A 57,093-nucleotide genomic window follows, 5' to 3' on the forward strand; every position below is an offset into this window, starting at 1 on the left:
CGTACTCCTCGGTCGCGGCTGCCACCGTGGCGGCGGCGAACGCGTCGAAGTCGGCGGTGGGGGAGAGGTCGCCCGTGAGGGTGCGGTACCAGACCAGGCCCGCCCGCTCCCATGCGTTGCCTCCGAGAGTCGTCGCCGCCAGGTAGAAGGCGTGGTTGGGGATGCCCGAATTGATGTGCACGCCGCCGTTGTCGTCGGTCGTCTGCACATAGTCGTCCATGTGGGCGGGCTGAGGATCTTTCCCCAGGACGTCATCGTCATAGGCCGTCCCCGGGGCCTTGAGCGAGCGCAGCGCGTCGCCCTGGACGGCGTCGGTGAAGATGCCCTCGCCGATAAGCCAGCTGGCCTCATCGGCGGTCTGGGACAGGGCGTACTGCTCCACGAGCACGCCGAAGACGTCGGACAGCGATTCGTTGAGGGCGCCGGACTGACCCTGGTACTCGAGACCGCCCTCGTTCTCGGTGACGCCGTGGGTGAGCTCGTGCGCGATGACCGTCAGCGAGTTGGTGAAGCCCGTGAAGACCTCGCCGTCGCCATCGCCGAACACCATCTGCTCACCGTTCCAGAAGGCGTTGTCATAGTCGCTCCCATAGTGCACGGTGGCGAGCAGCGCGGCCCCGCTGCCGTCGATGCCGTTGCGCTCGTACGCCGCCCAGTAGAAGTCGAAGGTCTTGCCGAGACCATCGAAGGCCTCGTCGACGGCCTCGTCGCCCGTGGGCCCGTCGTCTTCGCCGCGCACCTTCGTCCCGGGCAGCTCCTCGCCGTTCTCCGCGTCGAAGACGGTGCGCTCCGGTGCGGGCGCCGACTCGACGACGAGAGTGCCCGGCTCTTCGATCGAGAGGCGCACACGCGTGCGGGGAGCATCGCGGTGCGGACCGGGAGCGGCCAGCGTCGCCCGGGCGGCCAGCGCGGCCTTGGCCATCGCCGGCTCCTGCACGGAGGCGATGCGTGCGAGCAGGTAGGGGGGAACGATCGCGTGCGTCATGTGTCCGAGGCTAGCCCGCCCCGGCGACATCCTCCCCCGCGCCGGGATCGATGACGGGGATGGAAGCGAGCAGGCTGCGCGTGTAGGCGCCCTGCGGCTGCAGCAGGACCTTCTCGGTCGGTCCCTCCTCCACGACACGGCCGTCCTTCATCACGATCACCTGGTCGCACAGGTTCTGCACGACGCCGATGTCGTGCGAGACCATCAAGAGGGTCAGGCCCTCGAGCGCGCGCAGCGTTCCGATCAGCTCCAGGATCTGCGCGCGGACGGACACATCCAGCGCCGAGAGCGGTTCGTCGCCCACCAGCAGGCGTGGTCGGTGCACGATGGCCCGGGCGATCGCGATGCGCTGTCGTTGCCCGCCGGAGAACTCATGGGGGAACCGCTCGGCCATCTCTGGCTCGAGCCCGACCTGGCCGAGTGTCTCGCGCACACGGGAGCGACGATCGCCGTCGATGCCGAGCGCCCAGAGCGGCTCGCCGACGATGCGTCCGACGCTCATGCGAGGGTCGAGGGAGGCGTACGGGTCCTGGAAGACGACGCCCGTACCGCGCCGAAGCCAGTGCAGATCGCGTGCCGACGCGCGGGCATCGACGGGCCGGCCGTCGAACTGGACGGTGCCCGACGTGGGGACGTCCAGCCCGAGGAGCAGACGCACCAGCGTCGATTTCCCGGAGCCGGACTCGCCGATGATCCCCAGTGCCGACCCGGCGCGGACGTCGACGTCGGCGTCGACGAGCGCGACGGTCTCGGTCTTCGGTGCGAACAGGGACGCGCGCGCGTGGACGTGGATGCGCCCGAGCCCGCGTCCGCTCAGGAGCAGGTCACCGCTCATCTCTCGTCCTCGATGCCCTGCGGCCGCCAGAGGGTCGCCGTCGCGTCGCGCAGCAGCCCGCGGGTGACGGTGGATGCGGGTGCCGTCAGGAGGCGCGAGATCGGGGCGTCCTCGACGACCCTGCCCCGATCCAGGACGACGCCGTGCGTGGCGATCTGCGAGAGCACGGCGAGGTCGTGGGTGATGAAGATGAGCGACATGCCGGTCTCCTCGACCAGCCCGTGCAGCAGCCGCAGGATCTCCGCCTGGATGGTGACATCCAGCGCGGTCGTCGGCTCGTCGGCGATCAGCAGATGCGGGCGGCAGGCGAGCGCCATCGCGATCGCGACGCGCTGGCGCTGGCCGCCCGAGAGCTGATGCGGGTAGCGTCGCACGATGTTCTCGGGGTCGGGGAGTGCGACGCGGGCAGCCTCGACCACCGCCCGTCGCATGGCTTCGCTCCGACCCGCGCGTTCGTGGATGCGGATGGACTCGGCGATCTGCCTGCCGACGGTCCGGATCGGGTTCAGCGCGGTCCGAGGCTCCTGGAAGACGATGCCGATCTCGTCACCGCGCAGCCGGGCGAGTTCACGGTCGGGGAGTCCGATCAGCTCGCGGTCGTTCCAACGCACGCTGCCCTGCGCGTGCGCCCCGTCGGGGAGGAGACCCAGGACGGCGAGCGCGGTCAGGGATTTGCCCGACCCCGACTCTCCGATCAGCCCGACGCGAGCGCCGTCCGGGACGTCGAACGACACGCGGTCCACGACCGTGCGGCCGCCCACTTCTACCGTCAGATCGCGTACCGAGAGGCTCACGAGACCACCGCCGGTACATGGCGACGCGCATCGCCGGATGCCGCGTCCCGACGGCTGAGCGTCGGATCGGTGGCCTCCCGCAGCCCGTCGCCCAGGAGGTTGAGCCCGAGCACCGTGAGGGTGATCGCGAGACCCGGCCACACGACCGACAGGGGATGGACGCCGATGTAGCGCTGGACGTCGCTGAGGAGCAGCCCCCACGACGGGTCCGTGACCGGGGCGCCGAACCCGAGGTAGGACAGGCCGGCCTCCGCGAGGACCGCGACCGCCATGCCCCACGAGAGCTGGACGATGAACACGGGCGCGACGTTGGGCATGAGGTGCCGCCACAGGTTCTGCGCGGGTGTCAGTCCCGATGCGCGCCCGGCGAGCACGAAATCGCTCTGCAGCACCCGCCGCAGCTCCGGACGCGTCACGCGCGCGATGTTCACGCCGAAGCCGATCCCCACCGACCAGATGACCACCCACAGCGAACCGCCCCAGACGGCCGAGATCATCATCGCGATGATCAGGACCGGGAACGCGATGAGGATGTCGACCAGCACAGCGATCGACTCGCGCACCCACCGTGTGCCGAGGGCGCCGAGGGTAGCGAGTGCGACGCCGATCACGGTGGCGATCACGCCCGCGCCGATGGCGACGACGACCGTCGTGCGCGCACCGGCCATCAGAAGGCTCAGGATGTCTCGCCCCGAGCCGTCCGTGCCGAGGAGGTGCGGCCACCCCGGCGTCGCCCAGCGGTCGGCGAGATCGACCCGCTGGGGGTCGAACGGCGTCCAGACGAGTGACAGCACCGCGGTCAACGCCACGATGGCGACGACGAGGAGGCCGAAACGTCCGGTCGAGAGTCTCCACAGCCGACGCAGCCACGTCATGAGGCCTCCCGCTGACGGGGATCGATCAGTCGCTGCAGCAGATCGACCGCGAAACCGACCACGAGCACGAAGCCGGTCAGCGCGAGCAGCTCGCCCTGGACCTTCGGCAGATCACGCTGTCCGACGTCGGCGACCAGCATCCGTCCGATACCGGGGAGCGTGAACAGCTGCTCGATGACGACCGCGCCGACGATGATGCCCGCGACCTGCAGACCGAGCACGGTGATCACCGAGAGCGCCACGTTCGGAAGGCCGTGCCGGATGAGGGCCGTATTGCGGGTCAGGCCCTTCGCCGCGGCTGTTCGCACGTAGTCCTGCCCGACCGCCTGCAGGGTCGCGCTGCGGACGAAGCGCATGAGCAGGGCGCCCTCCACGATGCCGATCGTGAGCGCCGGCAGCAGCAGGGACCGCACGGCAGCCCCCGGATCCTGCCACCCGCCCCGCGGGAAGCCCTGCGCGGGCAGCCACCCGAGCCATACGGCGAAGACGATGACGAGCACCATGCCCGCCCAGACGACGGGCACGGCCGCGAGGGCCTGTGCTCCCACCGTCAGCGCGGTTCCGTCGGGCCTGCCGCGCCGCATCGCGGAGAGCACGCCGAGAGGCACGCTGATGAGCACCGCGATCGTCAGCGCCATGACGCCCAGAGGCACCGTGACCTGCGCCTTCTCCACGAGCTCGCCGCCCACGGACAGCCCGGACACGAGGGAGGTGCCGAGGTCCCCACGCACGACACCTGCGATCCACGAGAGGTACTGGCCGAGCAGAGGTTGGTTCAGCCCCAGTCCCTCGCGGATGGCGTCGACCTGCGCGGGAGTACCCTCGGTGCCGGCGATCAGCTGCGCGACGTCACCGGGCAACACCCGCAGCGACAGAAAGATCAGCGCGCTGGCGACGAGCAGCCCCACCAGGAGCAGGGCTGCTCGCGTCAGCGCGTAACGGATCACCCGGCCGAGACCGTGACGCCCGCGAGATCGATGCGGGTATTGATCGAGTCGACCGGGAATCCCTGCACGGTGGACTGCACGGCGGTCAGGGTGGCGCCGTTGTAAAGCCAGTCGGCGGCCATGTCCTCCGACACGATGCGCGCCGCCTGGGCGAGCAGGTCCGCGGAGGCGTCGGGGTCGACGGTGGCGAGCGCCTCCGCGTAGAGGGACTGCACCTCGGGGTTGTCGTAGCCGAAGTAGTAGTCGGGGTTCGCGAAATTGCCGATGTCACGGGGCTCGACGTGCAGCACGAAGCTGAGGTCGTAGTCGTGGTTCGTGTAGACGTCCTGCAGCCACGTCGTGAACTCGACGGACTTGACGGTGAGGTCGACTCCGACGTCGGCGAACGACGACACGAGGACCTGGGGCACGGTCGTGCCGTAGAACGACGGGATCGTGAGCGTGAGCTGCAGGTCTTCGGCGCCGGCCTCGGTGAGCAGCTGCTTCGCCCGATCGGGGTCGAAGGACACGACGTCGGAGAGGTCTTCGTAGCCCGGGTCGAGCTCGGGGATCGGTCCGTACAGCGTCTGCCCCGCACCGATGGCTCCGACGAGCGCGTCGTGGTCGATCGCGAGGCGCAGCGCCTCCCGCACCCGCTTGTCGTCGAGGGGCGCCTTCTTGTTGTTGAACGCCAGCAGGCCCTTGTCGGTCGTCTTGCCGGTGGTGAGCGTGAAGCCCTGCTGCCCGTCGAGCTGGGAGGAGAGCGTCGGGTCGACGGCGGTCAGAACGTCGAGGCTCCCGTCGAGGGCGGCGTTCACTCCCGCGGTGAAATCGGGGATGTACTGCAGCACGACTTCGGCGACACCGGCCGGAGTGCCCCAGTAGTCATCCCATCGGGTGAATTCGATGCTGTCGCCCTGGGTCCACTGCGCAAGAGTGAAAGGCCCCGTGCCGTTCTCGGCCGTCTTCATGTCGGTCGTGTCGCCGGCGCGGAAGATCAGCCCGGACGGACCCGTGAGGTTGAACAGGAAGTTCTGATCGGGGGCGGCGAGCGTGACCACCACGGTGTCGTCCCCGCCCGCGGCGATCGTCGAGACGCCCGCGAAGTCGGCGTGGCCGATGACCGTCTCATCGTCTTTCACCTGGGTCAGCGACGACACGACGTCACCGACCGTGAGCGGGTCGCCGCTGTGGAAGGTGACCCCGGGGGTGAGCGTGAAGGTGTACGTGAGGCCGTCGTCCGAGACCGTGTAGTCCGACGCCAGGGAGGGGGCGATCTGGTTGTCCTCGGTGCGGGTCACCAGGCCCTGGTAGATGTTGTCGATCAGCACCTGCTCGAGCGCCGCCCCGCTGGTGTGCCGGATGTCGAGGTTGGTGGGCTCGAGCACGAGGCCGACCGTCAGGGTGGCGTCGGCGTCGGGGGCGCTGCTGCCGCTCTGTGCGGGCTCGGCGCCGCCGGTGCAGGCGGTCAGCAGCAGTGCGCTCGCCGCGAGCAGCGCTGCAGCGGCGAGGGTGGAACGGCGGGGCATGGGGATCCTTTCGCAGGGGCCGCGCATCCCAGGGCTGTGGAGGATGCGGTTCGGCGACTCGAGTGCGCCTTACAGCCTAGAGTCACCGGCTCCGGGTCGCGGGCCGTGGCATCTCGCAACGACACACGGACGTCATCTCTTCCCGACGAGCTCCCGCAGCCGCCGTCCGAGGAGCGCGGGCAGCTCCTCCTGGACGTTGTGCCCCGAGGCGACGGTCTCCACTCGCGCGGCGGGCAGCCGTGAGGCGAAGTCGCGCGCCTCGATGTCGGTCACGTAGCCGTGGTCGCCGCGGATCAACGTGATCGGACGGGCCGTCGCGCCGAGGTCCTCCCAGCCCGAATCTCCATTCAGAACCGTGGCGACGGCGTCCGTCTCAGGGCGCGGCGCGTCGGAGGGCTCGCGATCGGATGCTGCGGCCATCGCGGCCGCGAGGTGGGCGAAGTGATGCTTCCATTCGACGCGGCCGTCGGGGCGCACGCGGGAGTTGAGGAACACGCCGCGTTCAGCGGACTGTCGCGTGCCGCCCAGCCCGAATGAGACGGCGCGGTCGACGAGTTCGTCTCGGGTCGCCCAATCCGTCGGACCCGCGAAGAACCGGCGGATCTGGGTGGCGTTGCCGTTCGGGTCGATTCCGGGGGTGATGTCGATGACGACGAGCTCGTCGACGAGATCCGGCCGGGATGCCGCGACCGCCGCGGCGGTCAGGCCGCCGAGCGACTGACCGACGAGCAGCTGCGGGCGGTCGGTCCATGCGTCCATCCCGACGACGACGTCGGCGGCGAGGGGGCGCGCGACGTACGCGAGATCGTCGCGCCAGGAGGAGTCGCCGTGGCCGGGGAGGTCGATCGCGAGCGCCGGCAGGCCGAGCGCGAGGATCGTGGTGTCCCAGGTGTGCGCGTTGAGGCCGGCGCCGTGCAAGAACGTGACCTCGGGAGAGCGATCATCTCCCTGGGGGCGGAACCGCAGAGCGCTCAGCGTGCGCCCGTCCGGGAGGGCGACGCTCAGGCGCTCCACGTGGGGGAGTGGTCCCTCGATCCCGGCGTCCGCGGCCTGGGCCCCCAAGAAGGAGAATTCATCGACGTCTTCGGCGGTCATGCGGCTCCTCGTGCTGGTGGGCACCCGAGGGCGCGGCATCCATTCTGCCCCTTCGACCCTCCCGGACCGGTACGAGGGCGCACCCACCCGGCGCCGATGCCCTTGCCGGCTCTAGGCTGGCGGCATGACAGCAGAACGCCGAGTGCACCTGTCCCGTTCCGCGCCGGACGCGTACAAGGCGCTGGACGCGCTCTCCAAGACGGTGGGTGGGCTGGCCTCGGCCAACGGTCTCGACGACCGGCTGAAGGAGCTCGTGCAGATCCACGCGTCGCAGTTGAACGGCTGCGCCTATTGCGTCCGCATCCACGTGGATCGTGCGCTCACGGCGGGTGTCACCGTGGACGAGATCTCCCAGCTTCCCACGTGGGAGGAGTCGGGCGTCTTCAGCGAGCGGGAGCGCGCCGCTCTGCAGCTCGCGGAGGCGTTCACCTTCATCCACGAGGGAGGCGTGCCGGACGAGGTGTACGACCACGTCGGCGGCATCCTGAGTGAGGAGGAGTACGTGGCCCTCAGCTGGGTGCTCGTCTCGATCAACGCCTTCAACCGCCTCGTGATCGCGGGACGGTATCCGGTGCCGCCGGTGGGCGCGGCATCCGCGTGACCGCCGGATCGCTCATCTCGGGCGCCCTCAACTTCCGGGACGTCGGCGGGTTGCCCGCGGGCGACGCCGTGACCCGTTCGGGGGTGCTCTACCGGTCGGGCAACCTCGCGCAGGTCGACGACGCGGGAGCCGAGACCCTCCGCGCCCTGGGACTGCGACGCATCGTCGATCTACGCGACGACCACGAAGTGCGCTACGCCCCCAGCAGGGTCGAGGGCCTGGGCGTGGAGACGCAGCGCGTGCCGCTCTATGTCGGGTCGATCGAGTCGTTCTTCGAGCGGGACGCCTCGCTGACTGCCTTCTATCGCGAGATCGTGGAGGACTCGGCCGCGCAGGTGGCGGCCGTGGTGCGCGGCATCCTCGTCGACCAGCCGGTCCTGGTGCACTGCACGGCGGGTAAGGATCGCACGGGTCTCACCGTGGCCCTCGCCCTCGCTGCGGCCGGAGTGGATCTCGACGCCGTCGTCGACGACTACGCCCGCACCGAAGCGCTGCTCCCCGCGGCCCGCAACCGGCTCGTGGTCTCGCGGCTGCGGGCGCTGCATCCCGATTCCCGCCACGTCGAGGAGGTGGCGACGCGGTCGCCGGCGCCCGTCATGCGCGCACTGCTCGCACACGTCGCCGATACCCACGGAGGCGCGGCGGACTATCTCCGCGCCCACGGTCTCGGAGATGACGAGCTGGCCGAACTGCGGCGCGTGCTGGTCACGACGCGAGACTGAGAGTCCGGCCGTAAGACCGCAGACAAGGTTAGGCAACCCTTTGTCATGCGTATACTGGCCCTGTCATGCCTTCCACCGAGCACAACGCCAGCGCCTGCCGCACGTCGCGTCACGCGCGCGTCCAGCACCTCATCACGGCCGATGAATCGTCGCTCACCGAGCTCGAGGTCCTGCTGGCGACGCTCCCGATCTGCTCGACGGGCCGGGTCTTCATCGAGATCCCGGATGCCTCGTGGCAGACGGCCATCGCGGCGCCGGCCCGCATGACGGTGACGTGGCTGGACCGTTCGGCGCGTTCGGGTGCCGCCGGCACGGGGCGACTGTGCGCACCGGGGGCGGCACTGTCCCGTGCGGTGAACGCCTACGCCGACGAGATGCTGTGCGCGGAGGATGATCACACCCGGGTGTTCCTCCTCGGCGGCTATCTGGGTACCGCCGACATCGTCGACCACCTCACGTCGAGCCTGAGTGTCGCGACCACATCGATACACACTCCCGAGCGCTTCGGATTCGCCACCGCTCGCTGAACAGAGTCGCCGCGGGTCGAGCGTCAGGAACCTCGCGGCACGTAGTTGCCGTCTTCCAGCCCCGCCTCGATCTCAAAGCGGTTCCGCAACGGATTCCGGCCGTCGAGGCTGTACAGCAGCGGCATGAGCAGTCCGTATCGGCGCCACTGACGTGCGTGCACGGCCTCGTGGACGAGGACCCGATCGGTCACGTCCGCTTCACCCGTCAGGTAGCAGTTGCCCACGCAGACGCCACCGCGACCGAAGGCCCAGGACGGCATACCGCGGAACACCCACAGTCCCTGGCGCTTCTGCACCCGTCCGGTGCTCCACAGCCCGCCCCATGTCCACCCGACAGCGCAGCCGTAGAGGTATCCGATGAAGCTGACGGGGGAATCGAGGAGGACCGCCGGGATGAACCGGTCGATCCGCCTGCCGCGCTGCACCCGGCGTTCGGCTTCGGTGCGCCACCCTGCGGGAGGCGCCGGGATGCGAGTCATGCGAGCGCTCCGATGATCCGCAGGATCGCGCCGAGGTCGTCGACCGCGGCGTCGGGCGATGCGGGGGAGAACTCGGTGATCGCTCCACCGACGAGCGGGGCGACCGCGCGGACGGCGGCGATGCTCGCCGTGAGGGTGGCGACGTCGACACCGAACGGCACAGGGTCGCTCAGGCCGCTGAGCGCCGACGGGTCCAGCACGTCGAGGTCGACGTGGACGAACACCCCCGATGCCCCCGCGTCTCGGACGGCGGCGGCCAGCGCGGCGGGCGTGAGCTCGTCGGCGCTGACGATCCGGACGCCGAGGCGCTCCGCGGCGTCCTGTTCCGCGTCGTCGGTCAAGCGCACGCCGGCGAGGATCAGCCGGCCTGCGGACAGCAGCGCCGAGTGCGGCAGGGCGTCGGCCACCCGGGGCACCGTGGCATCCACGACGGCGCGCGCGGCCATCGTGTCGAAGGCGCCCGTGGGCGAGGACTCGGGGTCGTGCAGGCCGGCGTGGGCGCTCAGCCACAGGACCACCACGCCCGGATCGACGGCGCCGCGTGTCGCGCCCGCCGTCCACAGGGCGCTCGTCGTGGCGACCCCGGCGTCCCCGCCGATGGTCACGACGGGCCCGTCGGAGACGCCGACCGACGTGAGGGCGTCGAGCTGCAGGCCGGACGTCTGATGGAGCGCGCTGAAGCGACGGATGCCGGAGTCCAGCGACTCCCCGGCCTCGAGCGGCACCTCGACCACGGTGGACCGCGCCCGGGGCAGATCCCCGGCGATCGCGCCGGCGCCGTCGACGAGCTGCATCGCGCGGGAGGACGAGGAACCCTGCCACTGCGGCACGACGATGAAACGGGTCATGCGTTCATCTTGCCCCACCGGCCGCGCTGCTCCGACGGTGACCACGCGCACAGACGACCCGAGCCGGGTGCCCGGAGGGACACCCGGCTCGGGAGCGCGGTGAAGCGCAGGTTACGGCGCGGCGTCGATGGCGGCGCGCTCGGGCGTGCCGCCTTTCAGCGCAGCCAGGCGCGCCTCGACCTCGGTGAGCTCTCCGACGTCGTCGAGGCTGTTGAACTGTGCGTCCAGGCTCGACGCGGCCAGTTCCTGCTTGCCGGCGGCGAGAGCCTCCTGGCGACGGATCTTGTCCTCGAAGCGACCCAGCTCGCTCGTCGGGTCCATGACGTCGATCGACTTGACGGCATCGACGACCTTGATCTGCGCCTCGGCGGTCTTGGCGCGCGCGAGCAGCTCGGAGCGCTTCGACTTGAGTTCTTCGAGCTTGCCCTTCATGCCGTTCAGCCCGTCCTTGAGCTGATCGACCACCTGGGTCTGGGCGGCGATCTGCGGGGCGGTGGCCTTCGCCTGATTCTCTTCGCTGATCTGACGCTGCAGCGCGATCTTGGCGAGGTTGTCGAACTTGTCGGCATCGGCGGTGTTGCCGGCGGTGCGCAGCTGGTCGGCCTTGCGGCTCGCGGCGATCGCCTTGTTGCCCCACTCGGTGGCGGCCTGGACGTCCTCCGCGTTGTCGCGCTCGAGCAGACGCAGGTTGCCGATCGTCTCCGCGATCGCGGATTCCGCGTCGGCGATGTTGTTGGTGAAGTCGCGGACGAGCTGGTCGAGCATCTTCTGCGGGTCCTCGGCGGAGTCGAGCATCGCGTTGATGTTCGCCTTCATGAGGGTGGAGATGCGACCGAAGATGGATTGCTTTGCCATCGGGGTTCCTTCCTATCGGTGGTACGGGTTCATGGGACGAGTCGTGAGGATGTCGGGGCGAGAAGGCGGGCGGATGCTGCGCCCCCGGTGCGCGCGGGTCAGAAGCGTCCACCCCCGCGGCGGGAACGGGTACCGCCGCCGCCGAAGCTGCCCGGGCTCATGCCTCCGCCGGAGGAACGGCCGCCTCCGCCTCCGCCGAAGATGCCGCCCATTCCGCCGGAGGAGCGGCCGCCTCCTCCGCCGAGGAGGGAGTTGATGACGATCCCGCCGAGCACCGCGCCGAGCATGCCGTTACCGCCGCCTCCGCCCGTGGAGCCGCCGCCGAGCATCGAGCCGCCGCCGGAGAAGGCGCCGACGTCGTTCTGCGCGTACTGGATCGCCTGACCGGCCAGCTGGTTCGCGCGCTGCGCCTGCTGCAGAGCCTGATCGGGCGCCGAGCTCTGCAGCTGCTGCGCCTGCACGAGCGACGAGCCCGCCTCGGCGAGCCGTGTGCGCGCCTCGGCGCCGACGGCGCCGCGGCGCGCGGTGATGTAATCCTCGGCGGCGGAGACCTGGGCCTGCGCCTGCAGGATGGACTGGCCGAGCATCTGACGCGTCCGATCGGCCTGAGCCGCGGCATCCCGCGCGCCCTGCACGACGCCATCGATCTGCGCGTTCGCCGCCTCGAGGCTCTTCAGAACGGCCAGCGGGTCCTTCACCGGACCTGCGAGCGCTGCCCGCCCGGCATCGACCCGCTGTCGCGTCGATGCGATGACCGGCGCGAGAGCGCCCTGGGGATCGGGGAGCGCGGACGCGGTCGCGATGTCGGACTCGAGCTCGGTGAGGAGGGCCTCGGCGCCGGACTCCTGCCCGGCGAGGTCGTTCTGCATCTTCGCGACGGCGTCTTCCAGCAGTCTCGCCTGCGAGATCGCCTCTTCGGCCGCCCGGATCTCGACGGCCGCCTCGCCGCCGTTGCCTGCGCCGATCGCGGCCTGCGCCGCCGTCAGGCGTTCATCCGCGAACGCGACGCGGTCGGCGGCCTGCGCCGGGTTGTCAGCGACGGTCGAGAGCGCGTTCGGGGTGTACGCGCCACCCAGCTGCGCGAGAAGCGCGCGCGCGCCGTCGATCGCCGAGGCGACCGTGTCGCGCTCGGCCTGCACTCGCGCGTACGCCTCCGGGGCGTTCTGCTCCAGCTTGCGCAGCTCGTCGAAGGCCGCGGCCTTGTCATCGAGCCCGTCGTTCGCCCGGGCGCACAGCGCGATGATCTGCTCGTTCCACGCCCTGGACTCCTCGGGTGTGTCCTCTTGTCCGTCATCGAGCTGCTGCTTGAGGGTGAACGCCTGGTTGAGGTCGGTCTTCGCCGACGCGATGGCCTGTTCGAACTCGCCGGTGGCGGCATCGCCGAACTGAGCGCGAGCGAAGCCGAGCTCCTGCTCGCTGGTCTTGACGGCGTCGTCCGTCGCGACGAGGGCCGAGGACGCCTGGCGTCCGAGCTCTTCGAGATCCACGGGCGGCGAGATCGCGGCACCCGGCGCCCCCGCACCGGCCTTCTTCCGACGGCTCCGCGTGACGAGGACGATCACGAGGATGATCACGACGACGACGAAGACGGCGACGAGCACCGCCGTGAGGGCGCCGCCGCCCGCATCACCCGCCGCTCCGCCACTGCCGCCGCTCGCGGCATCCGTCAGACCGTCGGCAGCGGCGTCGACGGCGCCGAGCCAGCTGCCGCTCTGCAGAGCGGGCTGCACGCGCTGCTGCTCGATCGCGCCGAGCGCTTCTTCGTCGACCGGCCCGGCGGAGTCGCCCGACAGGTAGAACTGGCGCGACTCGGTGGCGATCGCGAGAAGATACTGGGTCGGGCCGAGTCCGTTGTCCGTCGCCACCTGGTTGGCCCATCCCGCGGCGTCGGAGGGACTGGTGAACGTGTCGACGTAGACGACCCACAGATCGAGTCCGGTGTCGGCTTTGAGCTGCTCGAGACGTGTCTGCGCGGCGGCCGCGTCGGAGGAGGAGAGGACGTTCACGTCGTCGAGGACGTAGCCCGCACCCAGTGACGGGGGAGCGGTCGCGAATGCGGACATCGCCGCCCCGCCGAAGACCATCGAGAGGGCCGCCACGAGCCCCACTGCCCACCGCGCGCGCATCGGTTCCTCTCCGCGAGGCCGAACACCCGCCTCCCTGCGAGTCTATTCAGACGGACGCGCACGCGGATAGCCGGACGCAGGGTACACAGGACCTTCTCACGGCACCGGCGGGTCGTCCCGGCGGGGCGCCGACGAAATCGTACGCTCGGCACCTCGGAGGGTTCATGGACGACAGATACGGCACGGACGTGCTGGCCGGCGGCTGGCGCGATCGCGGCGCGCGCGTGCTCGCGCGGGTCGAAGCATCCCGCGACCTGGTCGTCGAGGTCGCCGCCGACGGGTTCTGCGGGGCGGTGACCCGCCTCGAATCCGGTCTCGTCGAGCTCGAGGACCGGTCAGGACGACGCCGGCAGTTCCCCCTCGGGGCCGGCTTCCTGATCGACGGTCAGGACGTCGTGCTGATCCCCCCGGCGCCTCGTGCTCCCGCGACGCCGAAGCGGACGGCGTCGGGTTCGTTCGCGCCTCAGGACGAGCGAGCCCGGGTCGCCCAGGCGAGCCGCATCTGGGTCGAGGGACGCCACGATGCGGAGCTCGTCGAGAAGGTCTGGGGAGACGATCTGCGCGCCGAAGGCGTCGTGGTGGAGTACTTGCAGGGCGTGGATCTGCTCGATGACGCACTCGCGACAGACCCTCCCTCAGCGGAGCGGCGCTACGGCGTGCTGGTGGACCATCTGGTGCCGGGTTCCAAGGAGTCGCGGCTCGCGCAGGCTGTCGAGCGCGGCCCGCACGGAGCCCACGTCCTCATCGTCGGCCACCCGTTCATCGACGTCTGGCAGTGCGTCACTCCCCGGGCGGTGGGAATTGCCCGGTGGCCGGAGGTGCCGCGCGGCATCGAGTTCAAGGTGGGGGTGTGCCGCGCCCTGGGGTGGCCGTCGGACACCCAGACGGACATCGCCCGGGCGTGGCAGCGGATCCTGGGCTCCGTGCACTCGTATCGAGACCTCGAGCCCACGCTCCTCGGCCGGGTGGAAGAGCTCATCGACTTCGTCACGGGCTGATCACCCCGGACCCGGCGAGCCGTCCCGGTACTGTGGAGCGGGTGAATCACACGCCCGCCGATCCGACCGCGTTCCGTGACAAGCCCGTCTCGTTCGCCCGCCGGACCGGGCGCATGACCGACGGTCAGGAGCGGGCGTGGAGCGCACTCGGGCCGCGCTACCTCCTCGACGTCCCACGCGATGCCGCGATCACGAGCATCCTGCCGGGATCGACGATCGATCCGTCCGCCGTGTGGGGCCGCGTGGCCCCGCTGATCGTCGAGATCGGATCGGGTCAGGGGCACGCGATCGTGCACGCGGCCTCCACGCGTCCGGACGACGACTTCCTCGCGATCGAGGTCTTCCTGGCGGGGCTCGCGCGCACGATGCGCGATGCCGACCGCGCGGGCGTGCAGAACCTGCGTCTGGTGGAGGCGAACGCCCCCGAGGTCCTCGCGCATCTGCTGCCCGCGGCATCCGTCGACGAGCTGTGGATCTTCTTCCCCGACCCGTGGCACAAGAACAAGCACACCAAACGTCGGATGATCACGGATGACTTCGCCGCCATCGCGGCGGCCGCGGTGCGGCCGGGCGGGACGGTGCGGATGGCGACGGACTGGGAGGACTATGCGCTGCAGATGCGCACCGTGCTCGACGCCGCGCCGGGGTTCGTGCGCGATTTCGCCGATGACTGGGCGCCGCGATTCGACGGGCGCGTTCTGACGGCGTTCGAGCAGAAGGGGGCCCGGGTGGGACGCGCGATCCGCGATCTCGCGTATCGGCGCACCGACCATCCGGCCGCCGCCTCGACCGAGGGGGTCTGACCTGCCCGGGATCGCGCCATTACCCGCCGTCCTTCCGGCCTGGTCGTGGCGACTCGTCCCCGCTCTGCTCGCGTGCCTGGCGGCGCCGGCGTTCTTCGTGGTCCGGGTCCCGTGGCTCGGGTGGCTGCTTCTGGCTGCGGCGCTCCTCGGTGCGTGGCTCTTCGAGCGCGACTCCCGCGAGACTCCGGCTGGACGCAGCGATCGAGCGGATGCCGCGGCATCCGTCACGCGCACCCCGAGCCTGCTGCGCGATCTTTCGCTGGTCGCTCTCGGACTGCTCATCGTCAGCGCGATTCCGCTGAAGGCAGAGCTCGACAACATCGCCATGCTGCGCTTCGGGCTCGTGCTCGGGGGAGCGGTGGCCGTTCCCTATCTGGTCTCGCGCTTCGTATACCGGGATCGGGCGACCGGTTTCCCCTGGCGCGGAGGCGGCAGGTGGACGAGATTCCAGTCGGTGTGGCTGGTGCTCGTACTGGTGCTCGGCTGGCTGATCCTCCCGTTCTACTTCATCACGAGCGGTGTGTACCTCAATTGGCCAGTGGTCAACACTCCCGATCTGATTGCGCGGCTGTTCGTCGGGGTCGGCGCCGTGGGCATCTGGGACGAGCTGTTCTTCGTCTGCACGGTGTTCGCCCTGCTGCGCCGGCATTTCCCGTTCTGGCAGGCGAACGCCCTGCAGGTGATCGTCTTCGTGTCGTTCCTCTGGGAACTGGGCTATCAGGCGTGGGGGCCTCTGCTCACGATCCCGTTCGCGTTCCTCCAGGGATTCATCTTCATGAAGACGCGGTCGCTGACCTACGTCGTCATCGTCCATCTCCTGTTCGACGCCGTCGTCTTCCTCGTCCTCGTGCACGCGCACAATCCCGGCGCCCTCGACGGGTTCTTCCTCGTCTGAGCCCCCGGCGCTCGGGTTCATCCGGCTGACACCTGCGTATGGCATGATTCCCCTCGGTGGCGCATGTCGAGGACGTGCGGCGCGCGATGGGGGTGATGAGTGAGTACGCAGGACGGCGAAGTCTCGACGGCCGTATCCACCCGGCCCCTTCCCCCGACCGCACTGGTTCGCGGATCACGTGCTCTGCGTTCCGCGATCGATCAGCTGAGCGGGCCCCGCGCGGGTGTCCAGCCCATCGTCGCGGGCACGATTTCGCGGGTGCTCGTGCTCTGGGGTGCGGCCCGAGCATTGAACATCGCTCTTCTCTGGGCGTACTACGAGCTCTCCGTCGCCGGGAAGTGGGGATTCGGGCCCGACCAGCTGCCGGCGACCACATTCCTCCGCTTCCTGTCCGACTGGGACGGCGCCCGGTATGGACGCATCTCGCAGATCGGCTACCCCGAGACGCTCCCCATCGACTCGTTCGGCATCGTCCAGCCGAACGACTGGGCGTTCCTGCCGGTTTACCCGGCGTTGGAACGCGGCCTCTCCGAGATCACGGGCATGCCGTGGCAGCTCGCCGGAGTCATCATCAGCGTGCTCGCGAGCGCCGGGGCGACCCTCATGCTGTTCCTGCTGCTTCGCAGGCTCACGACTCCGGATGCCGCGTGGTGGGGCGTCGTGCTCTTCAGTGTCGGGCCTCTCTCCTTCATCTTCGTGCTCGCCTACGCGGAATCGCTCTTCCTCCTTCTGCTGTTCGCGAGCCTGTTGCTGGCGGTCGACCGGCGCTACCTGTGGATCGCGCCCCTCGGGGCGATCGCCGCATTCACCCGGCCCGGAGTGCTCGCGCTCGCGCTCGCCCTGGGCATCCTGTTCGTCGTCCGATGGATCCGTCGCGCCGACGACGCGTTCACGCTCAGGGAGCAGGTGGGCCTCGTCGTCTCCGGGCTCGTGACGGCGGCCGCGGGGCTCACCTGGCCGGTGATCGCCGAGCACGTCACGGGCGTGACCGATGCCTATCTACGCACCGAGACCTCGTGGTGGGTGCCGTTCATCGGCACGGGCGGATTCGTGCCCTTCACCCAGTGGTTCCGCCTCGCGGGAACCCATCTGGGTGTGGTGGGAGTGATCATCGTGCTGGTGATCGTGACGGCATTCGTCGCCTGGCTGTGCTCGGCCGCCGTCCGACGCATGGGCGTCGTCGTGGTCGCCTTCGCGGCGTCCTATGGGGCGTATCTTTTCGCCGTCTTCCTGCCGCAGCAGAGCCTGTTCCGCCTGGTCCTGCCGTTGGCGCCGCTCCTCGCCGACGAACGACTCTCCTCCTCGCCGCGGCGCCGTCAGTGGTCGCTGTGGGTCGCGATCGGCCTTCAGGTCGTGGCGATCCTGCTCCTGTGGACCATCGGCTGGCCGTGATGCCGGTGTGGGCGAACGTGGCAACACCCTGGTGATAACCTCGATCGGTACGCCTCCGTAGCTCAGGGGATAGAGCGTTGGTTTCCGGTACCAAAGGTCGCTGGTTCGATTCCAGTCGGGGGCACATTCGGGAAAAGGGATCGCGGGCCATCAGGCCGGGCGATCCCTTTCTCGTGAGAGCAGCGTGACCGCACGGGGCGCACGCCGGGCCGGCCGAGAGCGGGCCCGGTTCCGGCGAGAGGCCGCGCTATCGTCGAGGTTTCGGGGGTTCGTGTCCGGGGGGACGCGGAGCCGAGGGGGAGGCTATGTACGGTCACGCGGTGGCGGTGGGTCTGATGGTGCTCTGCGTCGTCGTGCCGGCGCTCGTGCTCGTCCTGCAGGTCCGTCTGGCTTACCGGCTCCCGCGAGAGGTGAGCTCGTTCCTCGGCGTGGCCGGCGCCGCCGGCGTGGCGGCCGCGGCGTCGAGCTACATGTACTTCGCCTACTTCCGAGACCCGACGACTCTCGCGCTCGCCGTCGGCGATGTCGGCATGACTCTCGCTCCGGCGCTCCTGTGGATGGCGCTTCTGCGGCTCTCCGCTCGGTCGAGGTGGTGGCTGATGCTCGCCCTGGCGGGGCCCACCGTCGTCGCGTTCTGGAGCGCTGCAGTGCCGCAGCCCGCCTCGCTCGTTGTGAAGGTCGTGTTCCTCGCGGTCTACAGCGCGCTCATCGTCCTGGTCACCTCTGTTCCCGGCGTGAGGCGACGCCCCGGCGTCGCGGTGATACGCGGCGCGAGCGGAATCTACGCCGCGTACTGCGTGGCGCGGCTCGGCGTTCTCCTCGGCGTCGGAGTGGGGGCCGATCTGTATCGGGTGTTCTTCGCCATCGGTCCCACCACGATGCTGAGCGCAGCCAACGTGATCGCGCTCACCGTGGGGACGATCCTCCTCGCGCGCGCCGTGCAGCGCCCGCCGTCTCTCCCGGCTCCTTCCGCCGGCGCCGTCCGCCTCCAGGTGGCGATCTCGGATCGCCCGCTCCTCCGCGCCGCGTGGGGATCAGGCACGGTCGACGCCCTCAACCGGAAGCTGATGTCGATCGTCGCGGAGCACGCCCACATCGTGGAGGTGGAGCGCTCCGGTGTCGTCATGGCGGTTCCGGTCGATGACGTGGACGCCGTCGTGGCCACCATCCGGGAGGAGTACGGGGTGGCTGCGGCATCCGTGACATCCGTCCCGATCAACACGCTCGAGGTCACGGAACGGGGCCACCGGGATCTGTCCACTGCCGCCACGCCGTCTGCGGACGACCCTCGCGAGTGACGCGAGTCAGTCGAGCGGAGCCTCCGCGATCACTTCACTCGACGGCGACATGGCCGCCAGGGCGTCCTCCAGGAGGTGTGCGAGGGCGGCATGGCCCTCCGTCGACGGATGGTTGTTGCCGATCGCAGACGTGTCGATCATCGAGGCGTAGTTGCCGGTGTGGATCCAGTCCTCGGCGAGCGGTGACACGTACCACCAACCTCGCGCGGCGGCCAGCGCGGCGAGGTCCCCGTCGATCCGCGCCGTGGCCGGCTCGACCGGGAGTACCTGCGGGGCAGGGCCCAGGATGACGATGGATGCCTCGGGATAGAGGACCTCGAGGGCGTCCCAGGCGGTAGTCACGGCGGCGCGGTATCCGGTCGACGGCAGTCGCCGGTCGTTGATCGAGCCCTCGACGATGACGAGGTCGGGGTCGAGTGCGGGGTCGAGCCCGGCGATGCGCTCGGCGAACGTGCCGCCGCCGAGACCCCGTTGCAGATAGCCGCTGCCGCGGACCCCGTCGACCGTGGCGTCCCATTCCAGATCGCGGGCGATGATGTAGGCGTACCCGAGCGTCGGGTCGGATGCGGCGGACCCGTACGTCCACGAGTCGCCGAAGATGAGCACCCGTGCGCCGGAGGGAACAGCCAGTGGAGCCGGTGCGGATGCCGCGGCATCCGTCCCTCCCGCGCTCGCCGACGACGTCGGTGGCGTCCGTGCCCAGGGGTGCCACAGGGCCAGGCCGCAGATCAGGGCCACGGTCAGCGCGAGGGCGACGATCCCCCCGCGCGGACGCCGCAGATCGGGGCGCTCGGGCGGGGACATCCTCTGAGGGTAGATCACGTGCGAGGTGTCGCCACGCCACAGTCCGGGGAGCCCGATCCGCCGTGAAACACGACCGACTCACAGAGTTTCCGGCCCGTGTTTCCGGGCCGGGTTCGCGCGTGCGAGGATGACCCGGTGCAACGCGTCGTGACCGCCGAACTGGACCTCGAACTGAGCTCCTCCATCGACCTCATCTTTTCCATCACGACCGCGCAACCGGTGCCGCTCTCGAGCGAAGTCCTGACCTTCAGGCAGGGCGATCGCGAATACACGCCCACCGAGATCGTCGACCAGTCCGGCAGCCGCCTGCACCGGTTGACCGGCGAGGCCGGTCGTCTCGAAGTGCGCTACGAGGCGACCGTCGAGGGCGTGACGGCGACGACTCGCACGAGCGACCTCGAAGCGATCACCTACCTCCGTCCGAGCCGATACGCGCAGTCGGATGAGGTCTTCTCGCAGGCGCGACGACAGTTCAAGGGACTGACCGGACATGAGCTCATCGCCGCGGTGACCGAGTTCGTGTCGACGAGCACGACCTACACCCCCGGCCTGAGCGGCGGCACCGACAGTGCGGTGACGACCCTGATGACCGGTCAAGGCGTCTGCCGCGACTACGCGCACGTCGTGATCGCGCTGCTGCGGGCGATGGACATGCCCGCACGCTACGCCGCGTGCTTCGCCCCGGGACTGCAGCCGATGGACTTCCACGCCGTCGCCGAGGCGTACTACGACGGAGCGTGGTACGTGATCGATGCCACTCAGCTGGCCGACCGGCGCTCCCTCGTGCGCATCGCCACCGGTCGCGATGCCGCCGACTGCGCCTTCCTGAGCTACCACGGCGGACACCTCAGCCTTTCGCACATGCGCGTCGACGCGTGGGTCATGCCCGAGTCGGTGACCGACGACGGGCTCGTCGGCGACGACGCGGTCGCCGGTGGCGACGACGATTTCGTGTCGCTCGTGCAGATCGCCTGACGCCGGCCCCGACCGCGGCCGTCGCCCCGGTGCCGACTCAGGGGACGGCGAGGACGCGCAAGTAGACTGAGCCGGTTATGAATCCTGAAGAGCTCTCCGCCGCCCTGCTCGCCGTCGTCACCCCGCTCGCCGAGGCGCGACGCGAGGGCTCGGCCGCCGCGCTGACCGCGGCCGACCTCCCGCTGGATCGGCCTAAGAACCGCGACCACGGCGACTGGGCATCGAATGCCGCGCTCAAGCTGGCGAAGAACGTGGGGGCGAACCCCCGCGAGTTCGCCGCCGAGATCGCCGAGGGCCTGCGCGGTGTCGACGGCATCGCGAATGTCGAGGTCGCAGGCCCCGGTTTCATCAACATCCGACTGGATGCCGGGGCCGCGGGAGCTCTCGCCCGGACCATCGTCGAGGCAGGCGCCGCCTTCGGATCCAATGCCTCGCAGCACGGCAACACCATCAATCTCGAATTCGTGAGCGCCAACCCCACGGGTCCGCTGCATATCGGCCACACCCGGTGGGCGGCGCTGGGTGATTCGATCGCCCGGGTGCTGGCGGCCAGCGGTGCCACGATCGTCCGCGAGTTCTACATCAACGATGCCGGCGTGCAGATGAACCGCTTCGGGCGCTCCGTGCTCGCCGCGGTCCTCGGCGAGCCGACCCCCGAGGACGGCTACCCGGGTACGTACATCACCGATCTCGCACAGCGAGTGCTCATCGCGCATCCCGAGATCACCGGGCTCGACGCCGAGAGCCGGTTGGAGCTCGCGCGCGAGGCCGGCTACCAGCTGCAGCTCGGCGATCTGCAGAGCTCGCTCGAGAAGTTCAACGTGCACTTCGACGTCTGGTTCAGCGAGCGGACGCTGCATGCGCCGCCGGCCGACGGCGGCGCCAGCCTCGTCGACGAGGCCGTCGAGCGGCTGCGCGCCCAGGGCCATGTGTTCGACGCGGAGGGCGCCGTCTGGGTGCGCACGACCGACTTCGGCGACGACAAGGACCGCGTCATCCGCAAGTCCGACGGCGAGTACACCTACTTCGCCGCGGACGCCGCCTACTACCTCAACAAAGGCGATCGCGGCTACGCGCACAAGATCTACCTGCTCGGCGCCGACCACCACGGCTACGTGCATCGCCTCAAGGCGCTCGCCGGTGCGGCAGGCGATGACCCGCAGAAGGACATCGAAGTGCTGATCGGCCAGCTCGTTTCGATCAACGGCGCCCGGCTCAGCAAGCGGGCGGGCAACATCATCGAGCTCGACGACCTGCGTGACTGGCTGGGCACCGACGCCCTGCGCTATTCGCTCGCCCGGTACCCCGCTGACTCACCACTGACGCTCGACCCCGAGATCCTCCAGCGGCGCACGAATGACAACCCCGTGTTCTACGTCCAGTACGCGCACGCCCGCACACACAATGTCGCGCGCAATGCGCTCGGCTCGGGCGTCGACCGTTCGGAGTTCGCCCCCGAGCTGCTCGACCACGAGACCGAATCTGCTCTCCTCGGAGCGCTGCAGGAGTTCCCGCGTCTCGTGGCATTCGCGGCGGAACTGCGCGAGCCCCACCGCATCGCCCGTTACCTGGAAGAGCTGGCGGGGCTCTACCACCGGTGGTACGACAACTGCCGAGTCATCCCTCTGGGCGACGCCCCGGTGGAGACGGTGCACCGCACCCGCCTGTGGCTGAACGACGCCACCGGCCAGGTGCTGCGCAACGGACTCGACCTGCTCGGCGTGAGCGCGCCCGAGCGCATGTGAGCCGCGGCCGTGGGATTCGAGACGTGAGATGAGTGACACGCAGCCCCCGCCACCGCCACCGCCACCGCCACCGCGGCCGCACGCCCCGCAACTGCGGGCGGCATCCGTGCAGGCGCCGTCGGCGCACCGGCGTCGGAGATTCCTTCCCTGGCTCGTCGCCGCTGTCATCGTCGCGGCGCTTGCCGTCGCCGCGTGGTTCGTGGGGGAGTCGATCGCCCGCGACCTCGTCACCAAGACGATCCGCGACCAGGTGGTCACGCGTCTCGCGCTCCCCGCCGACCACCAGGTGGACGTCGACGTCCGGGGCGCGGTCCTCCCGCAGCTCATCGGCGGCGAACTGCACGACGTCTCCGTCGCATCCGACGACGTCGCACTCGGCTCCTTGACGGGCGACATCGCACTCACCGCGACAGACGTGCCCGTGCGGGGCGATGCACCGGCCGGGGGCGGCACGGCGACCGTCACGCTCGATACCGGCCAGCTGCAGACCCTGATGGCCACCGTCGACGGTTTTCCGGCGGATTCACTCGGGCTCGCCGCGCCCGACGTCACCGTCTCGACGGAACTCCGGGTGTTCGGCATCGCCATCCCGGTGGGAGTCTCGCTCACGCCGAGCGCAGCGGACGGAGACATCGTGCTCAGCCCCGCCTCGCTGCAGCTGGGGGGCGCGGAGATCTCGGCCGGCGACCTCCGAGATCGCTTCGGATCGCTCGCCGACGTCGTCGTGCGCGACTGGAACGTCTGCATCGCGCAGTACATCCCGGCCGGCGTCGCCCTCCAGCAGGTGGACGTCGTGGGGGACACCGTCGTCGCGCGCCTCGACATCGACGGGGCGATCATCACGGAGCCGTCCCTGCAGGCCAACGGCACCTGCGCCTGAACCGCCTCGCATGTGACGCGTCGCACGGGCGCCGCGAACGGGGTGCCCTAGACTGCAAGTCAGCTTCCGGCGTGTGCCCATCCCGCCCGGATCCCCGCGTCGCTTCCTCCCGATTGGCCCCACCGCGTGTCCGCCGCTCCGTCCGCACCACCGTCCGCACCCTCGTGGCTCGCGGTTCCCGACGACGTCAACGCGCTCCCCGAGGCGATCTGGCCCGAGTCCGCGCACCGCGACTTCGACGGCGCGCTCGTGCTCGGCGGGGTGGGCGTCGCAGGGTTGCGCTCGGCGTACGGCACTCCGCTCTACGTCCTCGACGAAGACCTCGTCCGCGCGCGAGCGCGGCGCACGCTCGATGCCTTCCGCTCGGCGACCGCGGTGCACGACGTGCAGGCGCGCGTGTACTACGCCGGCAAGGCGTTCCTCAGCACCGAGGTCGTGCGCTGGGTCACCGAAGAAGGACTCGCCGTCGATGTCTGCACGGGCGGGGAGCTGCAGGTCGCGCTCGCCGCGGGCGCCGACCCTCGGCGGCTGGGCTTCCACGGCAACAACAAGTCGGTCGCCGAGCTCGAACGCGCCGTCGAGATCGGCATCGGGTCGATCGTCATCGACAGCTGGATCGAGCTCGAGCGCCTCGCCGCGATCGCGCAGCGCGCCGACGTCACGCAGTCGGTCCTCGTGCGGGTCAACAGCGGTGTGCACGCCGAAACGCACGACTTCCTCGCGACGGCTCACGAGGACCAGAAGTTCGGGTTCCCCCGATCGGATGCTGCGGCCGCCGTCGCGCGCATCAGAGAGGTCGAGGGACTCCGCTTCATCGGGCTGCACTGCCACATCGGATCGCAGATCTTCGGTGCGAGCGGCTTTCAGGAATCCGCCTCCAGGCTCGTGGAGCTGCACGCCGAGCTGCTGGCAGGCGGGGACATCCCCGTCCTCAACCTGGGCGGCGGCTTCGGCATCGCCTACACGACAGCCGATGATCCGACGCCGATCGAAGAGCTGGCCACCGGCATCGTCGAGGCGGTCGCGCGGGAATGCGATGTGCGCGGCATCCCGATTCCGGATCTCGCCTTCGAACCCGGTCGCTCGATCATCGGGCAGGCCGGGGTGACCCTCTACGAGGTCGGCACCACCAAGCCCGTGCAGGTCACCGATGAACTGACGCGACTGTACGTGAGCGTCGACGGCGGCATGAGCGACAACGCCCGCCCGGCCCTGTACGGCGCTCAGTACTCCGCGAGGATCGCGTCGCGCACGAGCGACGCGGCTCCCGCCCTCGCCCGGGTCGTCGGCAAGCACTGCGAATCGGGCGACATCGTCGTCGACGCCGACTATCTGCCCGCCGACATCGCCCCCGGCGACCTGCTCGCGGTGCCGGCGACCGGTGCCTACTGCTTCGCGCTGTCGAACAATTACAACTACGTGCCCCGACCTCCCGTCGTCGCGGTCCGCGACGGAGAGGCACGCGTGATCGTGCACGGCGAGAGCATCGCCGATCTCCTCGCGCGCGACGCCGGGGTGCATGGATCCAACGAAGGAGCAGGCATGCCTGTACTGAGCGAGCGGAGAGAGTCGAAGTGATCGACTACCGCAGACTGCGCGTCGCGCTGCTGGGAGCCGGAGCCGTCGGCTCGCAGGTCGCCTCGCTGCTGCTGCGCCACGGAGACGAACTGGCCGACCGTGCCGGCGCCGCACTCGAGATCGTCGGGATCGCCGTGCGCGATCTTGATGCTCCGCGCGACGTCGACCTGCCTCGCGAGCTGTTCACGACCGACGCCGAGTCGCTGATCGTCGGGGCCGACATCGTGATCGAGCTCATGGGCGGCATCGAACCGGCACGCACCTACATCCTGCAGGCGATCAATTCCGGTGCTGACGTCGTCACCGCCAACAAGGCGCTCCTCGCGACGCACGGACCCGAGATCTTCGACGCCGCCGATCAGGTCGGCGCCCAGGTCTACTACGAGGCCGCCGCCGCCGGTGCCATCCCCATCATCCGTCCGCTCCGCGATTCCCTCGCCGGGGACCGTGTCGAGCGCATCATGGGCATCGTGAACGGCACCACGAACTACATCCTCGACCGGATGGAGACCGAGGGAGCGGACTTCGCGGACGTTCTCGCCGAAGCTCAGGCGCTCGGGTACGCCGAAGCCGACCCCACGGCAGACATCGAGGGCTACGACGCCGCGCAGAAGGCCGCCATCCTGGCGAGCCTCGCGTTCCACACGACGGTCCCGCTCGACACCGTGCACCGCGAGGGCATCACCCAGATCGACGCGGCCATGATCGAGTCGGCACGCCACGGCGGGTACGTCATCAAACTGCTCGCGGTGTGCGAGCGCATGCAGGGCGAAGCGGATGCCGGGGCATCCGGCGAAGCGATCTCCGTGCGCGTCTACCCGGCCCTCGTGCCGCGGACGCACCCCCTGTCCACCGTGCACGGCGCGAACAACGCGGTCTTCGTGCAGGCGGCCGCCGCGGGCAACCTGATGTTCTACGGTGCCGGCGCCGGCGGCGTCCAGACCGCATCGGCCGTCCTCGGCGATGTCGTGTCCGCGGCCCGTCGACACATCGCCGGCGGGGTGGGTGTGGGGGAGTCCACGCTCGCCAATCTTCCGATCCTTCCGATCGGCCGCGTCACGACGCGCTACCAGATCACCCTCGAGGTCGACGATCAGCCCGGAGTCCTGGCGACGGTCGCCCGCATCCTCAGTGAAGGCCGCGTGTCCATCGCGACCGTCGAGCAGACCGTCACCGACGAGGCGCGTGCGCGCCTGGTGATCGGAACCCACAAAGCCCGTGAGCAGGACCTGAGCGACACGGTGGACCGTCTCGCCGAAAGCGGCGTCGTCGAGCGCGTCGCGTCCGTCCTGCGAGTAGAAGGAGACTGACATGGCACACCTCTGGCGCGGAGTACTCCGCGAATACGCCGACCGGCTGGGCGTCACCGACACCTCGACCGTGGTCACGCTGGGGGAGGGCGGCACCCCGCTGCTTCCCGCTCCCGCGCTGTCGCGCCTCACCGGCACCGACGTGTGGGTCAAGTTCGAGGGCATGAACCCCACGGGCTCGTTCAAGGACCGCGGTATGACGGTCGCGCTCTCACGCGCTGTCGAGCACGGGGCCAAGGCGGTCATCTGCGCCTCGACGGGCAACACATCGGCGTCGGCAGCCGCGTACGCCGCGCACGCCGGCATCACCGCCGCGGTGCTCGTGCCCGAGGGCAAGATCGCGATGGGCAAGCTGAGCCAGGCCGTCGCCCACGGCGGGGAGCTCATCCAGATCCGCGGCAACTTCGACGACTGCCTCGAGATCGCGCGCGAGTTGGCCGATCACTATCCGGTGCATCTGGTCAACTCCGTCAACCCCGACCGCATCGAAGGGCAGAAGACCGCCGCCTACGAGGTGGTCGAGGTGCTCGGGGATGCCCCGGACTTCCACTTCATCCCCGTCGGCAACGCCGGCAACTACACCGCCTACTCGCGCGGCTACCGTGAGGAGGCCGAGCGCGGCGTCGCCACACGCGTCCCCCGCATGTTCGGGTTCCAGGCCGAGGGCAGCGCGCCGCTCGTGCGCGGCGAGGTCGTCAGGCATCCCGAGACCATCGCGAGTGCGATCCGCATCGGCAACCCCGCATCGTGGGAGCTCGCCCTCGAAGCGCGCGACGCGACCGACGGCTGGTTCGGCGCGATCGACGACGAGCGCATCCTCGCGGCGCAGAAGCTGCTGTCCTCCGAGGTCGGGATCTTCGTCGAGCCCGCGTCCGCCATCAGCGTCGCCGGACTGCTCGATCGCGTCGAGGCGGGTGTCGTGCCCGCCGGCGCCAAGGTGGTCCTGACGGTGACCGGTCACGGCCTCAAAGACCCGCAGTGGGCGCTCCGCAACCCGGACGGCAGTCAGATCACCCCGACAGTGGTCGACGCGGCGACGTCCGAGGTGGCGTCGGTACTCGGCCTGGTCGCGCAGGAGACGTCGGCGTGACCACGGGCGGCACCGCCGCCACCGCGCCGATGGAGGGGCGCGCCGTCGCCGTGCGTGTCCCGGCGACGAGCGCGAACCTCGGTCCCGGTTTCGACACCCTCGGGCTCGCGCTGAGCGTGTACGACGAACTGACCGTCACGGCGCTCGAGCCCGGCCGCATCGAGGTGGAGGTCGACGGTGAGGGCGCACAGGACGTGCCCCGCGATGCCTCCCACCTCGTGATCAAGGCCATGGCCTACGCCTTCGAGGCCGTCGGTCGGCCGATGCCCGGAGTCCGCCTCGAGGCGCGCAACGTCATCCCGCACGGGCGGGGTCTTGGGTCTTCCGGGGCGGCCGTCGTCTCGGGTCTCCTCGCGGCGAAGGGTCTGCTCGAGGGCGACGTCGTTCTCGGCGACGAGACGCTGCTGCGGCTGGCCACCGAGCTCGAGGGCCACCCCGACAACGTCGCCCCCGCACTGTTCGGTGGACTCACGATCGCCTGGATGGACGAAGGCGGTCCGCAGCACAAGAAGCTGCTCGTGCACCGCGGCGTCTCCCCGCTCGTGTTCGTTCCGGAATTCACGATGTCCACGAGCGTCGCGCGCAGCCTGCAGCCGCTGCAGGTGCCCCGGGAGGACGCCGTCTTCAACGTCTCCCGTTCGGCCCTTCTGATCGCGGCGCTCATGCAGAGTCCCGAGCTCCTCCTTGCCGCCACCGCCGACAAGCTCCACCAGGACTACCGGGCGCAGGCGATGCCCGAGACCGATCGTCTCGTCCGCGCGCTGCGGGCCGCCGGTTTCGCCGCCGTGGTCTCCGGTGCCGGCCCCAGCGTGCTGGTGCTCTCGGACGGACCCGGCCGCCGTCTCGAGGCGGCCGAGGTCGCGGCATCCGCCATGGACACACGGTGGGAGGCGCTCATGCTGGCCGTCGATGTCAAGGGTGGTACAGTGAAAGAGTACGCGGAGGGTTCCACGTAGCACGTGAATCTGGCCTCCGTCGCAATCTGCGAACAGCACCGCACACCCCCCACTCAGCACGATCGTCGTGAATCCGGCTTACGGATCCGGGCGTCTGCACGGGTGGCGTGGGCAAGTACCCGTCGTGCCCGGGTCCGTGTGCGGTCGTGCACATCCATTCGTTTCACAAGGGAGTACTCGTGGAGTCCATCTCCGAGATCCACACCGCTGACAACCAGGCGGACGAGCGCGTCGACGCGTCCGAATCCGCCGAGAACGTCACGGAAAGCGGCGAGAACATCGCCGAGACCGCATCCGCTCCGGATGCCTCGCCCGAGGCGCCCGCGGCAGACCCGACGCCGGCCGATGTGCCCGTCGAGGCCGCTGCGGATGACGCTGCCGGCCAGGCCGCACCGGTCATCACGCCGGACGAGGACCCGGCCCCCGATCTGCTCGCGGCCGATGCACCCGTCATCGAGGAGGCCCCCGAGGTCGAGGTCGTCGCACCCCCGGTCAAGGCGCCCCGCAAGCGCGCCCCGCGCCGCGCGAAGAGCTCCGACGTCGCGCCGCCCGCGGAGACCGAGACGGCACCCGCCGCTGACGCGGCTCCGGCCGCCGATGTGGCTCCGGCCGCCGACGCGGCTCCGGCCGCTGACGCGGCTCCGGCCGCCGACGCGGCTCCGGCCGACGCCGGCGCGCCGGCCGCGGTCGAGCCCGCCACCGCGGTGGATGACACCGCCCCGATCGCCGATGCCACGCCCGATGCTCCCGCCGCCGACGACGCACCTGCGGCCGAAGCTTCCGCCGCTCCTGTCGCCGAGGCCGCGCCCGTGGTCGAGGCCGCTCCTGTCGCCGAGGCATCCGCGGACGCGCCCCACACCGACGCGGCCGACGCCGACGGTACGGACCAGAGCGACAACGATGCATCCGATTCCGCTGGCGGCCGCGGTCGCAGCCGGTCGCGCAGCCGCAACCGCAACCGCTCCGGCAACGCGCAGGGCGGTCAGAACGGCCAGGCCCAGAGCGACGGCCAGAACGGTCAGCAGCCGGCCCAGGGCGGGCAGAACCGCACCCCGGCACCGCAGCAGCAGACCTCCGACGGTGACGACGAGGGCACCACGACCGGCCGTGGCCGGCAGCCCCGCAACACCAAGCGTCGCGGGCAGAGCGGTTCCGACGAGTTCGAGACCGAGATCAACGATGACGACGTGCTCATCCCGATCGCCGGCATCCTCGACGTGCTCGACAATTACGCCTTCGTGCGCACGAGCGGTTACCTCCCCGGCACGAGCGACGTCTACGTCTCGCTCGGTCAGGTCAAGAAGTACAACCTGCGCAAGGGCGACGCCGTCGTCGGGGCGATCAAGCAGCCCCGCGAGAACGAGCAGTCCAGCCGCCAGAAGTACAACGCGCTGGTGAAGGTCGATTCGGTCAACGGGCTCTCGGTGGAGGATGCCGCGACCCGCGTCGAGTTCGGCAAGCTGACACCCCTCTACCCGCAGGATCGCCTGCGCCTCGAGACCGCTCCCGAGAAGCTCACACAGCGCATCATCGACCTGGTGGCCCCCATCGGCAAGGGCCAGCGCGGCCTCATCGTCGCGCCGCCCAAGGCCGGCAAGACGATCGTGCTGCAGCAGATCGCCAACGCGATCGCGACGAACAACCCCGAAGTGCACCTCATGGTCGTGCTCGTGGACGAGCGTCCCGAAGAGGTCACCGACATGCAGCGCACGGTCAAGGGCGAGGTCATCGCCTCCACCTTCGACCGTCCGGCAGAAGATCACACCACCGTCGCCGAGCTGGCGATCGAGCGCGCCAAGCGCCTCGTCGAGCTCGGTCGTGACGTCGTCGTGCTGCTGGACTCCATCACCCGCCTCGGCCGCGCCTACAACATCTCCGCCCCGGCCTCCGGTCGCGTGCTCAGCGGTGGTGTCGACGCGTCGGCGCTGTACCCGCCGAAGCGGTTCTTCGGCGCTGCACGCAACATCGAGAACGGCGGCTCGCTCACCATCCTGGCCACCGCGCTCGTCGAGACCGGTTCCAAGATGGACGAGGTCATCTTCGAGGAGTTCAAGGGCACCGGCAACAGCGAGCTGCGACTGTCGCGTCAGCTGGCCGACAAGCGCATCTTCCCGGCGGTAGACGTGAATGCGTCTTCCACGCGTCGCGAAGAGATGCTGCTCTCGAACGACGAAGTCAAGATCACCTGGAAGCTGCGCCGTGCCCTCGCGGGTCTCGACACGCAGCAGGCTCTCGAGGTCGTGCTCGGCAAGCTGAAGGAGACCTCGTCCAACGTCGAGTTCCTCATTCAGATGCAGAAGTCGATCCCGACGCCTGCGGGCGGCACGTCCCACGGGCACGAGAACAACATCCGCTGAGGCCGAGGAGGGAGCACGACGTGTTCGACTCCGTCAACGCTCTGATCGAAGAGCACAAGGCTGTCGAGAAGGAACTCAGCGACCCCGACGTGCACGCGGACGCCGCGCGCGCCAAGCGGGTCAACCGGCGCTACGCCGAGCTGAACCGCATCGTGCATGCCAACCAGGCCTGGGTCGAGGCATCCGATGATCTCGAAGCCGCGCGCGAACTCGCCAAAGAGGACGCCGCGTTCGCCGAAGAGGTGCCGGGCATGCAGGAGAAGGTGGATGCCGCGGAAGAGCGTCTGCGACGGCTGCTGATCCCGCGCGACCCCGACGACGCCCGCGACGTCATCATGGAGATCAAGGGCGGCGAGGGCGGGGCGGAAAGCGCGCTCTTCGCCGCAGACCTCCTGCGCATGTACATCCAGTACGCGGCGTCGAAGGGGTGGAAGACCGAGCTCCTGGAGCGCACGGAGTCCGACCTCGGCGGCTACAAGGACGTGCAGGTCGCGATCAAGGGATCGTCTGCCGACCCCGCGCAGGGCGTCTGGGCGCACCTGAAATACGAGGGCGGCGTGCACCGCGTGCAGCGTGTGCCCGCGACCGAGTCGCAGGGACGCATCCACACCTCGACGACGGGAGTACTGGTCTTCCCGGAGGTCGATGAGCCGGACGAGGTCGCGATCAACCCCAACGACCTCAAGATCGACGTTTTCCGTTCCTCAGGTCCTGGTGGGCAGTCGGTCAACACGACGGACTCCGCTGTGCGCATCACCCACGTCCCCACCGGGATCGTGGTGTCGATGCAGAACGAGAAGTCGCAGCTGCAGAACCGGGAAGCGGGCATGCGCGTCCTGCGCGCGCGCCTGCTGGCGAAGCAGCAGGAGGAGCGCGATGCGATCGCGTCGGACGCGCGCAAGTCGCAGATCCGCGGCATGGACCGCTCAGAGCGCATCCGCACGTACAACTTCCCCGAGAACCGAATCGCCGATCACCGCACCGGCTATAAGGCGTACAACCTCGACCAGGTGATGGACGGCGCGCTCGAGCCGATCGTCGAGTCCTGCATCGCCGCCGACGAGGAAGAGCGCCTGGCCGCGCTGGGCGCCGACGCCTGAGGGCGCGCGGCCACTGCGCTCCGTGCGCTACGCGGCCTTGGGCTTCGTGCGCTACGCGGCCTTGGGCTTCGTGCGCTCGGGCTTCGTGCGCTTGAGTTTCGTGCGCTTGGGTTTCGTGCGCTTGAGTTTCGCGAACGGTCGCAACACGCCGCGTGCGCGGTTCGGCCGCGCACGATACCGGCGTGTCGCGACCGCTCGCCGGGCGCCGGTGCTCGTCCCACGGTCCGTGATGCCCCCGCGCTAGGCTCCGAGGCGTGATCACGTTCCTGCTCCGCGCGGCCATCTTCGTGGTGTCCGCCGCCCTGGGGCTCATCGCAGCCGACCTCATCCTGCCGGGCTTCCACATCGACTGGAGGGACTGGTGGGGCTTCGTCCTCGCGGTCGTGATCTTCGCGGTGATCCAGAGCGTCCTCGCTCCGTGGGTCTTCAAGATCACCCGACGTCATGCCCCGGCTCTGCTCGGCGGCATCGGCATCATCTCCACGTTCGTGGCGATCCTCATCGTCGTGGTCATCCCGAACGCGGGTGTCGGCATCTCAGAACCGTTGGCATGGGTGCTGGCGCCCGTCATCGTCTGGGTCGTCACGGCGCTCGCGACCTGGCTGCTGCCGCCGCTCTTCCTCAAGAAAAGGGTCGAGGCTCGCCGCGACTGAGAGGCGCGACGGGGACGAACATCTCGCCGGATGGCGTCAGATCGTGTACTCGGGCGTGGTGAGCAGGGCCCGCGTGTCGACGCCGGGACGCCGTGTGCGCGCCGTCGCAGGCACGCCGACGAGGATGCTGTCGGCCGGAGCATCCCGGGTGACCACGGCGTTCGCGCCGATCACCGAATCGCTGCCGATCGTGATCGGGCCGAGTACCTTCGCCCCGGCGCCCACGGCGACGCGGTCCCCGATCGTCGGGTGGCGCTTTCCGCCCTCCCGCTGACGTCCGCCGAGGGTCACCCCGTGGTAGAGCATGACGTCGTCACCGGTTTCGACCGTCTCGCCGATGACGACGCCCATTCCGTGATCGATGAAGAAGCGTCGTCCGATCACCGCGCCCGGGTGGATCTCGATGCCGGTCAGCCATCGCGTGAGCTGCGAACCCGTGCGCGCCACGAAGCGGTGGCCACGCGTCCAGAGCCAATGGTCGACGCGGTGCGCCCAGATCGCATGCAGCCCGGGGTAGAGCAGAGCAAGTTCGAGCGACGACCGGGCGGCGGGGTCCCGCAGCTTGGCGGCGGCGATGTCTTCGCGCGCCCGGTCGATCACGAGGCGGAGCCCCACGGGGTCAGTCCTCGCGGAGGTTCTCGTACAGGGCGGTGCTGAGGTAGCGCTCCCCGAACGAGGGGATGATCACGACGATGTTCTTCCCGGCGGCTTCGGGTCGCTTGGCGATCTCCAGAGCCGCCCAGATCGCGGCACCGCTGGACATGCCCACCAGGATGCCGTCTTTGACGGCCGTCTCGCGAGCGAGGCGGATGGCGTCGTCGAACTCGACGTCGATCACCTCGTCGATGACGCTCCGGTCGAGGATCTCGGGAACGAAGTTGGGCCCGATGCCCTGGATCTTGTGCGGACCGGGGTGCCCCTCGGTGAGGATCGGCGAGTCCTTCGGCTCGACCGCGACGATCTGCACGCCGGGGATGCGCTCCTTCAGCACCTGACCGACTCCCGTGATCGTCCCGCCCGTGCCGACACCGGCGACGAAGTAATCGACCTTCCCGTCGGTGTCACGGAGGATCTCCTCGGCCGTCGTCTTGCGGTGGATCGCCGGATTCGCCTCGTTGGCGAACTGCTTCGCGAGGATCGCTCCGGGCGTCCTCGCGGCGATCTCCTCGGACTCGGCGATCGCCTGTTTCATGCCCTTCGTCGGGTCGGTCAGCACGACCTCGGCGCCGAAGGCCTTGAGCAGCAGTCGTCGTTCCTTCGACATCGAGGCCGGCATCGTGAGGATCACCTTGTAGCCCCTGGCCGCCCCGACCATGGCGAGGGCGATCCCGGTGTTGCCGCTGGTCGCCTCCACGATCGTGCCGCCGGGCGTGAGCTCGCCCGACTCCTCGGCCGCGTTGACGATCGCGATCCCGAGGCGGTCCTTGACGCTCGAGGCGGGGTTGTAGAACTCCAGTTTCGCGAGGATCTGCGCGTGGACACCCTCCGCGACGCGGTTGAGCCTGACGAGCGGCGTGTTGCCGAACGCCGTGGTGATGTCGGAATGGATGCCGGTCATTGCAGGGCCTTTCGCGGGACGGGTTCTTGCGCGGTCCAGCCTAGGCGAGGGGTGTGCGTGATGGCCCCATGTGACGTTGTCCGACAGCACGGGGATGCGCTTAGGCTGTAGGCCGCCATGCTGACCTCCCCGCACTCGTCCGATCCCCGACCGGCCGCTCCGACCTCCGTCGCCGCGGCCCTTCGCGGTGCCGTCGACCGGCTCGCCGCCGCGGGTGTTTCCGACGCCGTGGTCGACGCCGAGCTGCTGGCCGCGCATGTGCTCGGGGTCGGCCGTGGACAGGTGCAGGCAGCGGCCATCCGCGGTGACGTCCTCGACGGCGATCGGGGGGCGCACTACGGCGAGCTCGTCGCGCGTCGCGCATCGCGCGAACCGCTGCAGCATCTGATCGGCACCGCCCCGTTCCGTCACCTCGAGCTCCGCGTCGGACCGGGCGTCTTCGTCCCGCGTCCCGAGACCGAGATCGTGGCGCAGTTCGCCATCGATGCGCTGTCGGCCGCGGCATCCCCCGAGCCCATCGCCGTGGACCTCGGCACCGGCAGCGGCGCGATCGCCCTGGCCATGGCCACCGAAGTGCCCTACGCCCGGGTGTTCGCCGCGGAGAACTCCGTCGACGCGTTCGTGTGGACGAAGGAGAATTTCGGTGCCGTGGGCGCAGACAACGCCCAGCTCGCCTTCATCGACCTCGCACAGGCGTTCCCCGAGCTCGACGGCACCGTGTCGGTGGTCGTCTCCAACCCCCCGTATGTTCCGGATGCCGCGATCCCGCGCGATCCCGAAGTGCGGCTGTTCGACCCGCCTGCCGCGCTGTACGGGGGTACCGACGGGCTGGACGTGGTCCGCACCCTCAGCACGGTCGGCCTACGCCTCGCGCACCCGGGCGGCGTGATCGTGCTCGAGCACGGCGAGTGGCAGGGCCCGGCGATCCGGGACATCCTGACCGACGACGGATGGCGGGCGGCCTCGACGCATCCCGACCTGACGATGCGGGACCGGGTCACCACCGCCGTCCGCCCCTGACCCCGGCCGGAGACAGCGCATGCAGCTCCCAGGCTGCGCGGGCGTCCGCGGTTAGACTGGGCGGCGATATGTCCCCCCTCTACGACTGTCGCGACGAGGCGCAGCTGCTCGCAGGTATGCGCCACGCGCGACAGGCGATCAGCCGCGGCGAGCTCGTCGTGCTCCCCACCGACACCGTCTACGGAATCGCGGCCGATGCCTTCAATGCTCCGGCCGTGCAGCGTCTGCTCGAGGCGAAGGGTCGCGGACGGCAGTCTCCGCCCCCGGTGCTGGTCGCAGGTCTCACCACGATGCGCGCCCTGGTCGCAGAGGTCCCCGAGCCGATCGAGCGTCTCGTCGAGGCATGCTGGCCCGGTGGGCTGACGATCGTGCTGCCGTCCCAGCCGTCCCTCTCGTGGGACCTGGGGGACACCCACGGCACGGTCGCGGTGCGGATGCCCGACCACAGGCTCGTGCTGGAGCTGCTCGAGGAGACCGGTCCGCTCGCCGTCTCGAGTGCCAATCGCACCGGCATGGCGGCGGCCGTGTCTGCGCAGGATGCGCAGACCATGCTGGGCGACAGCGTTTCCGCCTACCTCGCGGACGGGATGTCCACCAGGGGAGTGGCCTCCACGATCATCGACGCCACGAGCCTCGTCGGCGCCTCGGAGCAGCCGCTGGTGCGGGTGCTCCGCGATGGGGCGGTCGATCGCGAGTCGCTGCGCGCCGTGCTGGGCGACCTCCTCGAGCCCGACCTGCCTCCCGACCCTGAGAGCTCGAGCGAGTGAAGCAGTACGTCTTCATCGTCATCCTCACCGGGGCGATCACCCTCGCCCTGGCGTGGACGGTATGGAGGCTCAGCATGCAGTACAAGCTGTACCCCGGCGTGCGCGAGCGGGATGTCCACAAGACGCCGACCCCGCGGCTGGGCGGCATCGCCATGTTCCTGGGGGTGACGGCGGCGTTCGTCGTCTCGTCGCAGCATCCGTACTTCTCGATCTTCTGGGAGAACCCGAAGACGGTCATCGCGATCCTCATCGCGACATTCATCATCGTGGTCGTGGGCGTGGCCGACGACCTCTGGGACCTCGACTGGATGATCAAGCTCGGCGCGCAGTTCCTCGCTGCCGGCATCATCGCGTGGTTCGGGGAGCTGCAGATCTATTCGCTGCCGATCGGCGGTCTCACCGTCGGGTCGGGCTGGGTCAGCTTCACCCTCACCGTGTTCTCGATCGTCATCGTGATGAACGCGGTCAACTTCATCGACGGCCTCGACGGCCTGGTCGCGGGCGTATGCCTCATCGCGAATGGAATCTTCTTCGCGTACTCCTACCTGCTCGTGCGCGACATCGGCTCGAGTACCTATTTCAACCTGGCGTCATTCATGGCGGCGGCGATGATCGGTGCCTGCATCGGCTTCCTCCCGATGAACTGGAGCCCGGCCCGACTCTTCATGGGCGACTCGGGCGCACTGATGCTCGGACTGCTGATGGCATGTTCGGCGATCGCCGTCACCGGCCTGCTGACCCCCGCGATGATGGACCCGGAGCAGTTCGGGCGCTCGCAGCTGCTGGGTGCCTTCATCCCGATCCTGCTGCCCATCGTCGTCGTGCTCCTGCCCCTGCTGGACTTCGGCCTCGCCGTGATCCGCCGCCTCCGCGCGGGTAAATCGCCGTTCTCCCCGGACCGCAAGCATCTTCATCACCGGATGCTCGACATGGGTCACTCGGATCGTGACGCAGTCCTCATCTTCTACGCCTGGACGGCCGTCGTCGGTCTCGCCGTCCTCCTGATGTACCTCGGCACGCGGGAGGACTGGCCCGGCCAGTATCTCGCCGGTGTCGGTTTCGGACTGATCGGCATCGCCGCGTGCCTGGTCGTCACCCTTCTGCCCGCACGGCGCAGCGCGCGCCCTGCCCTCACCGAGGAGCCCGCCCGATGAGCCCCAATCCCGTCTCCAGCAATCCGATCCTCCGCACGACCCTGGTGTGGTCCGGCGCCGTCACGGCGGTGCTCGCGGTCCTGGGGAGCGTCATCGGCTACCTGGTCGCCGGTGCACCGGGACTGTTCAGCGCGTTGACCGGAGTGCTCGTGGCCGCGATCTTCCTCGCAATCACCGGCGCCAGCATCCTCGTCGCCAACCGGTGGTACGGCGACGCTCTGTACGTTCCGGTGTTCTTCGGGATCGTGCTCGGCGGCTGGATCCTCAAACTCGTGATCTTCATCGTCGCCCTGCTGCTTCTGCGCGGTCAGTCATGGGTGCAGCCGACGGTCTTCTTCGTGGCGATCGTCGTGAGCGTGCTGGCATCGCTCGTGGTCGATGTGATCGTCCTGATGCGCATGCGCATCCCGGCGGTGAGCGACACCACGCTGCCCACGGTGGTCGAGGAGGACCGTGCGCCGATCTCCGATCGGCGGGCCGCGGAAGGCGATCCGGGGCAATCGTAGAGGGCTTTCTTTGATAGGGTAGAAACGCGCCTGTTCGCCCCGCGAGCACTTGCGCCTTGACGCTTACCGACCATCGTCGCAACGGTACCCTCCGTCGCCCCGAAGCTGGAGCCAGCGCTGTTCACCCAAGCTGCGACCCTGATCGCCCCCTTTGCCAGCACCGATGACGGTGGGTTCCACCCGCCGTCGATCGAGGAATTCTTCCCCGATGCCCTCCTCTTCGAGGGGACGATCTTCGCGATCACCCGCATCAACCTGATCCAGATGCTGGCCACGGCCGTGCTCGTGATCATCTTCGTCCTCGGCACCCGCCGCATGAAGGTCGTACCTGGTCGTTTTCAGAGCATCGTCGAGATGGGGCTGGACTTCGTCCGCGTCAACATCGCACACGATCTGCTGGGCCGCAAAGACGGCAATCGCTTCCTGCCGATCCTCACCACGATGTTCTTCATGATCCTGTTCATGAACCTGACGGGCATCATCCCGTTCTTGAACATCGCCGGCACCAGCGTCATCGCCGTGCCGCTCCTGCTTGCCGTCGTCGCGTACGTCACCTTCATCTACGCGGGTGTCCGCAAGAGCCCCGGCAATTTCTTCAAGAACTCGCTGATGCCCCCCGGGCTGCCGTGGTTCCTCTACATCCTGATCATTCCGCTCGAATTCCTCTCGACCTTCATCATCCGTCCGGTCACGCTGACCCTGCGACTGCTGATGAACATGATCGTCGGCCACCTGATGCTGGTGCTGTTCTTCGCAGCGACGCAGTTCTTCATCTTCGGGCTGGGTGGCCTGTGGTCGCTCCTCGGGGTCGGGACCCTGGCCTTCGGATTCGTCTTCACCCTGTTCGAACTCCTGGTGGCATTCCTCCAGGCGTATGTCTTCGCCATCCTCACCGCGGTCTACATCCAGCTCGCGGTCGCGGAAGAGCACTAGCGGGCCGGCGTCAGCCGCCCACAACGAAAGGAAAAACCCCGTGGATGCAACTACGGTTCTCGCCGAGGTCACCGGTTCCGTCGCCACGATCGGCTACGGCCTGGCCGCCATCGGTCCCGCCATCGGTGTGGGCATCGTCGTCGGAAAGACGATCGAGGGCGTCGCGCGCCAGCCCGAGCTGGCCGGCCGCCTCCAGGTGCTGATGTTCATCGGTATCGCCTTCACGGAGGCGCTGGCGTTCATCGGTATCGCCACCGGCTTCATCTTCGGCTTCTGATCCGCTTTCGACGTAAGGAGACAGGATGCTGAGCACTCTTGTCACGATCGCCGCGGAGGAGGCTGGCACTCCGACGAATCCTCTGATTCCGGCTTGGTACGACATCATCTGGTCGGGCGTGTGCTTCATCGTGATCCTCGCGGTGTTCTGGCGCGTCGTCCTGCCCAAGATGCAGGCTCTGCTGGATGCCCGCTCCGCCGCGATCGAGGGGAACATCGCCAAAGCAGACGAGGCCCAGCGGAAGGCCGAGGCCGCCCTGCAGGAGTACACCGCGCAGCTGGCCGACGCCCGCAAGGAGGCCGGAGAAATCCGTGAGGCCGCCCGTGAGGACGGCAAGAAGATCGTCGCTGAGGCGAAGGACGCCGCGTCCGTCGAGGCTTCGCGTCTCACGGCGTCTGCGCACTCGCAGATCGAGGCCGAACGTCAGTCGGCGCTCGTCTCGCTGCGCAGTGAGGTCGGCACCCTCGCGCTCGATCTCGCGGGCGGTGTGATCGGCGAGACGTTGTCGGACGACGCGAAGGCGCAGGCGGTCGTGGACCGCTTCCTCGCCGAGCTCGAAGCGTCCGAGAACGCTCAGGGAGCATCCAAGTAATGGGCAGCGCGACCACTCAGGCCACTGCGGCAGCGACGACCGCTCTGGCCGCCGTCTCCACCGTCGACATCGACACCGCACGCGAGCTTTTCGCTGCGGCGCATGCCATCGGGGACTCGCCGCAGCTGAGCGGCGCGCTCGCCGATTCGTCGGCATCGGGCGAGGCCCGTGCCAACGTGGTGTCCGCCGTGTTCAGCGGACCGTTCCAGCCCGTCACCGTTTCGCTGCTGACCACCGTCGTGACACAGCGCTGGTCGTCGGCGTCCGACCTCATCGACGGAATCGAGGAGCTCGCTGTTCGCGCCGCCGCGCTCGCCGACCCGGCGGCGGATGTCGAGGGAGATCTCTTCCGCTTCTCGCAGGTCGTCGCAGCCAACCCCGAACTCGAGCTCGCGCTCGGGAGCCGGCTCGGCGACGATGCCGCGAAGGGTCCGCTCGTCCAGACCCTCCTCGGGAGCCGGGCCAGCGAGCCGGCGACGCTGATCGTCTCGTCGTTGGCTCAGCAGCCACGCGGACGCCGCGTGCGCCAGCTGCTGACGCGGGCGATGGATCTGGTCTCGGACCAGCGCGGGCGAACCGTCGCGACGGTCGTCTCGGCGGTCCCGCTGAGCGCGGCTCAGACCGAGCGTCTCGCCGGTGTCCTCGCTCGGCGCTACGGCACGACCGTTTCTCTGAATGCGGTCGTCGACCCCACGGTGGTCGGAGGTCTGCGTGTGCAGATCGCCGACGATGTGATCGACGCCAGCGTTTCCGCCCGCCTCGCCGACCTGCGCCACCGACTGGCCGGCTGACACATCACTTCCCGCTTGTCCCGGCACAGGGTCGAGCGGAGACTTGGAGCTGCGGCTCCACCGAACGAAGGAAGACCATGGCAGAACTCACCATCAGCCCCGACGCCATCCGCGACGCGCTGAAGGACTTCGTCGCTGCATACGAGCCCACCGGCGCCGCGGCGACCGAGGTCGGCACCGTCATCGATGCCGCCGACGGTATCGCGCACGTCGAGGGACTCCCCGGCGTCATGGCCAACGAGCTCGTCCTCTTCGCGGACGGCACGCAGGGTCTTGCGCTGAACCTCGACGAGCACGAGATCGGCGTCGTCGTCCTCGGCGAGTTCTCGGGCATCGAGGCCGGCCAAAAGGTCACGCGCACCGGCGAAGTGCTCTCGGTCGCCGTCGGAGACGGCTACCTCGGACGTGTCGTCGACCCGCTGGGAAACCCGATCGACGGCCTCGGCGAGGTCGCCACGGACGGTCGGCGTGCGCTCGAGCTGCAGGCGCCCGGCGTCATGCAGCGCAAGTCGGTCCACGAGCCGCTGCAGACCGGGATCAAGGCCATCGACGCCATGATCCCCGTCGGGCGTGGCCAGCGTCAGCTGATCATCGGCGACCGCCAGACCGGCAAGACGGCGATCGCGATCGACACGATCATCAACCAGAAGGCCAACTGGGAGTCGGGCGACACGAACAAGCAGGTTCGCTGCATCTACGTCGCCATCGGCCAGAAGGGGTCCACGATCGCCGCCGTCAAGGGCGCGCTCGAGGACGCGGGCGCCATGGAGTACACGACGATCGTCGCGGCTCCGGCATCCGACCCCGCCGGCTTCAAGTACCTGGCTCCGTACACCGGATCGGCCATCGGGCAGCACTGGATGTACGACGGCAAGCACGTCCTGATCATCTTCGATGACCTGACCAAGCAGGCCGAGGCCTACCGCGCCGTGTCCCTTCTGCTGCGTCGGCCGCCGGGGCGCGAGGCCTACCCGGGTGACGTGTTCTACCTGCACTCCCGTCTGCTCGAGCGTTGCGCCAAGCTCTCCGACGAGCTCGGTGCGGGGTCGATGACCGGTCTTCCGATCATCGAGACGAAGGCCAACGACGTGTCGGCGTACATCCCGACCAACGTGATCTCGATCACCGACGGCCAGATCTTCCTGCAGTCCGACCTGTTCAACGCCAACCAGCGTCCGGCGGTCGACGTCGGCATCTCGGTGTCGCGCGTGGGTGGTGACGCGCAGGTCAAGTCGATCAAGAAGGTCTCCGGCACGTTGAAGCTCGAGCTGGCGCAGTACCGCTCCCTCGAGGCGTTCGCGATGTTCGCGAGCGACCTGGATGCGGCATCCCGTCGTCAGCTCTCCCGCGGTGCGCGCCTGACCGAGCTGCTGAAGCAGCCGCAGTACTCGCCGTACCCCGTCGAGGAGCAGGTCGTCTCGATCTGGGCAGGCACCAACGGCAAGCTCGACACCCTCGAGGTGGAGGACGTGCTGCGGTTCGAGCGCGAACTGATCGATTACCTGCGTCGCAACACGACGGTGCTCGACACGCTGCGTGACACCAACGTGTTGGACGACGCGACCCTCGCCGAGCTCACCGCGAAGACCGATGCCTTCGTCCTGGAGTTCCAGGCGGGCAAGGGTCAGAGCATCACGGGCCCCGGCAGCGAGCAGTACGCCGCTTCCGAGGTCGAAGACGTCAACCAGGAGAAGATCGTCAAGGGCCGCCGCTAGGCGGAACCGGACACCACACCATGGGCGCACAACTCCGGGTCTACAAGCAGAAGATCAACACTGCTCAGACGACCAAGAAGATCACGAAGGCGATGGAACTCATCGCGGCTTCGCGTATCCAGAAGGCGATGGCGCGCGTGCGCGCCTCCTCGCCCTTCTCGCGCGCGGTGTCGCGCGCGGTGTCGGCCGTCGCGACGCACTCGAACGTCGAGCACCCGCTCACGCAGGAGCGGGAGACCATCCGTCGCTCCGCGGTCGTCATCTTCGCTTCCGACCGCGGCCTCGCCGGGGCGTTCAACTCGCAGATCCTGCGCGAGGGGCTCGAAGTGGGGGAGCTGGTCCGCAAACAGGGCAGCGAGCCGGTCTACTACCTGATCGGCCGCAAGGCCGTCGGCTTCTTCCAGTTCCGTCGGATCGAGAGCGCCGCCGAATGGACGGGCGACACGGATCAGCCGCACTTCCGCACCGCGGAGGAGATCGCGGGCGTGCTTCTGGACGCCTACGAGCGCAGCGGGTCGGACGGCGGCGTCGATGAGATCCACCTGGTCTACAACCGCTTCGTGAGCATGATGACGCAGAGCCCCGAGACCGTTCGTCTTCTGCCTCTCGAGGTCGTCGAGGCGGAGGAGTCCTCGGGACCTGCGCAGGTGTACCCGCTCTACGAGTTCGAGCCCGAGGCAGGGACTGTCCTGGACACCCTCCTCCCCGTGTACATCCAGAGCCGCGTCTTCAATGCGCTTCTGCAGTCTTCGGCGGCCAAGCACGCGGCCACCCAGAAGGCGATGAAGTCCGCCAGCGACAACGCCGACAAGCTCATCACCACCTATACCCGTCTGCGCAACAACGCGCGCCAAGCCGAGATCACGCAGCAGATCGCGGAGATCGTCGGCGGTGCCGACGCCCTGTCGTCGAGCAAATAGACCTTCGATCCAGATCGAGAGAGACAAGACAATGACAATCACCGCCATCCCCACGGAAAGCGCATCGACGACGACGTCTCCGGCCGTCGGCCGCGTCGCCCGCGTCACCGGGCCCGTCGTCGACATCGAGTTCCCGCACGACTCGCTCCCCGACATCTACAACGCCCTCAAGACGACGATCACCATCGGCGACGAGTCGAACGAGATCACGCTCGAGGTCGCACAGCACCTCGGCGACGACCTCGTGCGCGCCATCGCGCTCAAGCCCACCGACGGCATCGTCCGCGGTCAGGAAGTGCGCAACACCGGCGATCAGATCACGGTTCCGGTCGGCGACGTCACCAAGGGCAAGGTCTTCAACGTCATCGGCGAGGTCCTCAACGCCGAGCCCGGCGAGCAGGTCGAGATCACCGAACGCTGGCCCATCCACCGCAAGGCCCCGAGCTTCGACCAGCTCGAGTCCAAGACCACCATGTTCGAGACCGGCATCAAGGTCATCGATCTGCTCACGCCGTACGTGCTCGGCGGAAAGATCGGCCTCTTCGGAGGTGCGGGCGTCGGAAAGACCGTCCTCATCCAGGAGATGATCCAGCGCGTCGCGCAGAACCACGGCGGCGTGTCGGTGTTCGCCGGTGTCGGCGAGCGCACGCGTGAGGGCAACGACCTCATCGCCGAGATGGAGGAGGCGGGAGTCTTCGACAAGACGGCACTCGTGTTCGGCCAGATGGACGAGCCGCCGGGAACGCGTCTGCGCGTCGCCCTGTCGGCGCTGACGATGGCCGAGTACTTCCGTGACGTGCAGAAGCAGGATGTGCTGTTGTTCATCGACAACATCTTCCGCTTCACGCAGGCCGGCTCCGAGGTCTCGACGCTGCTCGGTCGCATGCCGTCCGCGGTGGGCTACCAGCCCAACCTCGCCGACGAGATGGGTGTGCTTCAGGAGCGCATCACCTCGACGCGCGGTCACTCGATCACCTCGCTGCAGGCGATCTATGTGCCTGCCGACGACTACACCGACCCGGCTCCGGCGACCACGTTCGCGCACCTCGATGCGACCACCGAGCTTTCGCGCGAGATCGCGTCGAAGGGCCTGTACCCGGCCGTCGATCCGTTGACCTCGACGAGCCGCATCCTCGACCCCCGCTACATCGGCGAGGACCACTACCGCGTTGCGACCAACGTCAAGCAGATCCTTCAGAAGAACAAGGAACTGCAGGAGATCATCGCGATCCTCGGCGTCGACGAGCTCTCCGAAGAAGACAAGATCGTCGTGTCGCGTGCGCGTCGCATCCAGCAGTTCCTCTCGCAGAACACGTACATGGCGAAGAAGTTCACCGGTGTGGAGGGGTCGACGGTCCCGATCAAGGAGACCATCGAGTCTTTCGACGCCATCGTGAAGGGCGATTTCGACCACGTGGCCGAGCAGGCCTTCTTCAATGTCGGTGGGATCAGCGACGTCGAAGAGCAGTGGGCGAAGATCCAGAAGGAAAACGGCTGACATGCCCATCAAGGTGAGCCTCGTCTCCGCAGACGCGGAGGTCTGGTCGGGTGAGGCGTCGATCGTCATCGCCAAGACCGTCGAGGGCGAGATCGGCTTCATGCAGGGTCACGAGCCCGTGCTCGCGATCCTCGCCGAAGGCCAGGTGCGCATCACGCAGACCAACGGCGCGAAGATCGTCGCGAACGCTCAGGACGGCTTCTTGTCCATGGAGAGCGATGAGCTGACCATCGTGGCGGGAAATGCAGCGCTCGTCTCCTAGAAGCAGCGTGTGAACGCACCGTGGATGCTGCATCCACGGTGCGTTCGTCTTCCCGCCCGTCGAGTCCGAAGGAGGCCGCGTTTGCTTCTTCTCCTGCCACCCTCCGAGACCAAGCGTCCCGGAGGCAGTGCACGGACGCTCGACCTGGCGTCCCTCGCGTTCCCCGAGCTGACCCTCCAGCGGGAGGAGGTCGTGCGAGCTCTGGTGGCGCTCTCGGACGACGAGGAACAGGCGGCTCGCGTGCTGCGCCTCGGCCCCGGCCGGCGCGGCGAGGTGCGCGCGAATTCCGAGCTCGTCTCCGCACCGACGCTGCCGGCCATCGACCGGTACACCGGTGTGCTCTACGACGCCCTGGACGCCGCATCCCTCCCTCCCGCCGCCCGGCGATGGCTGGGCAGGCATGTCGTCATCCACTCCGCGCCGTTCGGGCCCGTGGGTGCGCTCGACCGCATCCCCTCGTACCGACTCGGGGCGGGGATCTCGCTCCCCGGACTTCGCCCGCTCACCCGGCTCTGGTCGGCGCCGGTGTCCGCGGCGATCGCGGTACGGCGATCGTCCTTCGTCCTCGATCTGCGCTCCGAGGCCTATGTCGCGCTCGGACCGGTCCCAACCGGCGTGCGAGCCACGTACCTCCGCGTCGTGAGCGCGGAGTCCGACGGCCGCACGCGGGCGCTCAACCACTTCAACAAGCACGCCAAGGGAGCGCTGGTGCGACGTCTCGCCGTCGACCGCCCGCGCGTCCGGACGCTCGACGATCTCAGGACGTGGGCCGACGCGAGCGGGGTGGTTCTGCGATCACGAGGTGACGGCGTCACCGAGCTGGTCGTCTGAGCTCGGCAGATGCAGCTCGAGCACAGACGTGTTCGACACGGCATTCTGCCGCTCCAGGGTGAACACCACGCGTCGATCGATATCGCTAACATGTGGTGACGCGGGGCACAGGCTCCGCCGATCGACGTCTTCGACTGAAGCCGATCGACGTTTTCACCGAAGGAGACTCGCATGAACTCCGATCCGAGCGACGCCGCGGTTCTCGCAGCGCTCGCCGTTTTCTACGGCTTCCTGTTCATCCTCGCCATCGCGGGCTACCTGATCTCGTCATGGTTCCTGATGAAGATCTTCGAGAAGGCGGGGGTGCAGGGGAAGTGGCGCGCATGGGTGCCCATCTACAACACCCTCATCTTCGTCAAGCTCGGCGACCTGAATCCGTGGTGGCTCCTCGTCCTCTGGCTGGGTGCCGGCGTCCTCGGGTGGATCCCGGTCGTCGGACAGCTCATCGGTCTGGCGGCGTTCGTCTACACGCTGATGGCCGCCTGGCGCGTGGGGCTGAAACTGCAGAAGGAGGCCGTCTGGCTCATCCTGTACTTCTTCCTCGCCATCGTGTGGATGGGTATCAACGCTTTCGACAAGTCGCGCTGGAACACAGCGGTGCCCGCCGCCCCCTGGGCCGGCAACTTCCTCGCCGACAAGACGGTCTGGCAGGGCGTTCCTGTGCAGGCCGCGGCCGGCGGGTACGCAGCCAACCCCATCACCGATCCGTACGCCGGCTACCAGGCGCCGCCGGCCGGTTATCAGCCGCCGCCGGCGGCATACGAACCGCCTGCCCCGCCTGCCGGATACAACGCTCCGACGAGCCCGCCCGCGCCGCCCGCCGGATCGACCCCGCCCGCTCCGCCTGCCGGACAGACTCCGCCGGCTCCGCCCGCCGGATACGCACCTCCGCCGAGCGCGGCGCCCGCGGAACCGCCTGCACCGCCGGCCGGTTACACGCCGCCGCCGTCCGCGGACGACCAGCCCAAGCAGTGAGTTGATACGACGAGCCCCTCGCGAATGCGAGGGGCTCGTCGTCGCATGATGGTGAGTCGGCGTTAGCGTGGGGTGATGACGACAACTTCACCGCTCCGCCGGGTCGGGGCATCCGGTCTCCTCGTCTCCGCGGTGGGGCTGGGCTGCAACAATTTCGGTCGACCCGGAACGCGCACGGAGAGTCTCGAGGGCACCAGAGCCGTCCTGGATGCCGCGATCGACGCCGGGGTCACGTTCCTCGACACCGCCGACATGTACGGCGGTGAGCCGGGCTTGAGCGAACGCCTCATGGGGGAGGCGCTCCGCGGGCGCCGCGACCAGGTCGTGCTCGCCACCAAGTTCGGGCACCCCGGCCGCGATATGGGGCACCCGATCTCCCAGGCGAAGGGATCTCGGTCCTACATCCGGTGGGCGGTGGATGCCTCGCTCACTCGCCTGCAGACGGATCGGATCGACCTCTATCAGCTGCATGTCCCCGATCCGGACACCCCCGTCGAGGAGACGATCGCCGCTCTGGATGACCTCGTCCGTGAGGGCAAGATCTGCTACTACGGGCACTCCAACCTGGCGGGATGGCAGATCGCCGAAGCCGCCCACGCCGGCTCTCCCGGGCTGCGTTTCGTCTCGGCGCAGAATCACTACTCGCTCCTCGCGCGTGGAGCCGAGCGCGAAGTGCTTCCGGCGGTGCGGCGCTACGGTCTGGGCTTCTTCCCCTTCTTCCCTCTCTACAACGGGCTGCTCACCGGCAAGTTCACCCGCCAGGGCGGACCGGAGTCGAGCCGCATCATGATGCAGCGACCGCACCTCTGGCGCGACGCGCCCTGGGACGCGCTCGAGGCCTACCAGCGGTTCTGCGACGATCGCGGGATCAGCATGCTCGACGCGACGCTCGGTTGGCTGCTCGCGCAGGAGGGTTTGTCGAGTGTCATCGCGGGTGCCACGTCGGCCGAACAGGTCACCGCGAACGCGCAGGCCGCGACGCGGTGGACGCCCACGGCCGAGGACCTGAACGCCGTGGACGACCTCTTCCCCCTCCCGGCAGACCCTGCCGCGTGAGGGTGGTGCGCGGCCGCGGTCCCGGGCGGGGCATTCCCGGTCTACTAGGATGTGAGCACTTGCGCCCGCTGTCGGTGCGTGAGCTGAAGCCGCGAAAACAGGGAGGATGACGGCGTGCCGGATCTTGTCACCCACTCCCGTTCCTCCATCGTGCGCGATGAGACGATCGACCTCTCGTGGGCAGCAGCCACCGATACCGGCCGCCGTCGTGAGGCCAATCAGGACGCCGTGCTGGCGATCTATCCGCTGTTCGTCGTCGCAGACGGCATGGGCGGCCACATCGGGGGAGAGATCGCGAGTGCGAGCACCGTCGATCGCCTGCGTCCGGTCGCCGAGTCGGGCACCGTGACCACCAAGGCCATCGAGAAGGCCCTCGGCAAAGCCGTCAAGGACATCTCCTCGCACACCGGGACCACCGACGACGGGACGGGGACGACGGTTACCGGTGTCTTCCTCGACGTGCTCGATGCCACGGTCAACTGGGTGACCCTCAACATCGGAGATTCCCGGGTGTACCTCGTGCGCGACGACGCGATCGTGCAGATCACGACCGACCACTCCGTCGTGCAGGAGCTCATGGCCGCGGGCAGACTCAGTCCGGAAGAGGCCGAGAACCACCCGTACGGCAATGTCATCACGCGGGCGGTCGGCCCGAGCGAGAGCGTGACGCCCGACTACGTGCGACTCGATGTCATCGACGGCGATCGTTTCGTGATCTGTTCGGACGGGCTGACGAAAGAGCTCACCGATTACGGCATCCAGCATTTTCTGAACGAGCATGCAGATCCGGCCGAAGCGGTCTCCGCGATGCTCGATGCGGCGCTGGAGAACGGCGGCCGCGACAACATCTCGATCATCGTCGTGAATGTGGCGCGGCATCCCGTCGAGGCGCCTGCGGGCTGAGGCCCCGCCGTTCCTCCCCACGGAGCCCCTGCGAGACGTAGTGCCCGATCCGGAGCCCGAGCGCACCGACCCGGTGTCGCGCACGTTTGACTGACTGCGTGCACACGGATTCCCCTTCACGCGCCCGAGCCTCTTCCCTGCTTACGGCCGTGGCGATGGCCGGGGACGATGAGCCCCTCAGCCTCCCTCCGGCGTGGACACCGCCGGCCCGGGCACCCCTGCCGATCCTCGCCGCGACCGTACCGGTGGTCGGAGCCATCGGGCTCTGGGTCGTCACGGGCTCGGTGCTCTCCCTGTGGTTCGCGGCGCTCGGGCCCCTCATCGCCCTCGCGTCCGTCGTCGACGCCGGACGAGCCGCCCGGCGGTCGCGGCGGAGGGCGGAACACGACGCCGCTGCCGCCCGGGCACGCCTGGCCGAGGTCGTCCGCGAACGACACGGTCGGGAGCGAGCGGGCCTGTGGGACGGCCATCCGGATGTCGCGCTGTACCTCGCTCGAGCGGAGGAGATCTGGCGTGCGGTTCCCGGCAGGACGGACGCGCTCGTCGTGGGGGCGGGTGCCGGCGCCAGCGCCGTGCGGGTCACCGGGGGGATCGGCGATGCCGCCTCCGCGGAGCTGCGCGCCGACGCGGCGCGGCTGGACGGCGCGCCGATCGTGGTCGCGGCCAGCGAGGGGGTCGCGGTCCTCGGTCCTCCGATCCTCGCCGCGGCGGTGGTGCGCGCGCTCGCCACGCAACTGTGTCTGGCGAGCCCGCCCTCCGCGCTGCGCGTCGTCGGCACGCCCGGTGATGACGAGTGGATCGAGCGGATGCCGCATCATGGCTCACGGGGTGGCACGACGCTCGCCGTGCTCGGGCCGGATGACCCCGTCCCGGCCGACGCCGACCTGGTGATTCAGCGAGCGCTCACGCCGCACGGGGCGCCGCGTTGCACGGCTCTCCTGACGGTCGCCTCTCCCGATCATGGGCGACTGGACTACGTGGGCGAGGTCGTCGATGTGCGGCCGGAGGCGTTGGCGGCCGCTCAAGCCGCGCAGATCGGCGACGCACTGGCCGAGCGATGGGCGGTGGAGGCGACGACGGCGCGCGACGGCCCGGCGCCGATCGCGCTGGCGGACCTGCTGGCGGATTCGACGCCCACGACGGCGGGACTCGAGGCGGTGATCGGCGTTCAGGCGGGCAGACCGTTCTGTGTCGATCTGCTCGCCGACGGGCCCCACGCGGTCGTGGCCGGGGTGACGGGATCGGGCAAGAGCGAGCTGCTCATCACGTGGGTGCTCTCGATGTGCGCGACACGCACGATCGGCGAGGTGACCTTCCTCCTCGCCGATTTCAAAGGCGGGACGGCGTTCGACGCACTGGCCGGTCTGCCGCACGTCACGGGTGTGATCACCGACCTCGACGGCTCCGGTGCCAGGCGGGCCATCGAGAGTCTCCGAGCGGAAGTACGGTGGCGGGAGACGGAGCTGGCACGCTCCGGCGCTCGTGACGTCTCCGATGATCGCGTCGGACTGCCGCGGCTGGTGATCGTCGTCGACGAGTTCGCTGCGCTCGTGGACGCACACCCCGAGCTGCAGGCGGTCTTCACCGACGTGGCGGCGCGCGGGCGCGCTCTCGGCATGCACCTCATCCTCGGCACCCAGCGCGTCGCCGGCGTGATCCGCGACGCGCTCCTCACGAACTGCCCGCTGCGGCTGAGTCTGCGTGTCACCGACGCCGCCGACAGCCGGGCGGTCGTCGGGACGGATCAGGCCGCAGCTCTGCCGGGCAGCGCAGAGGGTCGTGGTCTCGCTCTCGTCCGCCGGGCCTCCGACGCGGCACCGCACCCGATCCGCATCGCGCTGAGCACCGCGGAAGACATCGACGGGGTCGGCGGAGCCGCGGGTCCGCGGCCGCGGCGCCCCTGGCTCCCCGACCTGCCGGACCGGATCGGCCTCGACGAGCTGCGCGGGCACGGCGAGAGTGGTCTCGTCGTACTGGGCCTCATCGATGAGCCCGACAGGCAGCGCCAGCGCCCGGCGAAGCTCACCGAGGTCGGGCGCGGGCTCCTCGTCGTCGGCGCCCGGGGGAGCGGCAAGAGCGCTGTGCTGCAGACCATTGCAGCGCAGTGCGAGGCTGTCTGGCTGCCGAGCGATCCGGAGAGGGCATGGGATGCCGTGTCCCACCTGCGCGAGGGTCGCGGCATCCCCGAAGTCCTTCTCATCGACGACATCGACGCTCTCGCTGCGCGCTTTCCGCACGAGTACGGGCGGACGGTCCTCGAGCGGGTGGAGGAGGTGGTGCGGGCTTCGGGCTCTCGCGGCACGTCGATCGTCGTCACCGCGCAGCGCCCGTCTCCGGCGACCGCGCGCATCACCGACCTGCTCATGCACCGCGCAATCCTCGGCTTGCCGACCCGCGCCGACCACATCGCGGCGGGCGGCGATCCGTCTCACTTCACGTCGCGCACTCCGCCCGGCCGCGGACGACTCGACGGGCAGGCGATCCAGTTCGCGCTCGTGCCTTCGGCGCCGGTGGCATCGAGCCCGCACCGCGTGCCGCCAGCCGAGCAGGCTCCTGCGTGGCATCCGTCGATGCCGGTCACCGGATACGTCGGCCGACGCTCTGCGGCCACCAGGGCCGTGCTCGAGGTGTGGCGGGGCGGAGGTGCTCGCATCGTGCCGCTGGCGGATGCTGCGGCCACCCTGTCAGTCATCGAGGGCGGGCCCGTGGCTGCCCCGACGGTCGTGGCCGGCGACCCCGACGAGTGGCAGCGGCACTGGAGCGTGTTCGCGGTGGTGCGCGGCGAACACGACCTCGTGATCGATGCGACCTGCGCGCCGGAGTACCGCATCCTCACCGGCGAGCGCGAACTGCCGCCCTACTGCGCACCGGGTCGATCGCGTGCCTGGCTGCGACGGGCGGACGGACCGTCCGAACGCATCGTCCTTCCGGACGGCTCGGCGGCAGCCGTTCTTGACCTCGTGTGACCGCGCCCCTTACCTTCGGCAGATGGCAACCACTCCGATCGACCTCACCCGACCCGACGGAAAAGGTCTCGCAGCCGGCACCCTGGGGCTGTGGGGCTCCACCGTGATCGGTCTCGCATCGACCGCACCCGTCTATTCGCTCGTTGCGACCCTCGGATTCGTGGTGCTCGCCGTCGGCGCCCAAGCACCCATCGCCTTCGTGCTCGCGTTCATTCCGATGATCTTCATCGCGTTCGCCTACCGGGAGCTGAACAACGAGGTCCCCGACTGCGGCACCACGTTCACGTGGGGCACCAAGGCGTTCGGGCCGTGGGTGGGGTGGATGGGCGGATGGGGTGTCGCCGTGGCGGGGATGGTCGTCCTCGCCAACCTCGCGCAGATCGCGGCCATCTACTTCTGGTCGCTGTTCGGCGACGGCACGCTCGCCGAGAACGTCCCGCTCGTCACGGCGACAGGCGTCGTGTTCATCGCCGCCATGACCTACGTGAGCTGGCGCGGAGTGGAGATCGGCGAGCGCATTCAGAACATCCTGCTCACCATCCAGTACGCCGCGCTGGCGATCTTCGTCGTGGCGGCACTGTGGCAGTTCTTCGCGGGAACCGCCCCGGACCCCACACCGTTCGACTGGAACTGGTTCAACCCGCTCGCTTTCACCGACTGGCACGCCTTCACCGAAGCCGTCCTGTTGGCGATCTTCATCTACTGGGGGTGGGACACCTGTCTGGCCCTGAACGAGGAGACCAAGGACCCCAAGCGCATCCCGGGCCGCGCCGCGCTCCTGACGACGGTCATCCTGCTGGTGACCTACGTCGGCGTCACCGTTGCGGCGATGATGTACGCCGGCCTCGGCGAGACCGGCACCGGGCTCGGCAACGAGGCGAACGCCGACGACTTCTTCCTCGCCATCAAGGACGGGCTGCTCGGTCCCTTCGGCTGGGTGCTCGTCGTCTCGGTGATGATATCGGCGATCTCCTCTACCCAGACGACGATCCTGCCCACGGCCCGGGGCACTCTCGCGATGGCCGCCTACAAAGCCCTGCCCCGCAGGTTCGCCACCGTGCACCCCACGTACAAGACGCCGTCGTTCTCGACATTGGTCATGGGCGGCGTCGCGATCGTCTACTACGTCGGCATGACGCTGATCAGCGACAACATCCTGCAGGACTCGATCCTGTCGCTCGGTCTCGCGATCGCGTTCTACTACGCCCTGACGGGCTACGCCTGCGTCTGGTACTACCGACGCCAGCTGTTCACATCGGCGCGAAACTTCTTCTACAAGGGACTTCTGCCGCTCCTCGGCGCGCTCATGCTGACGTTCGCATTCGTGCAGTCGGCGATCGACATGTTCGACGTCGACTACGGCTACACGGTGCTGTTCGGCATCGGCGGCACTTTCGTACTCGGTATCGGCTCGCTCGCGTTCGGCATCGTGCTGATGCTCATCTGGTTCATGTTCCCCCGCTCGAAGAAGTTCTTCCGTGGGGAGAGCCTGAATCGCGACACCGAAGTGCTCGTGCCCGACGACGCATCCGAGTACACCCGCTCGATCGACGGCGGCATCTGAGGCCGGCGAGCCGCCGCGTCGGCATCCCACGGCGGGGTGCCGACGCGTGGCGGGCGGTCAGGACAGAACGTCCTCGATGGGTGTCGCGATCAGCCCGTGCGCGGCAGCCACCCCGCGGTTGACGACTGCGCCGGCGGTCGTGTTCAGCCCGAGCGCGAGCGCGGCATCCGCCCGCAACGCGTCTTTCCACCCGCGCCGGGCGATCTGACGGACGTAGGGCAGAGTCGCGTTCACCAGAGCGGAGGTCGACGTGTTCGGCACCGCACCGGGCATGTTCGCCACGCAGTAGAACACCGTGTCGTGCACCGCGAAGGTGGGGTCGGCGTGGGTCGTGGGGTGTGTGTCTTCGAAGCATCCGCCCTGGTCGACGGCGATGTCCACGAGGACGCTTCCCGGGCGCATGCGCGCCACCATGTCGTTCGTGACGAGCTTCGGCGCCCTCGCGCCGGGGATGAGCACCGACCCGATGACGAGGTCGGAGTTCACGACGGCGCGGTCGAGATCGAGCGGGTTGGATGCCGCGGTCTTCACCCGCCCCTGGAAGTGATCGTCGAGGTACCGCAGGCGCTGGATGTTCGTGTCGAACACCGTGACGTCGGCGCCCAGCCCGACCGCGATGACCGCCGCGTTCGCTCCCGCGACACCGCCGCCGATGACGGTGACCGTCGCCGGTCGCGTTCCCGGAACGCCCGACATGAGAAGGCCCAGCCCGCCCGCCGAGCGCATCAGCGTCGCCGCTCCCACCGTCGGGGCCAGGCGTCCCGCGACCTCGCTCATGGGGGCGAGCAGCGGGAGGCCACCGCCCGCCACCTGCACGGTCTCGTAGGCGATCGCAGTCACCCGCTCGCCGAGGAGCCGGTCGGTGAGCGGGCGATCGGCGGCGAGGTGCAGGTAGGTGAACAGCACGAGGTCGTCGCGGAAGTAGTCGTACTCGCCGGCGACCGGCTCCTTCACCTTCAGCAGCAGGTCCGCGTGCTCCCAGACGTCGGCCGCATCGTCGAGCAGGGTGGCGCCCGCTGCGGCGTACTCGGCGTCGGGCATCGACGAGCCGGCACCTGCGCCGCGCTGCACGACCACATCATGGCCTGCGAGGGTCAGGTCGTGCACGCCGGCGGGCGTCAGGGCGACCCGGTACTCGTTGTTCTTCACCTCGGAGGGGACGGAGATCTTCATCGGACTTCCTTTCCGCTCCTCGTGGGAGCGTCTCAGAACGCGGGACGGATGGCCCCGACGATTGTGTCGCCGCCACGGACGGTCAGGGGGAGCGCGCTGAGGGCTGTGGCGACGTCCGAGGGCGCGAGGGCGCCCGCCCGCTCGAGCAGCCGCAGCGCGACGGCGGTGACCGCTCGTCCGGCGCCGTCGAGCATCTTGACGGCGACGGTCGTGCCGTCGGGGGCGGTCATCACCATGATCCCCTCCGCGCCGAACTTCGCGAAGACGCCCAGACGTTCGATGACGATCGTGTCCGGAGTGCCGGGGCCCGCGATCGTCCACGGGTGCTCGCGCACGGCGCGCACCAGGGTTCCCGCGCTGCGGTGCAGCGCGAACGGCGATCGCTCCGACGCGGTGCCGACGCGGTGGATCGCGCGGGCGAGGCCCGAGAGGCTCATCGCGTAGATCGGCGCGCCGCATCCGTCGATCGCCACCGTGGAGGAGCGCTCGCCGACGAGGCGCTCGACCACCTCGCGGATATGCGACTGCAGCGGATGCCCGGGGTCGAGGTATCCGTCGGTGTCCCACTGGTTCGTGACGCACGTCAGAAGCATGGCTGCGTGCTTGCCCGAACACGTCATGCGGATGCGGGCCGGCTGCGCGAGGTCCCGCACCATGTCGTCGCGCGTCGGCTGGTCGCCCGGCCACGCGGCAGGGCACGCCAACGCGTCTTCGCTGAGCCCGGCGCTCTCCAGGATGTCCCGCACCACGGCGACGTGGCGATCAGTGCCGGAGTGGCTGGCCGTGGCCAGACCCAGTCGCTCGTCCGCGAGCGGTGCTCCCGCTGTCAAGCAGCCCAGGGCCTGCAGCGGCTTCATGCTGGAGCGCGGGAGGATCGGCGTGCCGACATCGCCCATCTCGGCTGCGACGGTGCCGTCCGGCGCGAGGACGACGGCGCTCCCGGCATGCCGCGACTCGACGAAGCCGCTCCGTTCGACCACGGCGAGTTCGACGGCATCAGCGACGGCGAAGGTCTGTGGCACCCGCTCAGCCTAGCGCCGGGCATCCCCGCGGCCGGGTGCCCATGCCACACTGAGGGCATGTCAGGAGAGCACAGATACGCCCTGCGCACGACGTGGACGGGTGACCGCGGCACCGGCACCACCGGGTACCGCGACTACGACCGGTCGGTGATGATCGAGGTCGACGGCAAGCCGCAGCTGCTCGCCTCTGCGGACAGGCCGTTCCGGGGCGACCCCGCCCGCTGGAATCCCGAGGACCTCCTGCTCGCCTCCCTCAGCGAATGCCATCTGCTCTCCTACCTCTACGCCTGCGTGAAGACCGGCGTCGTGGTGGTCGCCTACGAAGACGAGGCGTCCGCGGTCATGCAGGAAGACGGTCACGGCGGAGGCGCGTTCACAGAGGTCGTGCTCCGCCCGCGGGTGACGATCGCAGAGGAATCGATGACGGATGCCGCGACCGCTGCCCATGCGGAGGCGAACGCGTTGTGCTTCATCGCCAACTCGGTGAACTTCCCCGTGCGCCACGAGCCGACGATCCTCGTCGCGTCGTCGGCGAACTGACTTCGGGGCGCGCGAGTCAGAGCCGTTCGTGCGGCAGCACCTGCTTGATGCGTTCGATCGGCGTCGCCGCGGGGACTTCGTTGTAGGCGTTGGCGAGCTCTTGGCCCGACAGTCGGTGGATCGCCGCCATGATGTCGTCCGTGGCCAGGCGGCGCGCCTTACCCGATTCGGCCGCGCCGTGGTGCGCCAGGTGGAGCGGCTCGCCGAACCGCACCGTGATGCGCTTGTTCATCGCGGGCCGCTTCGCGCCGACCGGCATCACCTCGTCGGTGCCGATGAGGCCGACGGGCACGACCGGGGCGCCGGTCTGGAGGGCGAGGAACGCGACGCCCGTCCGGCCCTTGTACAGGCGCCCGTCGAGAGACCGCGTGCCTTCCGGATAGAGCGCGACCGTCTTGCCGTCGGCGAGCAGCTGACGCTGCTGCTCGAGAGCGTCCAACGCGGCCTGACCCGCGCCACGCTTCACGGGGATCGCTCCGATCGCGGTGAAGAATTCACGCGATACCCACCCCGAAGCACCCTTGCCGTCGAAGTAGCTCGACTTGGCGAGGAAGTGCACGGGCCGGGGTGCAGCCACCGGGATCGCGATCGAGTCGATGAAGGAGAGATGGTTGCTCGCGAAGATGACGGGTCCCGTCTTGGGAACCAGCGAGGTGCCTTCGACGCGCGGTCGGTAGATCACCCGTGCGAGCGGGCGGATGATGAAGCGTCCGAGAAAGTAGGTCGCGCCCATGCGCGTCGCGGGCGTCGCGGGGGAGGCGGCATCAGCCGATTCCGCCGGGGAGCCGTGACCGTTCTCGGGCACGGGCGTCTCCTCGGATGTCACCCGTCGAGGGTACTCCCGTTTCCATTCCGTCATCGGCATGGTCCGTTCCCAGCCAGGTCAGAGGAAGGATGAGGGAGGATGGAGATCCTTTCCCCCATCTTTCTCGAGGTTTCATCGTGCGCTTCCGCCCGCTTGCCACCCTGTCCGTCGCCGCCGCCGCGGTGCTTCTGCTCGCCGGCTGCTCCGGATCGTCGTCTCCCGACGCGAGCGCCAGTCCGAGCGGTTCGGCAGCCGATCTCTGCTCGACGGCGGCGCCTTCCGGCGCGGCATCCGATGCGGTCTCCGTCACCGGCGACTTCGGTACGGAGTCGACCGCGACGTTCACGTCGCCCATCGACGTCACCGAGTTGCAGCGCACGGTCGTGACCGAAGGCGAGGGCGACCCCGTGGCATCCGGCGAGCTCATCTCCTACGCATTGACGGCGTTCAGCGCCGACACGGGGGAGAAGCTCGGCTCGATCGGATACACGCCCGGCGAGGTGCTGCCCGCTCAGATCTCGCCCGACAACCCGCTCGGGCAGATCATCGGCTGTGCGACGCCCGGCACGCGGATCGTCGCGACCTTCCCCGCATCGGAAGACACCTCCAGCGAGGTCTACATCGTCGACCTCCTCGCGACCGTGCCCAACGCGGCATGGGGCGACCCCCAGCCGGCGGTGGCCGGCCTCCCCACGGTGACGCTCGACGACACCGGGGCGCCGACCATCGAGATCCCCGAGGGTGACGCCCCCGCCGAGCTGCAGCTCGCCGACCTGAAGAAGGGCGACGGCGAGGTCGTCGCATCCGGCGACACCGTTCTCGTGCAGTACACGGGCGTCCTGTGGAGTGACGGCAGCGTCTTCGACTCCAGCTGGCAGAACGGCGCTCCGGCATCGTTCCAGACCACCGGAGTCGTGCCCGGCTTCCAGCAGGCGCTCGAGGGTCAGACCGTCGGATCGCAGGTTCTGGCCGTCATCCCACCCGCGCTCGGCTACGGCGACGCCGACAGCGGCAAGATCCCCGGCGGATCGACGCTCGTCTTCGTGGTCGACATCCTCGGCGTCCAGCACGCCGCCGCTGCCGCTCAGTAGCGCAGGCTCTGCGCGCGGGCGACGACCTCAATGAGACCCCCGTGCCGCGTCGAGATCTGCCCGCTCAGGGCGAGTGTCGACGCGGCAGGGGGTTTCGTCCGTCACGGCGTGATCGCGCGACGTGCGGCAGGGCGACGCGCCGC

The 57,093-nt window shown here is 69.2% G+C and carries 55 protein-coding genes and 1 tRNA gene (1 of these 56 only partly in view); 39 read left to right on the forward strand and 17 right to left on the reverse strand.

The features are described 5' to 3' along the window. From ACFXOO_RS08750 to ACFXOO_RS08780, 7 genes are all read right to left on the reverse strand, one after another. On the reverse strand, window positions 1–985 hold the 5' portion of the coding sequence (locus ACFXOO_RS08750) for a M4 family metallopeptidase (protein WP_378840831.1). The gene continues 80 nt to the left of window position 1, outside the view; 985 of the gene's 1,065 nt are visible here — the first part of the coding sequence; its start codon is at window positions 983–985; its stop codon lies beyond the left edge, outside the window. A gap of 10 nt (window positions 986–995) precedes the next feature. Next, window positions 996–1,820, reverse strand: a complete 825-nt coding sequence (locus ACFXOO_RS08755; protein ID WP_378854013.1) for an ATP-binding cassette domain-containing protein — start codon at window positions 1,818–1,820, stop codon at window positions 996–998. Then, window positions 1,817–2,614 (reverse strand): ATP-binding cassette domain-containing protein, encoded by a 798-nt coding sequence (locus ACFXOO_RS08760; RefSeq protein ID WP_378840826.1) that lies wholly within the window; start codon window positions 2,612–2,614, stop codon window positions 1,817–1,819. The genes ACFXOO_RS08755 and ACFXOO_RS08760 overlap by 4 nt, the downstream gene beginning before the upstream one ends. Beyond that, window positions 2,611–3,489 carry an ABC transporter permease gene (locus ACFXOO_RS08765; protein ID WP_378840824.1) on the reverse strand — a complete coding sequence of 293 codons (879 nt, stop codon included), beginning with the start codon at window positions 3,487–3,489 and terminating at the stop codon, window positions 2,611–2,613. The genes ACFXOO_RS08760 and ACFXOO_RS08765 overlap by 4 nt, the downstream gene beginning before the upstream one ends. After that, window positions 3,486–4,436 carry an ABC transporter permease gene (locus tag ACFXOO_RS08770; protein WP_378840821.1) on the reverse strand — a complete coding sequence of 317 codons (951 nt, stop codon included), beginning with the start codon at window positions 4,434–4,436 and terminating at the stop codon, window positions 3,486–3,488. The genes ACFXOO_RS08765 and ACFXOO_RS08770 overlap by 4 nt, the downstream gene beginning before the upstream one ends. Beyond that, window positions 4,433–5,944, reverse strand: a complete 1,512-nt coding sequence (locus ACFXOO_RS08775; RefSeq protein ID WP_394563352.1) for an ABC transporter substrate-binding protein — start codon at window positions 5,942–5,944, stop codon at window positions 4,433–4,435. Before ACFXOO_RS08775 ends, ACFXOO_RS08770 begins: the two co-directional genes overlap by 4 nt. A 132-nt stretch (window positions 5,945–6,076) precedes the next feature. After that, on the reverse strand, window positions 6,077–7,039 hold the full coding sequence (locus ACFXOO_RS08780; protein ID WP_378840816.1) for an alpha/beta fold hydrolase: 963 nt from the start codon (window positions 7,037–7,039) through the stop codon (window positions 6,077–6,079). Window positions 7,040–7,163: 124 nt separating this feature from the next. On the opposite strand from ACFXOO_RS08780, the gene ACFXOO_RS08785 reads away from it, so the two are divergent. The 3 genes from ACFXOO_RS08785 to ACFXOO_RS08795 all read left to right on the forward strand — a co-directional run bounded on the left by ACFXOO_RS08785 (window position 7,164) and on the right by ACFXOO_RS08795 (window position 8,889). Continuing rightward, window positions 7,164–7,640, forward strand: coding sequence for a carboxymuconolactone decarboxylase family protein (locus tag ACFXOO_RS08785; protein ID WP_378840813.1), 477 nt, complete (start codon window positions 7,164–7,166; stop codon window positions 7,638–7,640). Next, entirely contained in the window at window positions 7,637–8,362 is a 726-nt protein-coding gene (locus ACFXOO_RS08790) for a tyrosine-protein phosphatase (RefSeq protein ID WP_378840811.1), read from the forward strand. Before ACFXOO_RS08785 ends, ACFXOO_RS08790 begins: the two co-directional genes overlap by 4 nt. 65 nt (window positions 8,363–8,427) lie before the next feature. Continuing rightward, entirely contained in the window at window positions 8,428–8,889 is a 462-nt protein-coding gene (locus tag ACFXOO_RS08795; RefSeq protein WP_378854019.1) for an SIP domain-containing protein, read from the forward strand. A gap of 23 nt (window positions 8,890–8,912) precedes the next feature. Here ACFXOO_RS08795 and ACFXOO_RS08800 read toward each other — a convergent pair whose 3' ends face one another. The 4 genes from ACFXOO_RS08800 to ACFXOO_RS08815 all read right to left on the reverse strand — a co-directional run bounded on the left by ACFXOO_RS08800 (window position 8,913) and on the right by ACFXOO_RS08815 (window position 13,197). Then, on the reverse strand, window positions 8,913–9,368 hold the full coding sequence (locus tag ACFXOO_RS08800; protein WP_394563353.1) for a Fe-S oxidoreductase: 456 nt from the start codon (window positions 9,366–9,368) through the stop codon (window positions 8,913–8,915). After that, window positions 9,365–10,216, reverse strand: coding sequence for an arginase family protein (locus ACFXOO_RS08805; protein WP_378840804.1), 852 nt, complete (start codon window positions 10,214–10,216; stop codon window positions 9,365–9,367). Before ACFXOO_RS08805 ends, ACFXOO_RS08800 begins: the two co-directional genes overlap by 4 nt. Window positions 10,217–10,327: 111 nt before the next feature. After that, complete coding sequence (locus tag ACFXOO_RS08810; protein ID WP_378840801.1) at window positions 10,328–11,071, reverse strand: PspA/IM30 family protein; 744 nt, start codon at window positions 11,069–11,071, stop codon at window positions 10,328–10,330. Window positions 11,072–11,169: 98 nt separating this feature from the next. After that, on the reverse strand, window positions 11,170–13,197 hold the full coding sequence (locus ACFXOO_RS08815; RefSeq protein ID WP_394563354.1) for a TPM domain-containing protein: 2,028 nt from the start codon (window positions 13,195–13,197) through the stop codon (window positions 11,170–11,172). Window positions 13,198–13,361: 164 nt separating this feature from the next. On the opposite strand from ACFXOO_RS08815, the gene ACFXOO_RS08820 reads away from it, so the two are divergent. The 6 genes from ACFXOO_RS08820 (at window position 13,362) to ACFXOO_RS08845 (ending at window position 18,583) form a co-directional block, all read left to right on the forward strand. After that, the gene (locus ACFXOO_RS08820) at window positions 13,362–14,195 is read left to right on the forward strand and encodes a DUF3097 domain-containing protein (protein WP_394563355.1); all 834 of its coding nucleotides are present in this window, start codon (window positions 13,362–13,364) and stop codon (window positions 14,193–14,195) included. Between the two features lie 113 nt (window positions 14,196–14,308). After that, complete coding sequence (gene trmB, locus ACFXOO_RS08825) at window positions 14,309–14,998, forward strand: tRNA (guanosine(46)-N7)-methyltransferase TrmB (protein WP_378840962.1); 690 nt, start codon at window positions 14,309–14,311, stop codon at window positions 14,996–14,998. Window positions 14,999–15,008: 10 nt separating this feature from the next. After that, on the forward strand, window positions 15,009–15,893 hold the full coding sequence (locus tag ACFXOO_RS08830) for a type II CAAX prenyl endopeptidase Rce1 family protein (protein ID WP_394563405.1): 885 nt from the start codon (window positions 15,009–15,011) through the stop codon (window positions 15,891–15,893). Between the two features lie 99 nt (window positions 15,894–15,992). After that, window positions 15,993–17,285, forward strand: a complete 1,293-nt coding sequence (locus ACFXOO_RS08835) for a hypothetical protein (protein ID WP_394563356.1) — start codon at window positions 15,993–15,995, stop codon at window positions 17,283–17,285. A gap of 51 nt (window positions 17,286–17,336) precedes the next feature. Beyond that, window positions 17,337–17,409: transfer RNA gene (locus ACFXOO_RS08840), tRNA-Arg, on the forward strand. A 181-nt stretch (window positions 17,410–17,590) separates the two neighbouring features. Continuing rightward, a complete protein-coding gene (locus tag ACFXOO_RS08845; protein WP_394563357.1) occupies window positions 17,591–18,583 on the forward strand; it encodes a hypothetical protein in 993 nt (330 codons plus the stop codon). 6 nt (window positions 18,584–18,589) lie between these two features. Here the strand turns inward: ACFXOO_RS08845 and ACFXOO_RS08850 are convergent, their stop codons facing one another. Beyond that, window positions 18,590–19,387: an SGNH/GDSL hydrolase family protein gene (locus ACFXOO_RS08850; RefSeq protein ID WP_394563358.1), complete on the reverse strand. Its 798-nt coding sequence runs from the start codon at window positions 19,385–19,387 to the stop codon at window positions 18,590–18,592. Between the two features lie 135 nt (window positions 19,388–19,522). Here ACFXOO_RS08850 and ACFXOO_RS08855 point away from each other — a divergent pair, with 135 nt between their 5' ends. The 10 genes from ACFXOO_RS08855 to ACFXOO_RS08900 all read left to right on the forward strand — a co-directional run bounded on the left by ACFXOO_RS08855 (window position 19,523) and on the right by ACFXOO_RS08900 (window position 32,031). Continuing rightward, window positions 19,523–20,362, forward strand: a complete 840-nt coding sequence (locus ACFXOO_RS08855; RefSeq protein WP_378854031.1) for a transglutaminase family protein — start codon at window positions 19,523–19,525, stop codon at window positions 20,360–20,362. Window positions 20,363–20,439: 77 nt separating this feature from the next. Then, window positions 20,440–22,107, forward strand: a complete 1,668-nt coding sequence (argS, locus tag ACFXOO_RS08860; RefSeq protein ID WP_394563359.1) for an arginine--tRNA ligase — start codon at window positions 20,440–20,442, stop codon at window positions 22,105–22,107. A 28-nt stretch (window positions 22,108–22,135) separates the two neighbouring features. Then, window positions 22,136–22,987 carry a DUF2993 domain-containing protein gene (locus ACFXOO_RS08865; protein ID WP_394563360.1) on the forward strand — a complete coding sequence of 284 codons (852 nt, stop codon included), beginning with the start codon at window positions 22,136–22,138 and terminating at the stop codon, window positions 22,985–22,987. Between the two features lie 126 nt (window positions 22,988–23,113). Continuing rightward, window positions 23,114–24,565, forward strand: coding sequence for a diaminopimelate decarboxylase (gene lysA / locus ACFXOO_RS08870; RefSeq protein WP_378840783.1), 1,452 nt, complete (start codon window positions 23,114–23,116; stop codon window positions 24,563–24,565). Further along, the gene (locus ACFXOO_RS08875; protein WP_394563361.1) at window positions 24,562–25,875 is read left to right on the forward strand and encodes a homoserine dehydrogenase; all 1,314 of its coding nucleotides are present in this window, start codon (window positions 24,562–24,564) and stop codon (window positions 25,873–25,875) included. Before lysA ends, ACFXOO_RS08875 begins: the two co-directional genes overlap by 4 nt. Window position 25,876: 1 nt before the next feature. After that, entirely contained in the window at window positions 25,877–26,965 is a 1,089-nt protein-coding gene (gene thrC / locus ACFXOO_RS08880) for a threonine synthase (RefSeq protein WP_394563362.1), read from the forward strand. A 29-nt stretch (window positions 26,966–26,994) separates the two neighbouring features. Next, a complete protein-coding gene (thrB, locus tag ACFXOO_RS08885) occupies window positions 26,995–27,921 on the forward strand; it encodes a homoserine kinase (RefSeq protein ID WP_378840957.1) in 927 nt (308 codons plus the stop codon). A gap of 179 nt (window positions 27,922–28,100) precedes the next feature. Then, window positions 28,101–30,278: a transcription termination factor Rho gene (gene rho, locus ACFXOO_RS08890; protein ID WP_394563363.1), complete on the forward strand. Its 2,178-nt coding sequence runs from the start codon at window positions 28,101–28,103 to the stop codon at window positions 30,276–30,278. Window positions 30,279–30,298: 20 nt separating this feature from the next. After that, window positions 30,299–31,378, forward strand: a complete 1,080-nt coding sequence (gene prfA, locus ACFXOO_RS08895) for a peptide chain release factor 1 (protein WP_378840775.1) — start codon at window positions 30,299–30,301, stop codon at window positions 31,376–31,378. Window positions 31,379–31,632: 254 nt separating this feature from the next. Further along, complete coding sequence (locus ACFXOO_RS08900; protein WP_378840773.1) at window positions 31,633–32,031, forward strand: hypothetical protein; 399 nt, start codon at window positions 31,633–31,635, stop codon at window positions 32,029–32,031. 36 nt (window positions 32,032–32,067) lie between these two features. On the opposite strand, the gene epsC is transcribed toward ACFXOO_RS08900, so the two are convergent. Both epsC and cysK read right to left on the reverse strand, forming a co-directional pair. Beyond that, complete coding sequence (epsC, locus tag ACFXOO_RS08905) at window positions 32,068–32,646, reverse strand: serine O-acetyltransferase EpsC (protein WP_378854046.1); 579 nt, start codon at window positions 32,644–32,646, stop codon at window positions 32,068–32,070. A 4-nt stretch (window positions 32,647–32,650) separates the two neighbouring features. Beyond that, complete coding sequence (cysK, locus tag ACFXOO_RS08910) at window positions 32,651–33,589, reverse strand: cysteine synthase A (RefSeq protein WP_394563364.1); 939 nt, start codon at window positions 33,587–33,589, stop codon at window positions 32,651–32,653. A gap of 117 nt (window positions 33,590–33,706) precedes the next feature. On the opposite strand from cysK, the gene prmC reads away from it, so the two are divergent. The 18 genes from prmC to ACFXOO_RS09000 all read left to right on the forward strand — a co-directional run bounded on the left by prmC (window position 33,707) and on the right by ACFXOO_RS09000 (window position 52,319). Next, window positions 33,707–34,609 (forward strand): peptide chain release factor N(5)-glutamine methyltransferase, encoded by a 903-nt coding sequence (gene prmC / locus ACFXOO_RS08915; RefSeq protein WP_394563365.1) that lies wholly within the window; start codon window positions 33,707–33,709, stop codon window positions 34,607–34,609. 68 nt (window positions 34,610–34,677) lie between these two features. Then, window positions 34,678–35,376, forward strand: coding sequence for an L-threonylcarbamoyladenylate synthase (locus ACFXOO_RS08920; protein ID WP_378840762.1), 699 nt, complete (start codon window positions 34,678–34,680; stop codon window positions 35,374–35,376). Beyond that, a complete protein-coding gene (locus tag ACFXOO_RS08925; RefSeq protein ID WP_394563366.1) occupies window positions 35,373–36,530 on the forward strand; it encodes an MraY family glycosyltransferase in 1,158 nt (385 codons plus the stop codon). The genes ACFXOO_RS08920 and ACFXOO_RS08925 overlap by 4 nt, the downstream gene beginning before the upstream one ends. Then, a complete protein-coding gene (locus ACFXOO_RS08930; protein ID WP_378840756.1) occupies window positions 36,527–37,036 on the forward strand; it encodes a hypothetical protein in 510 nt (169 codons plus the stop codon). The genes ACFXOO_RS08925 and ACFXOO_RS08930 overlap by 4 nt, the downstream gene beginning before the upstream one ends. Window positions 37,037–37,153: 117 nt before the next feature. Beyond that, window positions 37,154–37,969, forward strand: a complete 816-nt coding sequence (gene atpB / locus ACFXOO_RS08935) for a F0F1 ATP synthase subunit A (protein ID WP_378840955.1) — start codon at window positions 37,154–37,156, stop codon at window positions 37,967–37,969. Between the two features lie 40 nt (window positions 37,970–38,009). Next, entirely contained in the window at window positions 38,010–38,246 is a 237-nt protein-coding gene (atpE, locus tag ACFXOO_RS08940) for a F0F1 ATP synthase subunit C (protein WP_127095047.1), read from the forward strand. Between the two features lie 25 nt (window positions 38,247–38,271). Beyond that, window positions 38,272–38,838 carry a F0F1 ATP synthase subunit B gene (locus ACFXOO_RS08945; protein WP_378840753.1) on the forward strand — a complete coding sequence of 189 codons (567 nt, stop codon included), beginning with the start codon at window positions 38,272–38,274 and terminating at the stop codon, window positions 38,836–38,838. Beyond that, complete coding sequence (locus tag ACFXOO_RS08950) at window positions 38,838–39,629, forward strand: F0F1 ATP synthase subunit delta (RefSeq protein WP_394563367.1); 792 nt, start codon at window positions 38,838–38,840, stop codon at window positions 39,627–39,629. Before ACFXOO_RS08945 ends, ACFXOO_RS08950 begins: the two co-directional genes overlap by 1 nt. Window positions 39,630–39,706: 77 nt before the next feature. Then, on the forward strand, window positions 39,707–41,344 hold the full coding sequence (gene atpA, locus ACFXOO_RS08955; RefSeq protein ID WP_378840749.1) for a F0F1 ATP synthase subunit alpha: 1,638 nt from the start codon (window positions 39,707–39,709) through the stop codon (window positions 41,342–41,344). 20 nt (window positions 41,345–41,364) lie between these two features. After that, window positions 41,365–42,264, forward strand: a complete 900-nt coding sequence (locus tag ACFXOO_RS08960) for a F0F1 ATP synthase subunit gamma (RefSeq protein ID WP_378840747.1) — start codon at window positions 41,365–41,367, stop codon at window positions 42,262–42,264. A 31-nt stretch (window positions 42,265–42,295) separates the two neighbouring features. Beyond that, window positions 42,296–43,762: a F0F1 ATP synthase subunit beta gene (gene atpD / locus ACFXOO_RS08965; protein ID WP_378840744.1), complete on the forward strand. Its 1,467-nt coding sequence runs from the start codon at window positions 42,296–42,298 to the stop codon at window positions 43,760–43,762. Window position 43,763: 1 nt separating this feature from the next. Beyond that, the gene (locus tag ACFXOO_RS08970; RefSeq protein WP_378840742.1) at window positions 43,764–44,024 is read left to right on the forward strand and encodes a F0F1 ATP synthase subunit epsilon; all 261 of its coding nucleotides are present in this window, start codon (window positions 43,764–43,766) and stop codon (window positions 44,022–44,024) included. An 81-nt stretch (window positions 44,025–44,105) separates the two neighbouring features. After that, window positions 44,106–44,855, forward strand: coding sequence for a YaaA family protein (locus ACFXOO_RS08975; protein ID WP_394563368.1), 750 nt, complete (start codon window positions 44,106–44,108; stop codon window positions 44,853–44,855). Between the two features lie 171 nt (window positions 44,856–45,026). After that, window positions 45,027–45,830 carry a DUF5684 domain-containing protein gene (locus ACFXOO_RS08980; RefSeq protein WP_394563369.1) on the forward strand — a complete coding sequence of 268 codons (804 nt, stop codon included), beginning with the start codon at window positions 45,027–45,029 and terminating at the stop codon, window positions 45,828–45,830. 75 nt (window positions 45,831–45,905) lie between these two features. Beyond that, the gene (locus ACFXOO_RS08985) at window positions 45,906–46,886 is read left to right on the forward strand and encodes an aldo/keto reductase (RefSeq protein ID WP_378840734.1); all 981 of its coding nucleotides are present in this window, start codon (window positions 45,906–45,908) and stop codon (window positions 46,884–46,886) included. A gap of 114 nt (window positions 46,887–47,000) precedes the next feature. Further along, entirely contained in the window at window positions 47,001–47,789 is a 789-nt protein-coding gene (locus ACFXOO_RS08990; protein WP_378840731.1) for a PP2C family protein-serine/threonine phosphatase, read from the forward strand. A 155-nt stretch (window positions 47,790–47,944) separates the two neighbouring features. Beyond that, complete coding sequence (locus ACFXOO_RS08995) at window positions 47,945–50,755, forward strand: FtsK/SpoIIIE domain-containing protein (RefSeq protein ID WP_394563370.1); 2,811 nt, start codon at window positions 47,945–47,947, stop codon at window positions 50,753–50,755. A 22-nt stretch (window positions 50,756–50,777) separates the two neighbouring features. Further along, window positions 50,778–52,319 carry an APC family permease gene (locus tag ACFXOO_RS09000; protein ID WP_378840726.1) on the forward strand — a complete coding sequence of 514 codons (1,542 nt, stop codon included), beginning with the start codon at window positions 50,778–50,780 and terminating at the stop codon, window positions 52,317–52,319. A gap of 57 nt (window positions 52,320–52,376) precedes the next feature. Here ACFXOO_RS09000 and ald read toward each other — a convergent pair whose 3' ends face one another. Further along, window positions 52,377–53,492, reverse strand: a complete 1,116-nt coding sequence (gene ald, locus ACFXOO_RS09005; RefSeq protein WP_378854060.1) for an alanine dehydrogenase — start codon at window positions 53,490–53,492, stop codon at window positions 52,377–52,379. A gap of 32 nt (window positions 53,493–53,524) precedes the next feature. Continuing rightward, complete coding sequence (locus tag ACFXOO_RS09010) at window positions 53,525–54,514, reverse strand: asparaginase (RefSeq protein ID WP_378840721.1); 990 nt, start codon at window positions 54,512–54,514, stop codon at window positions 53,525–53,527. Between the two features lie 57 nt (window positions 54,515–54,571). On the opposite strand from ACFXOO_RS09010, the gene ACFXOO_RS09015 reads away from it, so the two are divergent. Next, window positions 54,572–55,054, forward strand: a complete 483-nt coding sequence (locus tag ACFXOO_RS09015; RefSeq protein WP_394563371.1) for an OsmC family protein — start codon at window positions 54,572–54,574, stop codon at window positions 55,052–55,054. 16 nt (window positions 55,055–55,070) lie between these two features. Here the strand turns inward: ACFXOO_RS09015 and ACFXOO_RS09020 are convergent, their stop codons facing one another. Continuing rightward, a complete protein-coding gene (locus tag ACFXOO_RS09020; RefSeq protein ID WP_378840952.1) occupies window positions 55,071–55,787 on the reverse strand; it encodes a lysophospholipid acyltransferase family protein in 717 nt (238 codons plus the stop codon). Between the two features lie 209 nt (window positions 55,788–55,996). Between ACFXOO_RS09020 and ACFXOO_RS09025 the strand changes: the two genes are divergently transcribed. After that, window positions 55,997–56,950, forward strand: a complete 954-nt coding sequence (locus ACFXOO_RS09025; protein WP_378840716.1) for an FKBP-type peptidyl-prolyl cis-trans isomerase — start codon at window positions 55,997–55,999, stop codon at window positions 56,948–56,950. The last annotated feature ends 143 nt before the right edge of the window (window positions 56,951–57,093 follow it).

It is taken from the genome of Microbacterium sp. P03 (genome assembly GCF_043556235.1).
In the GTDB taxonomy this organism is placed as follows: Bacteria; Actinomycetota; Actinomycetes; order Actinomycetales; family Microbacteriaceae; genus Microbacterium.

Coding starts and splice junctions, on each gene's coding strand:
- ACFXOO_RS08950 (WP_394563367.1), top strand. CDS start 38,838: ATGGGCAGCGCGACCACTCAGGCCACTGCGGCAGCGACGACCGCTCTG.
- ACFXOO_RS09015 (WP_394563371.1), top strand. CDS start 54,572: ATGTCAGGAGAGCACAGATACGCCCTGCGCACGACGTGGACGGGTGAC.
- ACFXOO_RS08810 (WP_378840801.1), bottom strand. CDS start 11,071: ATGGCAAAGCAATCCATCTTCGGTCGCATCTCCACCCTCATGAAGGCG.
- ACFXOO_RS09000 (WP_378840726.1), top strand. CDS start 50,778: ATGGCAACCACTCCGATCGACCTCACCCGACCCGACGGAAAAGGTCTC.
- ACFXOO_RS08865 (WP_394563360.1), top strand. CDS start 22,136: ATGAGTGACACGCAGCCCCCGCCACCGCCACCGCCACCGCCACCGCGG.
- ACFXOO_RS08945 (WP_378840753.1), top strand. CDS start 38,272: ATGCTGAGCACTCTTGTCACGATCGCCGCGGAGGAGGCTGGCACTCCG.
- ACFXOO_RS08845 (WP_394563357.1), top strand. CDS start 17,591: ATGTACGGTCACGCGGTGGCGGTGGGTCTGATGGTGCTCTGCGTCGTC.
- ACFXOO_RS08795 (WP_378854019.1), top strand. CDS start 8,428: ATGCCTTCCACCGAGCACAACGCCAGCGCCTGCCGCACGTCGCGTCAC.
- ACFXOO_RS08785 (WP_378840813.1), top strand. CDS start 7,164: ATGACAGCAGAACGCCGAGTGCACCTGTCCCGTTCCGCGCCGGACGCG.
- prmC (WP_394563365.1), top strand. CDS start 33,707: ATGCTGACCTCCCCGCACTCGTCCGATCCCCGACCGGCCGCTCCGACC.
- ACFXOO_RS08775 (WP_394563352.1), bottom strand. CDS start 5,944: ATGCCCCGCCGTTCCACCCTCGCCGCTGCAGCGCTGCTCGCGGCGAGC.
- ACFXOO_RS08985 (WP_378840734.1), top strand. CDS start 45,906: ATGACGACAACTTCACCGCTCCGCCGGGTCGGGGCATCCGGTCTCCTC.
- thrB (WP_378840957.1), top strand. CDS start 26,995: ATGGAGGGGCGCGCCGTCGCCGTGCGTGTCCCGGCGACGAGCGCGAAC.
- ACFXOO_RS08805 (WP_378840804.1), bottom strand. CDS start 10,216: ATGACCCGTTTCATCGTCGTGCCGCAGTGGCAGGGTTCCTCGTCCTCC.
- ACFXOO_RS08920 (WP_378840762.1), top strand. CDS start 34,678: ATGTCCCCCCTCTACGACTGTCGCGACGAGGCGCAGCTGCTCGCAGGT.
- ACFXOO_RS08765 (WP_378840824.1), bottom strand. CDS start 3,489: ATGACGTGGCTGCGTCGGCTGTGGAGACTCTCGACCGGACGTTTCGGC.
- ACFXOO_RS08960 (WP_378840747.1), top strand. CDS start 41,365: ATGGGCGCACAACTCCGGGTCTACAAGCAGAAGATCAACACTGCTCAG.
- ACFXOO_RS08820 (WP_394563355.1), top strand. CDS start 13,362: ATGGACGACAGATACGGCACGGACGTGCTGGCCGGCGGCTGGCGCGAT.
- ACFXOO_RS08755 (WP_378854013.1), bottom strand. CDS start 1,820: ATGAGCGGTGACCTGCTCCTGAGCGGACGCGGGCTCGGGCGCATCCAC.
- argS (WP_394563359.1), top strand. CDS start 20,440: ATGAATCCTGAAGAGCTCTCCGCCGCCCTGCTCGCCGTCGTCACCCCG.
- ACFXOO_RS08800 (WP_394563353.1), bottom strand. CDS start 9,368: ATGACTCGCATCCCGGCGCCTCCCGCAGGGTGGCGCACCGAAGCCGAA.
- thrC (WP_394563362.1), top strand. CDS start 25,877: ATGGCACACCTCTGGCGCGGAGTACTCCGCGAATACGCCGACCGGCTG.
- trmB (WP_378840962.1), top strand. CDS start 14,309: ATGACCGACGGTCAGGAGCGGGCGTGGAGCGCACTCGGGCCGCGCTAC.
- ACFXOO_RS08815 (WP_394563354.1), bottom strand. CDS start 13,197: ATGCGCGCGCGGTGGGCAGTGGGGCTCGTGGCGGCCCTCTCGATGGTC.
- ACFXOO_RS08850 (WP_394563358.1), bottom strand. CDS start 19,387: ATGTCCCCGCCCGAGCGCCCCGATCTGCGGCGTCCGCGCGGGGGGATC.
- ACFXOO_RS08930 (WP_378840756.1), top strand. CDS start 36,527: ATGAGCCCCAATCCCGTCTCCAGCAATCCGATCCTCCGCACGACCCTG.
- atpD (WP_378840744.1), top strand. CDS start 42,296: ATGACAATCACCGCCATCCCCACGGAAAGCGCATCGACGACGACGTCT.
- ACFXOO_RS08995 (WP_394563370.1), top strand. CDS start 47,945: ATGGCCGGGGACGATGAGCCCCTCAGCCTCCCTCCGGCGTGGACACCG.
- ACFXOO_RS09020 (WP_378840952.1), bottom strand. CDS start 55,787: ATGGGCGCGACCTACTTTCTCGGACGCTTCATCATCCGCCCGCTCGCA.
- ACFXOO_RS08980 (WP_394563369.1), top strand. CDS start 45,027: ATGAACTCCGATCCGAGCGACGCCGCGGTTCTCGCAGCGCTCGCCGTT.
- cysK (WP_394563364.1), bottom strand. CDS start 33,589: ATGACCGGCATCCATTCCGACATCACCACGGCGTTCGGCAACACGCCG.
- ACFXOO_RS08780 (WP_378840816.1), bottom strand. CDS start 7,039: ATGACCGCCGAAGACGTCGATGAATTCTCCTTCTTGGGGGCCCAGGCC.
- ald (WP_378854060.1), bottom strand. CDS start 53,492: ATGAAGATCTCCGTCCCCTCCGAGGTGAAGAACAACGAGTACCGGGTC.
- ACFXOO_RS08970 (WP_378840742.1), top strand. CDS start 43,764: ATGCCCATCAAGGTGAGCCTCGTCTCCGCAGACGCGGAGGTCTGGTCG.
- atpA (WP_378840749.1), top strand. CDS start 39,707: ATGGCAGAACTCACCATCAGCCCCGACGCCATCCGCGACGCGCTGAAG.